The sequence below is a fragment of the Vibrio anguillarum genome, assembly GCF_001989995.2.
GTDB classification, from domain to species: Bacteria; Pseudomonadota; Gammaproteobacteria; order Enterobacterales; family Vibrionaceae; genus Vibrio; species Vibrio anguillarum.
On record NZ_JAHGUP010000038.1, the window covers coordinates 1 to 57,671 of the forward strand.

The following is a 57,671-nucleotide window of genomic DNA, read 5'->3' on the forward strand; positions in this document are numbered from 1 at the left end:
AGCAACAGCAACAGCAACAGTCTGGTGAGCCTTCCGATCCAAATCAAGATCAAAATCACTCAGAAAATAAAAATAATGAACAGAATAAAAACGACGAACAACAAGATGGCGAACAAACAGAAGATAAATCTGACAAACAAAGCGATAACTCACCGCAGAACGACGGCTCTCAGTCTTCACCTCAATCGGCACAAAGTAAAGATGAGCAAAGTGAGCGCTCCAAGGTCAACACGGCGGATGAATCGCCTGCCTCTCAACAGCAGACTGAAGCGACTCAAACAAATGAATCAATGAACAACGAAGATGAAGTCAGTGACAAAGAAGCCTCTGAGCAGCAAACACAGAAGCAATCGCAACAGCAAGGCGATAGCCAAACTATTGACCCGCAACTTCGCAAGCTAGAACAAGTCGAAAGTGCACGAGATCCTAGTGGCTTACTCAAAGCACAATTGTTGCTACAAGCAAGACAACGGCAAGAAGACCAAGCACAACCTCCACAAAACAACAGCAAGAAGTGGTAAGTATGAAATCGATCAAGCGTTCATTTTGGGCTGCGATTATCAGCCTAGTTTCTGTTGCTCTACTGAGCTCGGCCGCTAACGCGGCTGCACTTTACGCCAGCGTCAGTAAAAATAAGGTCGCGAAAAATGAAGTATTCCAATTACGAATTGTCGCCGATGAAAAAGTATCGACCGATGCGATCGACTTTAAGGTGTTAGAAGACGATTTTTTTCTCGGTCGCCCAAGTTTTGGTACTTCGGTGAACATCATCAATGGCGATCGCAGCACGCGCAGTGAATGGAATGTAACGTTGGCAGCCAACAAACTCGGCATACTGACCATTCCTAGTTTTAGCGTTAATGGCGCTACTACTCAACCGATCGCGATTCAAGTTATCGCTGATGGTGAAGCGCCCAAGCAATCTGACCTTGTTGAAATACAAGCCGATCTAGAACGTAGCAAACTCTACCCGAGTGAAAGCACTTTTCTCAATGCTCGCCTAATCATCAAAGCTGATCCAAGAAGGCTGCAAAATCCACAAATTACGCCACCCGCTGTACAAGGATTAGAACTGACGACCGAGGGAGAAGCTAACCAATACCAAAGCTTATTGGATGGGGTTGAAGTCACTGTTGTAGACCAAAAATTTAGAGTCACGGCCCAAGAGGCAGGAACTTTCACGTTATCCGGCCCTGCGTTTAAAGCTGGCCTCATCTATGGTAACAACCAAACGGGCAGCACCCGCTTGCTGCAAGTCGATATTCCGGCCAAAACCTTTTCGCTGACCGTACTGCCGAAACCGGGTAGCTATCAAGGCACTTGGCTACCTACGCCAAAACTAACACTCAACCAAACGTGGCGAGATGCCACAGGGCAGATCATCACCGCCGAGAGCTTTAAAACCAAAGTGGGTGAATCGTTGACTCGTGAATGGATTCTGACAGTGAAAGGCCTTACGCAGACGCAGTTGCCTAACCTCTCAGTGCAATATCCAGACTCAATTCGGCTCTATGCTGAAAAGCCTCAGTTTAAAAGCTTAGATAATGGCGATGTGCAAATGACGCTAAAACAAGTACTCATCCCAAAAACCGTCGGTAAGGTTGATCTAGCGGATCTCACCGTCAGTTGGTGGGACACCAAAAACGAATCTCAGCAAAGCGCGCAAGCCAAAGGATTAAAGCTAGAGGTTTCGCCAGGTGAATTACTCAACCCATCCACCTCTGTGCTGACACCACCAACAGTACAAACCGTCACCGTTAAAGATGCAGGATACTGGCCCTACTTTACCGCATTTTTTGCACTGTTATGGATGGCGACTATGGTAGTCGCTTGGTCATTTCGTAACGCGCCACAAACAGCAACACAGGAAACCAACGCTCATCATCAACCGCTTGAAGGCCACCAATATCAACAGTTAAAAGAAGCTGTACAAAGCCAATATGGTGCCAAAATCAGCTATTACTTCACCCTCTGGCGCGATTCAGTCGTATTAAGTGATGAAGAGAAAACCGCACTAGATGCACAAGTCAACCAGCAACTTAAAACTTTGTACGCACCTCAGAAAAGTGATTGGGATGGCTCAGCGTTAATCTCTATGATTGATGCCATTCAAAAAAAGCAAACTAAGCGCCAGCATAAAAAGTTAGAATCGCTGGCAAAACTCTAACCGAAAATGGCTGTCGAAATCACAATCTCAAATCTAAGGTATGCTGTTATATTCAAACGACTAACCGCTGTGACTTCAAGTCATTTTGGGACTGTTGCCAACAAAAGGAAAACAAGGCATGCAAATAAAAAGTAGCGCTTCATTGATCATCGGTTTGAGTTTAATACTCGGGCTCGCAACCCTCGGTTACTTTGTGCAGCAAACGGCTGTGAAATATAAAGAGTATGAGCGCGTGGTGACCGTTAAAGGATTATCAGAGCGAGAATATCCCGCCGACACAGTTGTTTGGCCGATCCAATTTAGTGTGGCCGATAATGATTTACCCACCATGTTCAACACGATTGAAAAGCAGAGCCAACTGGTGACCGCATTTTTAGCTCAACAAGGCATTGATGAAAAAAGTGTCTCGCTATCATCGCCAGCGGTGATCGACAAAAAAGCACAGCAGTATGGTGGAGAAAATTTAGTCGAGTTTCGTTATTTAGCGAACCAAACCATTACGGTGTACAGCAATCAAGTTGACCTAGTGCGCGAGGCCATTAATAAGCTCGGCAATTTAGGAAAACAAGGCATCGTTTTTAATCAAGATCCTTACAACAACCGCGTTGATTATTCATTCTCTGGACTGAATGAAATCAAACCCGACATGATTGAAGAAGCGACCAAACAAGCAAGAGAAGTCGCAGAGAAATTTGCCAAAGATTCGCAAAGCTCACTTGGCAAGATTAAACGTGCTTCACAGGGACAATTTAGTATTGTGGATCGTGATAACAATACTCCTTACATCAAAAAAGTACGCGTCGTTTCAACGGTTGAATATTACCTCTCAGACTGAATAATCTGCTGTTCTCATTATCCTTGCCATGACTCGCCGCGCTAACACTATGAATTTGGCGCGGCGACTTTATCACTTCGAGTATGGTTTTTTTGCTCAGAGTAACCAACGACTTGGTTTCTGCCATTATCTTTTGCTTGGTAAAGTGCCTTATCCGCTTTGCTGTACATCTCCTCAAACTTAAGTTCACTGGGAAGGTACTGGGCAATAGTGTAACCAATCGAGACACTTAAGCAGTCACCATCAGGGTTCTCACTATGTTCAATCTGCTCTCGTTCAATACTAAAGCGTATGCTTTCAGCCAACGCTTTCACTTCTGCTGCATCGCGGTTGGCCACCAACAATATAAATTCTTCACCACCAATTCGGCAAAAGAGTTCATTCTCTGCCTGAGCATGTTGGTTGAGAATATGGCCAATACGAATCAAAGCAATATCCCCTTCCAAGTGACCGTAGTAATTATTAAATAAACCAAAGTGATCAATATCAAGCAAAATTAAACCATAACTTACGGTCTCATTTTGTACTCTCGAACCGATGCGTTCCAATAAATGAGCTAACATCCGACGATTTCCAAGGCGAGTTAATGGATCCATTTTGGCCATTAAGTCCAGTTTGTCGTTCACTTTTTGTAACTCATAGGTACGGTTACGCACCTCAATTTCTAAATTCTCATTCAGTTCACTGATCGCCTGCTGAGCACTGGTGCGCATCAATACTTCGGTTAAATTAGAGGCGAACATGCGGATCACTTCTCGCAGTTGTGAGGTCAGTGGTGAGCGGCGGATCAAATTGTCCGCAGCAATAAAAGCAATAGGTTCGCCATTGTTGGTAAGCATGGTCATGGCTGTCCAGCCAAAACCAACAATGTTGCTGTCATGATAAATAGGGACTGACTCTTCAAACACCACCTCATTGGGGTTGGCTTTGGCCATATCAACAATCATATTATTGGTGGTCCCAGAACGAAAATACGATTCATTCACAATGTTGCCTTGGATATCGGTTCCCCACGTTCCCTGAATGTACGAGCAGTGTTTATCGGTCAAAAATACTGCCATCCGATCAATGCCCATGCGGTTAATCGCAAAACTGACCGCCGATTTGCACACGTCACTCACCGTCATACAACGTGACAGTTCAACCATGCTCGCATGCAACATGCGAACATTTTGCTCCTGACGCTTGCGAATATAAATTTGCGCAAGCAATGAACCAAAAGATTCCAACATCTGCTTTTGGTATTCAGTTATGGGCTGTCGATTAATGTAGTTATCAATCGCGATCCAACCAATGGTTTCATTACCATCACGTAGAATTAACATCCCATTCCACCCTTGTCCCACCACATTTCCCGCCGTGTATAGAGGGGCATCGTCGATCAGCACCAAACTTTTAGTATCATCAGAAAGACCGCTTAAATAACTTTCTTCTAGCTGGTGCAAATCGTATTGGGTATGGTGTTCGCTCACCGTTTTTCCGCTTTCATCCGTACCATAAGTTCCGCTAAAACAACGTTTTTTCATATCAAGAACTAAAAAAGCGGCTCGATCAAACCCTAAGCGTGTTTTCGTTACATCAACGGCCGCTCTGTGCAGCGCATCTAAATTGTCTGGGTTAGCCAGTTCAATCGCTAATTGATGAACCAACTTCATGTTATCAATGAACATTTCGCGCTGTTTAATTTCATCCAAATACTTTGCTTCGCGGATATCTCTATTTTTAAACTCCTTTGCCGCTTCAGATTCCGCGCGAAGACATTGCCAACGAGCCGCAATCAGTTGCAAACAATCGAGCTCTCCGGATTCTGTTTTCGCATGAATGTTGACGTTATCAATTGCCTCAAGCAGCAAATAGGTTCTTAAATCAGGGTGGTTATCTAACATAAAAAGATAAGACTCACCGCCCATCACACTACGGTAGTCCCAATTGCAGGTGTTGATCGCTAGTGGAATTAGACCATCAGAGGTGTCAAATTGTGCGGCCCAATTCCAAAAGGTATTTGGATAATTTTGCAGAGCTGTCGGTAAGTTGTACTCAAATAATGGCTCATGGCGCTTGTTTAATGTTGGTGCATGAAAGATCCGCATTGATTTGGGAGAAATGAAACTTTGAAGAAAATCAAACGTTGCTTCCGCGAGCATACGATGGTTGCGAGCAGAAGAAATCTGTTTGAGTAAAGTACGAGAGAACATATGAGCGGCCTGACATTTTAATAATTTTCATTGCAAAATTAGACAAAAGATCATGTGCAATCAAACTCTTAAAAAGGTCGCTGTTAAGTCGGCCGCAAATTTGCACTCTATGTTTTTACATCCTAGAGTTAACCTACATTTTTGAGATTCTGTTTCCATTTATTACATGGTTAGCCCTATTATTTTTAGCATTGTCTTATTTGCAAGACAATATTGACAACTAGCCACGTTCATTCTTCCGCTGCATAATGTCTCTCTATTTGCCACCTTATCAGTACTGACACTCTCTTATGACCCGATACTTTAGGCTACTTTTGTTTCTATGTTTTTCACTCAACAGCGCAGCGGCTGAGATTGATCTGGTCAAAGTGGATAAATCTAAGCGTCGCATGTACTTGATCTCGGGACAGCAGATCATTCAAGAGTATCGAATTGCCTTGGGTAAAGAACCCAAAGGACATAAACAGCAAGAAGGCGATCAACGTACTCCAGAAGGTCGATACTATCTTGAAGCTATCAGTAATGATTCTGGCTATTATCGTTCGATTCATATCAGTTACCCGAATCATCAAGATGAAGTGCATGCACAGCGCTTAAACATCAATCCCGGTGGTGATATAAAAATCCATGGTCTAAAAAATGGCGACAAGCAACGACCAGAATATGTGCAAAGTTTTGATTGGACTAATGGTTGTATTGCACTGACTAACTCAGAAATGGATGAATTTTTGAGCCTAGTCAAAGAAGGCACGCCGATTGAGATTGAGTGGTAAAAGTGACACTTACGCTAAGGTGTGAGGACGTGCATTAAAATAAATCACACAAACTTTGATTAGCGCAGATTTTTGGTTTTTAATATCGAAAAAGTATTTTTAATCAATAGTTGGAATTAACATGTCGTCAGATTTTTATGGTTCAAGTGCCAATTATGCTCGTAAAGAGAGCGGTTACCGAGAAAAAGCACTTAAACTTTACCCTTGGGTGTGTGGCAATTGCGCGCGTGAATTCGTTTATTCAAATTTACGGGAATTAACTGTACACCACAAAGATCACGATCACACCAATAACCCTGAAGATGGCAGTAACTGGGAGCTTTTATGCCTCTATTGTCACGATCATGAGCACTCTAAATATTCAGACCACGACCGATTTGGCGCTGAGCCTGTTGCGAGATTAGACGATCATCAAAGCGCGACCTATAACCCCTTTGCCGATCTCGCCAAACTGATGAAAAAATAACGCGGTTAGCCACTAGATCACATACGCTTTAGTGGCTTAACCACGCTATCCAATCCTTCAATTTTCAACGCTAAGCAAAGTTGCAGCAAACGCCCGAGCTCCCCTTCAGGGAAGCCCTTCTTATCAAACCACAGCAAATACTCTTCTGGTAAGTCGATAAGCGCTCGCCCTGCATACTTACCAAACGGCATTGGCATACGCGCAAGTTTAATCAGGTTCTCTTTTTCTAACATTTTGCGTCTCACAAACTGGCTAAACTTGTTTAAGTCCAACCAGTTTATGTTTCTCAGCCACTTTTGGGTACTGATTTATCGCATAACGCTGTAGGTGGATAAAAATATAATCAATATGAATCAGATGCGGTGTAGTAGTTTTCTTTAAACGCTAAGCTTCCCCACATAGCATTGGCATGAGCACGTTTAACCACTTCTGGATCCAACTCTTTTTCTGTCAGGGTATCTGATTTAAAATCATATTGATAAGTAGAAATACCTTGCTCAGGCCGAATAACAACCAGTTGGTTGTCTGCTGTCATATAGCCATAGTTTTTATCTCGTTGCATCATTACTCGCTGCTTCTCAGCAGGAACATCATGAGTTAAATCGAACCCAATCATTGGGTTTTGGCTACTGATACCGGCCAAAGAAAGCAGTGTGGGTGCAAGGTCAATTTGACTAACTAGACGATCGTCAATGCGGTGTTCAATGCCGCCACCAAAAATCACCGCTGGAATTCGAAAGTAATCGACTGGTACAGGCTGATTACCCTGTGTTCTAGCATCATGATCTGCCACAGCAACAAACACCGTGTTATCCCAATATGGTGACTTTTTCGCTTTTTCAATGAACTGTCCAAGCGCATAGTCTGCATATTTCACCGCATTTTCCACCGTTTGCTTTGGCTCATTATACGGTTCAATCACGTTATCAGGGTATTCAAATGGGCTGTGGTTCGATGAGCTAAAAACTAAGCTAAAGAACGGTTTACCTTCACGACTCATCTTCATAAATTGCTGATCTGCCTTATTGTAAAGATCTTCATCTGACGCGCCCCATGAACCAACATATTTAGGCGAATCAAAAGTTGGGAAGTCTTGCATATCGACAAAACCGTTACCTAAGAAGAAACTCTTCATATTGTCAAAGTGGCTTTCACCACCGTAAATAAATTGTGTGTGGTAATTTCGAGACTTTAATAAATCAGCAATTGAAAAGAAATTCGTTTGGCTTTTACCTAATTTGACCACTGAACGTGCAGGAGTCGGAGAAAACCCAGTGGTCACCGCTTCAATACCACGAACAGAACGCGTTCCCGTTGCGTACAAACGGGTGAATGCCCACCCCTCATCAATCAGTTTATCGATATTGGGTGACGCATCGATACCACCAAGGCGGCTAACATAACGTGCACCGTGACTTTCAAGCAGTAGGATTACGATATTTTTAGGCTGGCCTTGATAGGTCGCTTGGTGCATTGCCATGCTAGGTTGTTGTGCAGAGACAAAGTCTTTATTGTCGACATTCATGGATGCACGAATTTCTTGGACGATCTCCTCCTTATCCATTTTCGGGTAAAACTCGAAAGCACTCGCTTCAGATTTCATCTGTTTGGCAGCAAAAATCGCTGAAAATGAGGAGTTTAACGTTAAATCATTCACCAAAGGGTCACTAGAAAAAGCCACCATCGCCGGATTTAATGGACGGTGTCCCAGTGAAGAACGCGCCCCCAAAATACCAATAGCCACAACAAAAATAGCAATCAGCGGACGCCAATACCATTTAGGAAAGCTTAAGTTCGAAACAAGCTGCTTGCTCCATTTCCAACCGACAAAAAGTGTGAACGTGGAAACTACGGCACCAAGGAAAAGTTCAAATTTATAGCCACTCCAAAGCATACTGAAAACTTCTTTGGGATAAATGAGATATTCGATAAAAATTCGATTAGGTCGCAGATCGTACTCAATAATAAATGGCGGTGTTGCTGCTTCCATGTAAACAATCAACCACAAACCGCCGGTAATCCACACACGTAAAAACCAATGCCAAACCCGACCGACAGCATGATCGCCAGACAGTAGGCTAGATAACAACGCTGGTAAAATAAGCAAATAACAAAGAGAAACAATATCAACTCGCAGACCACTTAAGAAAATGGTCAGCCATCCACCAGCATCACTCACCCGTTCAAAATGCCAGATAGCCAGTCCTAAACGAGAGACAAAAAAGATAACTAGCCCCACCACGAATACGGCAGCAATCGGATAGAGAGGCCCTAAGTAGGGTTTGATTTTATTGAGCATAAATTTCAACAACTATTAAGATTAAATGAATGATTAGATAATACGTTAAGGCATTGATAAAAGAAATAAGTTCCATTTCATTTTGTAAAACGAAAAACTATCGCCTATTTTATCTTCATGCGTTAAATGTCTTAAGTTTTTCTTAAGATTAATATGGCAAATTCCTTTATCGAACACTGACAGAATTAAGAATGGCGGGATTTATTTAGATTAATTAAACGACAGAAATCCATTTCAATCTTGATAATATAAACAAAATAGAGGAACGCTAAAATGCCTAAAACTTACAAATGGGATCTATTTGTTCGCTTGACACATTGGATTGTGGCGGGATCTTTCTTAACCAACTACCTCATAACAGAAGAAGGTAGTAAAACACACCAATGGATTGGCTATCTACTGATGATCACGATATGCCTTCGTCTCATTTGGGGTCTTATTGTCCATTCCCCTGCTCGCTTGTCTGCCTTTAAGCCTTCAATACACAATGCGTTTATTCACATAAAGCAAGTAATAGAAACAAAAGAAGATCACCATGAAGGGCACAACCCAGCTGGAGCTGTGATGGTCTGGATTTTGTGGTCTGGCCTCCTCCTAACAGGACTTAGCGGCTGGGCAACACAACTGGACATGTTATCGGCAAATGACTGGCTCAGCGAATTGCATGGAGCGCTCGCAAATCTGACGATGCTGGCAACGATAAGCCATATAGCCGCCATTGTGATAATGAGCCACTGGACTGACCACAATTATTTAAAAAATATGCTGTTACATAAAAAATAGAAATATGTTCATTGAACCTGAGTGCTTAGGTTCATCAGGTTTAATCGACTAAGTAACAGGGGTGTATTTACAAAAAGATCCGTATTTAATGCTCTATTTAACTTTTAATTAGTATTCATGACTGAAGAGGCCGTCTAAATTTTAATCATTACTATGGCGATTTTTGTTAATAGAGATAACATCAACTTTGTATTATTTCAAAAAAGTGACATGGCAATGAATTTTCATATAGAAAAATAATAGATAGATACAGTATGCTACATCCGATAGCACTTTTTAATAAGATGAGAGTCAACTCAAGCTATCGACATTTTTATTATCTCATTATTAACTATTAGGTTACTCACTTTATGAAACCAGGCCGTACAGGAATAAGTCGTTTATTTTACGCTACAGGTTATTCAATGAAAGGCCTTCAGGCTGCATGGAAAAATGAAGCCGCCTTTAGGCAAGAAATCGTCGCTTCTATCATTCTAATTGCGATCACTTTTTTCTTGCCGGTCAATGAATTAGAACAGTTAATGATGATCGGTAGCTTAGTACTGATTGTCATCGTTGAGCTTATGAATTCAGCCGTGGAAGCTGTAGTTGATCGCGTAGGTAGTGAGTGGCATGAGCTCAGTGGCCGTGCGAAGGATATAGGATCAGCTGCGGTTTTGATTGCACTACTCTTTGCTGCATTTACATGGATTTTTATTTTGGTACGCTAAATGAAGTGATCGTTTGAAAATTATTCGTTTTCTTACGTCGGTATTAGTTTTCTCCTAGCGCCATGTTTTGCCACCGCCGTTAACTTGCTTGTTTATTCTGTAGTCGCAGAGTAAATGCTGTTCAAAAAAAGCGCCCCAACCGGAGCGCTTCAACTTCAATATTCGATTATTCCCAATCAAGGATAACTTTGCCAGAAAGCCCGCTGCGCATAGCATCGAAGCCCGTTTGGAAGTCATCAATTTTGTAATGGTGAGTAATGATAGGCGTTAAATCAAGGCCAGATTGGATTAGGCTCGCCATCTTATACCAAGTTTCGAACATTTCACGGCCATAGATACCTTTAATCACCAAACCTTTGAAGATCACTTGGTTCCAATCGATCGCCATATCTGAAGGTGGGATACCTAATAAAGCAATACGACCACCGTGATTCATGGTTTTCAGCATAGAACTAAAGGCACTCGGTACGCCTGACATTTCAAGGCCGACGTCAAAACCTTCCGTCATGCCAAGTTCACTCATGACCTCTTCTAACTTTTGTTCCGCAACATTCACGGCGCGTGTCACGCCCATTTTGCGCGCAAGTTCAAGACGATATTCGTTCACGTCGGTGATCACCACATGGCGCGCACCAACGTGTTTCGCCACTGCGGCCGCCATGATACCGATTGGACCAGCACCAGTGATCAGCACATCTTCGCCGACTAAATCAAATGACAATGCGGTATGTACCGCGTTACCAAATGGGTCAAAAATCGAGGCTAGATCATCGGAAATACCATCTGGGATCTTGAAAGCATTAAACGCAGGGATAACTAAGTATTCAGAAAATGCACCCGTGCGGTTCACACCAACACCCACAGTATTACGACATAAGTGAGTACGACCACCGCGGCAATTTCGACAATGGCCGCAAGTAATATGACCTTCGCCAGACACGCGATCACCTAATTCAAAACCGCGAACTTCTTGACCAATGCCAACCACTTCACCCACGTATTCATGGCCAACCACCATTGGCACTGGGATGGTTTTTTGTGACCACTCATCCCAGTTATAGATGTGAACATCGGTGCCACAAATTGCGGTTTTCTTAATTTTAATCAGCAGATCGTTGTGACCAAGTTCAGGCATTGGTACTTCGGTCATCCAAATGCCTTGCTCTGGTTTGAGTTTGGATAATGCTTTAATTTTCATTTAATGAGCCCCATTTCTTGGCCAACAGCAATAAACGCATCAATGGCGTGGTCGAGTTGCTCGCGGCTATGCGCGGCTGACATTTGTGTACGAATACGAGCTTGGCCTTTGGGCACAACAGGGAACGAGAAACCAACAACATAAATGCCCTTAGCTAATGCTCGTTCTGCAAACTCTGCTGCAACGATAGCATCGCCGAGCATAATTGGGATGATGGCGTGATCCGCGCCACCCATAGTGAACCCCGCGCCTTCCATTCGAGTACGGAAATGCGCAGCGTTATCCCAAAGTTGGTCGCGAAGCGCGGCGCTTTCTGCTAGCAAATCCAGCACGCGAATCGATGCTGCAACAATCGCTGGCGCAACCGAATTAGAGAATAAATAAGGACGTGAACGTTGACGAAGCCAATCAATCACCTCTTTTTTACCGGAAGTGTAGCCACCTGAAGCACCACCCATGGCTTTACCAAGGGTACCGGTGATGATATCAATACGGTCAATCACATCATGGTATTCATGCGTGCCACGGCCATTTGCACCCATAAATCCAACCGCGTGTGAATCATCCACCATGACGAGCGCGTTATATCGATCGGCTAAGTCGCAAATTGCGGGTAAATTAGCTACCACGCCATCCATTGAGAATACGCCATCCGTTACGATGAGCTTATTACGAGCGCCCGCCGCATCGGCTGCGATCAACTGCTGTTCTAACTCTTCCATGTTGTTGTTGGAGTAACGAAAACGCATTGCTTTACATAAACGCACACCATCAATGATTGAGGCATGGTTCAACGCGTCAGAGATAATCGCGTCTTCTTTATCTAAAATAGTTTCAAATAAACCGGTGTTTGCATCAAAACATGAGGTGTAAAGAATCGTATCTTCTTTACCTAAGAATTGAGAGAGCTTCTGTTCCAGTTGCTTATGGATATCTTGCGTACCACAGATGAAACGTACCGAAGCCATACCAAAGCCGTGACTGTCCATGCCTTGCTTCGCCGCTTCAACCAGCGCAGGGTGATTGGCCAAACCAAGGTAGTTGTTGGCACAGAAGTTCAACACTTCTTCACCAGTAGAAATCTCGACCGCCGCTTGTTGTTGCGAAATGATCACACGTTCAGATTTATACAGACCTTCCGCTTTGATTTCCTCAAGCTGGTTTTGGATCTGTTGATAAAATGCAGAAGACATTGCTACGTCCTTATTTTTATATAGCGCAATAGCTATGGTGTAGGGCAGCCTAAACGAAAATAGATCCTTCATTTACACTGTAAAATCGCTTAATGGTATTTTAGTTGATCCCATTTACGACTATTATCCCATGACATGGAAAACCATTCGTGAACTTCAGGCACAAATACAATTATGATCACGCATCGTCTTATCGCCCTGCTGCCTGATTTAGCGGCTTTCATTCTCGTCGTCAATGAAGGTAGCTTTACGGCAGCCGCTCAAAAGCTAGGGGTAACACCTTCGGCATTAAGTAAATTGATTACCCGTTTAGAACAAGCGCTATCAGTGAAGTTATTTGAGCGAACCACGCGCCAACTCTTAATCACTCAGGCAGGAAAGCGCGTTTATGATCAAAGTCTGTTGATGGTCAACGCTGCGCAGCAAGCGGTTGAGCTTTCCACCTCTGACCACACCGAACCTGCAGGCGCACTCACTGTTGCTGCACCTGAAGCATTTTTGAACTCAGTTCTGCAACCCCTTGTGCTTCCTTTTCTAACTCAATACCCTGAAATTCAACTTAAGCTGAGAGCTGCAGATGGTGCGATCGATTTATTCAAACACAATATTGATGTGGCGTTTAAACTGACTGATAAGCCAGATGAAAACTTGGTATTGCGTGAAATTGGCAAAACCCACTTAGTGTTGTGCGCCAGCCCAGAATATATAGCGGCCAGAGGCACGCCAATCCACCCTATCGAATTAACGGATCACGACTGCTTGTATCTTGCCGAAACCGAGCGTGACCATCTCTGGGATTTTCATAAAGAAGATGAGTTCCATACGGTGGCCGTCTCAGGCCGCTATGCAGTAAACCACTCACAAATGCGTTTGAACGGCGTGAAAAATGGCTTAGGTATCGGCATCTTCCATGATTTTGTCATTCAGCAAGCGCTCGTTGAAGGCAGCGTCGTCCGACTATTAGCCGATTGGACGATCAAAAGTAATTACTACGGCTCGATTGCCATGCAATATCCGCAAACAAAGTACATGCCAGCAAGGCTGCGGGTGTTCATTGATTACGTCACTGAACATTTGGTCAGCCAGCTCAACAAATAAAGGGTAATCATGCTAAAACGAATCCACCACGCGGCAATTATTTGTTCAGACTACGCACGTTCCAAAGCGTTTTATACTCAGATCTTAGGGCTACCTGTTATTGCTGAAAATTACCGCACCGCTCGCGATTCATACAAGCTGGATCTTGCTCTGCCCGATGGCGGACAAATTGAGCTGTTCTCATTTCCAAATACACCACCAAGACCAAGCTTCCCTGAAGCTCAAGGGCTACGACATTTAGCGTTTGTGGTGGACAGTGTCAGTGAAGTCAAAGCGTATTTAGAGGAAAAAGGCGTCATCGTCGAGCCCATCCGCGTTGATGAGTTCACTGGTCGCGAATACACATTTTTCGCCGACCCAGATGGTTTACCGTTAGAGCTTTATTCTGAATAGTGAATAGAAGAAGGAATCAAGGCTATTTTCTAACGCCAGTACAACAGATTAAATAATGGTGGCGCACGAGGAACTTGTTTTTCAAATCGTACACTTAGAGCCAAAAAAGTGTAGCTGTCTGAAACAAACAAGTTCAGTCGTGTCAGTAAAGGTGTCGTTGGAAGTGAATCTTGATGAAAGGTGGAGAAATGAGCAAAGGGACAGGGTTTCGTATGCTGTGTCTGTACTTTTCCCTCTTCAATTTGAACCAGCTCAAAACCATTAATGGTGCACAGTGTGGCCCAAACCCCCGCCGTATTGCCATGCGCATTTATTACAGGCATAAGCGACACCAACACCCAACTGAGCGCGCTGGTGAGCAACATTATTCTGTTAAAACGGTTTAGGCGAATCATAGCAACACTCAATTTTTTCTTGTCGACACTATATAACGCAATGATAAAAATAACAGTGCGGCAGCGCTAAAAACTTAACAAATACCCTCAAGTTCGCTACAAATCGTTAGCTTAAAGACGACGTTTCAAGATGCATATCAATGTGACTCCATTCACGCTTTGTCTATCAATCTACCCAAACTAGGAAATATTCCTAACTCAGTTAGGCCATGCCCTCAAGTCAATCGCCAAGCCGATTTTTACAATCACTCTATAATGCAGCCAGACGGTTGCTAGCCATTCGACTCTGGTGTGAATTGACTGACAGCAGAGATTTCTTTGACGTGATTTTCTAAGGATTTCACATGCTAAAACTTTTGCAACAGGTTCGGCTACCGACCCTCGATCTCCCCGCAGCAGAACGCCGTAAAATGTGGTTCAAACCATTTTTACAATCATACCTTGTGGTGTTTATTGGCTACATGGCGATGTATTTAGTGCGCAAAAACTTCAACGTTGCACAAAACGATATGATTTCAACCTACGGCTTGTCGATGACACAGCTAGGGCTGATTGGTCTTGGTTTCTCCATCACTTACGGGATTGGTAAGACAGTGGTCTCTTACTACGCCGATGGCAAGAACACGAAACAGTTCCTACCTTTTATGCTGATCCTTTCTGGTATTGCAATGCTTGGATTTAGCATGAGCATGGGCGGTTCAAGCGTCAGCATTTTCCTAATGGTTGCTTTTTATGCGCTAAGCGGTTTTTTCCAAAGTACTGGTGGGCCATCAAGCTACTCCACTATCACCAAATGGACGCCCAAAAATAAACGCGGCACCTACTTAGGTTTATGGAATATGTCGCACAATGTCGGCGGCGCAGGTGCGGCAGGCGTAGCACTGTTTGGTGCAAACTATCTCTTTAATGGTCACGTTGTGGGCATGTTTGTGTTCCCATCAATCATCGCATTAGTGGTGGGTTTCATTGGTTTGCGTTACGGTAGTGACTCTCCTGAAGCATACGGTTTAGGTACGGTCGAAGAGTTGTTTGATGAAGCGGTCAGTGAGGAAGATATTGCTGCGGAAGAAAACCAAATGACCAAACGTGAGATCTTTGTTGAATACATTTTGAAAAACAAAGTGATTTGGTTACTCTGCTTTGCCAACATCTTCCTCTACATCGTGCGTATCGGCATCGACCAGTGGTCTACTGTGTATGCCTATCAAGAACTTGGTTTGTCAAAAGAAGCGGCCATTTCAGGCTTCACTCTCTTTGAAGTGGGCGCATTAGTCGGCACTTTAATGTGGGGTTATCTGTCCGATCTTGCTAATGGCCGCCGAGCTTTGGTCGCCTGTGTCTCTCTGGGACTCATCATTGTTGCGCTCGAATTCTATCAGCACGCCACCAGCGAGTTTATGTATCTCGGGTCACTGTTTGTGCTAGGTTTCCTTGTTTTTGGCCCACAATTACTGATTGGTGTTGCTGCGGTTGGCTTTGTGCCGAAAAAAGCGATCAGTGTCGCCGATGGCGTTAAGGGCACCTTTGCTTACTTAATTGGTGATAGTTTTGCCAAACTTGGCCTAGGTATGATCGCCGACGGTACACCGATTTTTGGCCTTACAGGCTGGAAGGGCACCTTTGCTGCGCTCGACACTTCAGCGATGATCTGTATTGTATTGTTAGCCTTTGTCGCAATCGCTGAAGAGCGTAAGATCCGCCATGAGAAAAGGCTAAAGCTGGCTGCCGCTGCCGCTTAGCTCCCAACAAAATCAAACGCGATATTCTCTTTTATGAGTGTGTCGCGTTTTATTGTGTCACCCTTTCCTTTTTGACGCGCTAGACTCCTCTATAATGGCACCCATAACAAAGGGATATATTACTTGTTTAATTGCCTCTGTGGCGTTAGTTTAAGCTCCCTTTTTACTCAGGCAATATAAACAGTGGGGATTGTGATGATCAAAGTAGCACTAGTGGATGACCATATCGTGGTACGTTCAGGCTTTGCCCAACTCATGAACCTTGAAGACGACATCCAAGTGGTCGGCCAATTTAGCTCGGCGGCCGAGGCGCGCGCAGGGCTTCCCGGCACGGGGGCAAACGTCTGTATTCTTGATATTTCAATGCCTGATGAAAGCGGGCTGTCGCTGCTTCAAGATCTACCCTCAGGGATAGCTTGCATTATGCTGAGCGTTCACGATTCCGCGGCCATGGTCGAAAAAGCCTTGGAGGCTGGAGCAAGAGGCTACTTAAGCAAACGTTGTAGCCCAGATGAACTCATCCAAGCCGTACGAACCAGCGCCCATGGTGGTTGCTACTTAACACCCGATATTGCGCTTAAACTCACCTCTCCCAAGCGCGAGGCAAAGCTATTGGCACAGTTGACCAAACGTGAGCGACAAATCAGTGAAATGCTGGCTGCCGGGCTGGATGTGAAAGCGGTCGCTAATGAGCTTGGGCTTAGCCACAAAACCATTCATGTCCATCGCGCCAATGCCATGGATAAGTTAGGTGTGAGTAATAACGTGGCCTTAGCGAAATATTTTTCTGACTCATTCTAATGCCACGCTATTTTATTACGTCACTCTGCGCTTGGTTTCTGCTCTCTTGCAGTTGGTTTTGCTTGTGGGTTATCGCCTACTATTTTGTCAACGATCCGGAACTGGCGATCTTCTTCTTTCCTTTTGCTCTGCGTTTAGGCACTGCGCTGCACAGTCCACAACGTTACTGGCCCGCGATTTATGGTGCAGAATGGTGGCTGACGATTGCGCTCGCCATGCTAATGGAACAACCTCAATGGCTGACCGTACTCGCCGCCAGTATCGCAACGCTGCCCTTAAACCTGCTCGCCCAGCGCTACTACCACGGAAGTCAGTGGCGTCGCTTTATTGTGATGGGCGGGTTGATCCTCGCCAGCGCTATCATTAATACGCTGGCCACCACCTACCACGGCCATACCGCGTCAATGGTGATGTTAGTCAGCATCACAGCTGGCTTAATGATTGTGCCAAGCTGCTATTTGATATGGAATTATCTTTTCCAAAGCACTTGGGTTCCACTGACGGCGAACTTAGTCTCTCGTCATATCGAATTTCGCACGCGTCACGTCTTACTCTACTCTTTACTATTTATTTTAAGCATTGCGCTGCAAATTGGTTTACCTGATGAGCTTCGGCGTTTTGCGCCATTTTGTTTAGCCATCCCGATCATTTTGCTCGCTTTTCGCTACGGCTGGCAAGGTGCATTGCTCGGCACTCTGCTCAATAGCATTGCATTGATCGCGGCTCGTAGTGGTGTCTCTAATATGGAAGTCACTGATCTCCTGCTCTCTCTTTCAGCACAAAGTTTAACCGGCATTTTGCTGGGAATGGGTGTGCAGCGACAAAGAGATCTCAACACCAAGCTGCGCCAACAGCTTGATCGTAACCAAAATTTGTCCCGCCAATTAGTCAAAGCTGAAGAATCTGTTCGACGCGATATTGCTCGCGAGCTGCACGATGAGATCGGTCAAAACATTACCGCTATCCGTACTCAAGCCAGCATTATTCAACGCGTCGAATCTCAGCCCGTCACCAGCCATTGTGCTAAAACCATTGAGTCTCTCTCTTTAAATGTTTATGACACAACTAAAAGTTTGCTAACCCGTTTACGCCCTAAAACCTTAGATGATTTAGGCCTAGTCGAAGCACTGGATCAACTGCTGCGTGACCTTGAATTTGAGACGCACGGCATTAAAACCCAAGTGGTTTGGACGGGGAATTCAACCGCTCAACTGCAAAAGTTAAGTGATGCCACCAAGGTGACCCTTTATCGATTGTGCCAAGAGGCGCTCAATAATGCCTTGAAATACGCAGAAGCTAGCCACATTGTGATTGAGTTTTCGTTGGCAAGTGATGTCACACTGCGCATTCACGATGATGGCATCGGTTTCAAAGCACAAGCGCAGCTGAACGGCTTTGGTTTACGGGGGATGCGTGAGCGAGTCGAGGCATTGGGTGGCCACTTTCAGATTATTAGCCACTGTCAGTCTACAACAGCCAACCACGATCTAAGCGGGAATGGCACTCAGCTTACCGTCACACTGCCCCACTTATAATCGTGGAATATAAAGCACTATGATAAATTTTCTACGCTCTCAACCACCGCAACCGCTTCTTGCATCAGCGCAAGAGGTTAACCAGCAGTACCGTTATTGGCGCTTTCACATCATGATGGCGATGTATGTCGGTTATGCGCTTTTCTACTTCACGCGTAAAAGTTTGAATTACGCCATGCCCGCGATGATTGCTGACCTCGGTTTAGATAAGAGTGATATTGGCATCATGGGCACGTTGTTTTACATCACCTATGGTATCTCAAAATTTCTGTCTGGGATTTTGTCGGACCGCTCCAACCCGCGCTATTTTATGGGCCTAGGGTTAATGGCAACGGGTTTTATCAATATTCTGTTTGGCTTTTCAAGCTCAATCAGTATGTTCATCTTACTCTGGGTGCTCAATGCTTGGTTCCAAGGTTGGGGATGGCCTTCTTGCTCTAAACTCCTGACAACTTGGTATTCGCGCTCTGAACGTGGTTTTTGGTGGGCGTTATGGAATACCGCTCATAACGTGGGGGGCGCGTTGATCCCATTGCTGGTTGGCTTTCTCACTTTCCATTTTAGTTGGCGCGAAGGTTTTATTGTACCGGGCTGTTTAGCCGTTATTGGTGGGGTTTTCTTATGTTGGCGATTGCGTGATAAACCAATGACCCAAGGTTTACCCAGTGTTGGTCAATGGCGTAATGACGCCCTTGAACTGGCGCAAGAAAATGAAGGCCTCGGCCTTAGCACTAAACAGATCTTGCACAAATATGTGTTAGGAAATAAGTACATTTGGTTACTCGCCTTGAGCTATGTACTGGTCTACATAGTGCGTACTGCCATCAATGATTGGGGAAATATCTACCTTACCGAGCAACAAGGCTATGATTTGATCACGGCTAATGGCGCGCTTTCGCTGTTTGAAGTCGGTGGGTTTATTGGATCGTTAGTCGCAGGCTGGGGCTCAGACAAACTGTTTGGCGGCAACCGTGGGCCAATGAACCTGATTTTTTCAATGGGCATTTTTCTTTCGGTAGCAGCGCTGTGGCTGATGCCGTTAACGGGGTTTGTATTCCAAGCCGCTGGCTTTTTTACGATTGGCTTTTTTGTCTTTGGCCCACAAATGTTAATTGGTATGGCCGCCGCGGAATGTTCTCACAAAGATTCGGCTGGCGCAGCAACTGGGTTTGTGGGGTTATTTGCGTATATGGGCGCAGCGCTCGCCGGTTACCCGTTAGCCATTATTGTCGAGCAATTCGAATGGCGAGGCTTTTTTGTCACCATTTCTGTTTGCGCCGCTGTGATCGGCTTACTACTGCTGCCTTTCTTACAAGCTCAGTTTTCAGGCAGCGACCACCCCACGAACCATTGAACGTTATAACTAATCCAACGTTATCGTGAGGGGGCCACAAAGCTGATTAACCAAATAAGCGCTTCCAGATACTTGGGTTACGCTGCTCGTGGTATTCAACACGCAGTTCGTCTACCGTCCGCAGCGTTTGTTGAGCTTGCTCTAAATTTCCTTGCTCAAGATCCACTTCGATTTTGTCTAATGCCATTGAAAGCTTATTAAACCCTTCTAAATAGAGATCTTGCTTCTCCGGTGGATAATTTCCTCGTTTTGACTCTTCAACCAACTGACTTAATCTCTCAATGGGTGCTTGCATTGTTTCAACGCTGGTAGCTTCTGCCGCTTGTTTAAATTCAAGCTTCATTTGTTTCATGTTCTGTTTTAAGTCAACATTAGCCGCCGACACGCTAGCCGCAAATAATGCGCAAGCTGTTAATATCATTATTTTTTTCATAATTATTTCTTTTTATTCTGGCAAGAAGTGCCAAGTTTAATGGATCTCAAGATAAAAGAGGGACAAATTTTTGTCATTTTTTATGACCTCTTTACGGCTTATAGTGTTTGATATTCTGCGATCGCTTTTCGCCCGCGCAGTGCTAAAAAGGCCAGAAACTGCTCGACACTGTGCGTAATCACTTTCTCAGCAGCAATACCAACGTTCTCAAGCAGTTCACTGGCCAGTTGAAGTTGGCCGATATCTTGACAAAAATGGGCATCGCTGCCAGTGGTAACATAAGCACCATGCGCTTTCGCCACCTTAGCAATTTCATAACAGCGATCGACACTCCCTACCCTGCTGTGTCCTTTTAAGGTGCTGTTATTAATTTCTATCGCAACGTGATGCTGGGCGGCGCAGGCGATCACCTCATCAAAATCAAAATCGAAATTAGGGTTACCTAAGTGCCCTAGCGCATCCACTCGTCCACCTTTAATCACATTGATTAACGCTTCGGTATGCGCCGCTTTATCGGCAGGCTGAAATACGGGCTCATGAAAACTGGCGATAACCCAATCTAAGTTTTGATCAACAGAAGGGTGAACATCAATCTCGCCAGCACGATTCATGATGTTGGACTCAATGCCTCGGATAATGGCAACACCGTCTAAAAAGCGCGGCAAAATACGTTGATTGGAGAAGAACCAATAATGCGGCGCTCCAGGCATCGACTGCGCATGATCGGTTGTGCAAAACATTGCCAATCCATTTTCTTTAGCTGAACGCGCGTTTTCAATAAGCGTGCTGTATGCATGACCACTTGCATAAGTGTGAGTATGAGTATCAACGACAAGATTCATTTTAATTATTCCATTCCAACAGCGATGCTTCAGTGTAACAGCCTCGCTGATGGCACTTCAATCTAAGGGCGATATATTCACCATATCGACACTTTCTGACCGGATAAACACACACCGATGTGAAATGGTTTTTTGCAACTTACCCACATTGAACAATACTTAGCAATGTCATCCAATTCGGAGTTGGTTATGAAACGACGTCGTTACTCACTGAGCATTCACATTACGAGTCTCTTTTTAGTGCTCGCCATGGTGATCGGCATTGTATTGATTGGCATAAGTTATCACCATAGTCAGCAACTACTGACGGTAAGTGCACAAGGATTAAGTAGCGAAAACAGCAAAAAACTGGAATCAGCATTTAAACAAAGTGCCGCACCTATCTTGACTACGCTCGATTTTTTAGCTTTTAGTAACGTAATTGATCAACCGGATAAAGTCATCTCGGACCCACGCCAACTCGCCACCGTTTGGCTGACCTTCCAACGTAATCCACAGTTGGTCGCGCTCTATTATTGTGACGAAGCCGGAGCTTGTACTACATTTCGCTCGCTGAGCTTTGATAAAGCCAAACAGCGTTTTGATGCCCCCGCGCAAGCTCAGCTATTGGCCCATTACACTCAAGTTGATGGCACTAACCGCTTTATCTATTTAGACCAGAACCTTGAAAGCCTGCTCGACAAACAAGATAACAATAATAAATTTGATCCTCGCGTGCGTCCTTGGTTTACCTCGGCAAGTCAAGATGGCGCGATACGCTTAACGGAACCTTATTTCTTTTTCTTCCTACAAACGAGCGGCGTCACACTGTCACGTAGATCGACCGATGGAAAGAGTGTGCTTGGCGCTGATTTCACGCTTGACTCACTGTCAAAACAGATGAGTACGATGGGTTTTTCTGACAGTGCTCAGCTCATTTTGTTCGATAATCAATTTAGACCACTCGCCCAACACAATACTAAGTTCGAGCTACAACAAGATCCTTCACAGATTGCACAGCAGCTGCAGCAAAGTACTTTTGCACCAATATTGAATCGGGTCAGCAGCCAAACTTTGTATGAAACGGTCAATATGAATGGCACAACGTGGTCGGTGACGTTAACGCCGGTACTTTTAAACGACAATGTACGCTTGTTGCTGGCAGAAGCGGTACCGCAAGACGATTTGATCGCAGATTTGCTCTCGATGCGAGATCAGCAGATTTTTGTCGCGTTAATCATGCTCGCTATCGCTTTTGCAGTGGTTGGTTTTGTGGCGCAAAGGCTCGCCAGCCCTTTAGGTAACCTAGTGCAATTGACCGACAACATCACGCGCTTTGAATTTAAAAAGACACGCTACCCAAAAAGCCGGATCCGCGAAGTTGCCAATTTAACCCAATCGATAGAGCTCATGGAACATACACTGCACGACTTGCTGCGACTATTACGCGAAACTGCCAGCAACCAAGAATTCGGTGTGTTGGCCAAAACGATTACCCATCAAAGCTATTTGATCACTCGAGCTGAAACTATTTTGCTCTACACTTATGCCAACGAAAATAACCAATTTATCACCGCAGCAAACCACGCCATCATTCCCTTTAAGCTTGATATCAATCAGTTGTCTCAAGAGATGCCGTGGCTACTTTCTGAACTGCGTAAAGGCCAAACGGTTCACTTATCTAAAACCGATAATTCGATGCGTAAGCATAAAGATGAGCTGTATAATTCTGATCTTTATCTTTTCCCACTGCTCAACCGAGACAAGCAGTTGGTTGGCGTATTAAACCTAGGCTACGAACGGGCCATCACTCCCGATCAGCAAGACAAACATGCATTTTTACGAGAGCTGCTCAGTTTTGCCGAAATCGCTAAAGACAATATCGACAAAATGCAGCGGCAAAAGAAGATGCTCAACTCGTTTATTGAATTGATCGCCTCAGCCATTGATACCAAATCCCCTTACACGGGCGGCCATTGTCAGCGAGTTCCTGAATTAACCAAAATGATCACTAAAGCGGCGGAAAACGATCGCACCTATTTCCCACAATTTTCCATGACCAATGAAGAGTGGGAAGAGCTCACTCTCGCCGCTTGGTTGCATGATTGTGGAAAAGTGACCACGCCTGAATATGTGATTGATAAAGCGACCAAATTAGAAACGATCTACGACAGAATTCACGAAATTAGAATGCGTTTTGAGCTGCTCAAATGTCAAGCTGAAACGGACTACTGGCAAGGTGTTGCGCAGGGCAAGAACGAGCCAGATCTCAAGCAGCAGTTGCTGACGAACCAACAAATCCTCGATGAGGAATTTGCTTTCGTCGCGCAATGCAATATTGGCAGTGAGTTTATGAGCGATGATGATCTTATCCGTTTAGAGCGAATTGCTCAAAGAGAATGGAAGCGCACCTTAGATGATCAACTCGGTACTTCTTGGATAGAGAACCAACGTGCAGGAGAGTCAAAACCATTGCCCACTATGGAGCGCTTACTGGATGATAAACCCGTACATCAGTTGCACTGGGTAAACGGTTGTCGTCCACAAGATCTGTGGCAAGAAAACTTTATTTTACAACCGGGAGAACTGCGTTATAACCGAGGTGAGCTCTATAATTTGTCCATTCGCCGTGGCACGCTCACCAACGAAGAACGCTTTATGATTAATGATCACATTGTGCAAACCATCATGATGCTCAAGCGGTTACCTTATCCTGAACATATGAAAAACGTTCCTGATATTGCGGGAAGCCACCATGAACGAATGGATGGCGCGGGTTATCCAAGAGGTTTAAGTGAAGAGCAGCTTTCGATCCCCGCTCGAGTGATGGCGATAGCCGATGTGTTTGAAGCACTGACCTCCAGCGATCGCCCCTATAAAAAGGCCAAAACGCTCAGTGAATCGATCGCGATCATGACCACCATGGCCACCACTGGCCATATAGATCCGAAGCTTTACTTACTCTTTTTAGAAAAAGAGATTTATCAAGACTATGCGGATCGATTTTTACACTCCGATCAGCACAGCCCAATTGATAAAGAAGCACAGATAAAAAAAGTAAAAATGAGTTTGAAAAAGACTTTTTAAAGACCGCGAATATCTAACTCATTCTGGATCAGCACAATGCACTGCGAGGCAAACAGCATTCGAGGCCCAAGGCTGATTTTCTGTGTATTAAGGCGCTTTAAACTGTTCCAACTTTTTTTCGGCATCGGGATGTGGTCAGTAAGTAAAAAGCAGCTGTCGTCAGAAAATTGATGCTCACGGACACTTTCGCCTTTTTTATCCAGTAAATACAAGTGGTAACTTTCAGAAAGGCGTTGCACCAACTTTTCAAAACTGATGGTTTCAACCGTGAGTCCTTGCTCGACCTCTCGGGTTTGCTCTTTGCCCATACCCACAGAAACATCTAAAGCGTGGCCTATTTTGGTCAGCAAGGCTTGCTCGTGAAAGCCACCGATATTGTGCAACTGGCTCGACTCAAAGCATAAAGTCCGCGAGAAATCTTGCGTACTTTCCAGCACTAAGTAGACCACCACGTCATCACGATGCGACTGCGCAGTAAAAATAGCGTTCATGAGTACGTGGGCCAAAATTTCGGTGTGGGCTTCTTGCCCAACAGAGGCTAAAAAAGTCTGTTTATCCGTGGAAGCGGCGCGGGCCCTTACAACAAAAGCTCTCATGTGACTGACTCAATTCATTCAATAAAGCACGGACTCTATCACAATCTCCATCCACTGGAATAGTGATCTGCTGGTGAAGCTACGGTTCGCTCGTCAACACAGCTTTGCTTTTCGGGAGCCCCAATGAAATGAGAGTGGTCAGCAGCAAAAAACCAAACGAAACCCACAAACACGCCGCTAATCCCCAAAGTTGGAAAACCCACCCGGAAAGCACGGTACCGATTAAACGCCCCATCGCGTTTGCCATGTAGTAAAAACCAACATCAAGCGATACACCATCCCCCTTGGCATAGCTCACGATTAAATAGGAATGCAGCGATGAGTTAATCGCAAAGACCGCGCCGAAAAGCAGTAACCCCGCGATGATCACGACTTCCGGATGCCACTGCGCTTGAATGCTGTAGGCGATTAAACCTGTGATCAGCGCCAATAGCGCCGCCCAACCGAGCGCAGAGCGCCCATCTGGCACTTGGTCTGAAGCACTGCCCGTTATTTTAGGAGCAAACCCTTGGATCACTCCGTAGCCAATCACCCACAGTGCTAAAAAGCCGCCCACGGCGCTATGATCCCAACCAAAAACACTGCCCAGATAAATGGGTAAAGCAATCACAAACCAAACGTCTCGCGCGCCAAACAAAAACAGGCGAGCCGCTGATAAGATGTTCACGCTGCGTGATTTGGAAAAAATCTCTGAAAATTTCGGTTTGTTTTTGGCTTTGCCAATATCGGCTTGCAAGCTGAGCAAACTGCCGATAAAAACCAATAACAATACCGCCGCCATAGCCGCTACCGCATATTGAAAGCCGATCCAAGAGAGCAAGACGCCACCGAGAAAAAAGCCGGCCCCTTTTAGAGCGTTTTTTGAACCCGTAAGAATGGCTATCCACTTGTAGAGTGCCCCTTGTGCATTTTCAGGGACTAACGTTTTGATCGCACTTTTTGCACTCATTTTATTGAGATCTTTTGCGATGCCCGATAACGCCTGCGCCGCCATCACCCAAGGAATGGTTAACCATGCAGCAGGTACAGCAAGCATCAAGAGCGCGAATATTTGCATGCCAAGGCCAATATTCATGGTGCGATTCAGCCCTAAACGCGCACCAAGCCAACCGCCAATCAGGTTAGTGACCACGCCAAAAAATTCATAAAAGAGAAACAAAGACGCAATCGCTAAGGTCGAATAACCCAAATCATAAAAATACAACACCACTAACATGCGCAGCGCGCCGTCAGTGACGGTAAAATTCCAATAATTAAAAGTCACTAGCATGTACTGGCGAACGTTTTGGTTGAGTTGAGACAGCATAATCACTCTCTTTGCAAAAGAGCCGCCTAAGGCAGCTCTTTGGGACTGTTATTGATTAACAAATTGTTTGATGTACTCAACTTGTACATCTTTGGTAAACGCACCCGGTCTTAATGATTGAACGTGAGTAATAATGTTTTGCAGTTCCCAACCTTTCTCCAGCAATAAATGAGCAGCAAGTAAACCAGTACGACCCGATCCACCCATGCAATGCATGGCAATCTTATCTCCCTTGGCAAGCGCCTGATGAAGTGACGGGGAGATACTTTGCCAATGCGTTTGAAACTGGTGGTCGGGTGCGCAATCATCTTCAATTGGGGCGTGAAACCATTGCAGCCCCGCTTGTTCAACCACTTTAGGCAAGTCACCAACACCTTTCTCTTGCATCTCTTCGTGACTTAGAGCCGTCACCACAACGGTAACACCTTGAGATGTCAGTTGTTCAATACTCTCAACCAGAGGAAGATCTTTTGTCCCCGGGCAAGGCGTCAATACCAAACCAGCGCTGTTTTCTGCAACAGGCAGTTCCCATGTAGGATGTGTCATTTCTTTGCTCCTTTATGCCAAACCGACTTTGCGTGCTAATTCTGCGGTACGCGTTGCGTAACCCATTTCGTTATCATACCAAGCGTAAATTTTCACCATGCGCTTGCCCACCACCATGGTCGAGAGTGCGTCGACAATCGTTGAGCGTTGATCGCCTTTGTAATCAATCGACACCAGTGGGCGCGCTTCAAAACCGAGAATGCCTTTGAGCTCATTTTCTGAAGCGGCTTTCAGTAGCGCGTTGACTTCTTCCGCGCTGGTATCGCGTTTCACATCAAAAATAATGTCGGTTAACGAGGCATTGGCTAGCGGCACACGCACCGCGTGACCGTTAATTTTGTCTTTCAGATCGGGGAAGATTTCCACAATCGCTGTCGCAGAACCGGTTGTGGTCGGGATAAGGCTCATACCACACGCACGAGCGCGGCGTAGATCTTTATGCGGTGCATCCAAAATGGTTTGCGTGTTGGTTAAATCATGAATGGTCGTAAACGAGGAATGTTCAATACCCAGTTGCTCGTGAATCACTTTGACGATAGGCGCAATGCAGTTGGTTGTGCAAGAAGCGGCCGTAACAATCTGATGTATTTGTGGATCAAAGATGTGGTCATTGACCCCAACCACGATATTGGCAATCCCCGCTTCTTTCACCGGGGCCGATACCACCACGCGTTTTACACCTTGTGCTAAATACTGATTCAAAAACTCAGACTTGCGGTGTTTGCCTGTTGCTTCGATGACCACATCACAACCAGACCAATCCACATCATTGATCGCTTTTTGTTGTGAGGTACGAATAACCTTACCGTTGGCAATGATCGCATTACCGTCGCTTGTCACTTGGTGATGCCAACGGCCTTGTATTGAATCAAATTCGAGCAAATGAGCCAAGGTCGCCGCGTCACCCGCAACGTCGTTAATCTGCACAAATTCGATCTCTGGCCAATCAAATGAGGCTCTTAATGCTAAACGGCCAATACGACCAAACCCGTTAATTCCGACTTTAATAGACATTTTTATTTCCTTTTATCCCTTCTAAACACAGCATTCTGGGCGAGATTCCATCTCTGCCAGCCTTTGCATATCTTGTTGGTATTCTTTTTTCAGGCAGTTGGATCCCACCAGCCCTTGAATTTGTTTTTTCATCCATCCGGGTAGTTGGTCCGATAACCGATAAAACACCCATTGGCCTTGCCTTGTATCAACCACCACGCCACTGGAACGAAGTAGAGCCAGATGGCGAGAAATTTTCGGTTGGCTCTCATTTAACGCTTGTGTCAACTCGCCGACACACACTCGTTGCTCGCGTGCAATCATGAGTAAACAGCGCACCCGTGTTTCATCGGACAGCAATTTAAAAAACTGATGAGGTAGCATTTTACTTATCTCTGCATATGCGGATGTACATATGTATCATATAAAAAGAAATCGCTGTCAATAGAAAAGTTACCGCTAAATAAAAGTTACCGCTGACTTCAGAGAACAATGCTAAAGCGAGCAGTAAAATAGCTGATGGTATGTTGCAGGGCTTTTGTTGCATTTTGATTACAATCGATTTCCCAATAGATCTATTTTTGATACGCCTATCATACCCCGATGCATCGCAACATTGGGATCAAGAGTTCGTGCGTAGCAGAACATAGATGACGTTTCTAACTCATTCACAAACATTTCACATTTTCAAAACAGTCTACGGTTATGAAATTTAATGAGAAAAATATCCTGAAGTTCGGACTCAGAGAGCGCTAGTATTTCTTTTTCATACGCAGCGCAACGTTGACCAAGGCAATCAACACCGGCACTTCAACCAAGGGCCCAATCACACCCGCAAATGCTTGATCGGAATTTAAACCGAACACGGCAATGGAGACCGCAATCGCCAGTTCAAAGTTGTTGCCTGATGAGGTAAAAGCAATTGAGGCATTTTGATCGTAAGGAATACCCAGTTTTTTACCAATGAAAAAGCTGACAAAAAACATCACTAAGAAGTAAATCACTAAAGGGATGGCAACGCGTATCACGTCCATCGGTAGTTCAATGATCATCCCGCCTTTCAGGCTGAACATCAAAACTATCGTCGCTAGTAGTGCCACCAGCGTAATCGGTGAAATACGCGGAATAAATACCTCGTTGTACCATTGCTCACCTTTCGCGGCCACCAACCATTTGCGGCTCAAAAAGCCAGCTAAAAATGGGATACCTAAATAAATCAGTACACTTTCGGCGATATCGAGAATGGTAATATCAACTACAAAACTCTCTAGCCCAAAATATGGCGGCAAAACAGTAATAAATAGCCACGCCATAAAACTGTAGGTGACGATTTGGAATGCGCTATTGAGCGCCACCAGCGCTGCGCCGTACTCTTTATTACCGCCACTAATATCATTCCATACCAGCACCATTGCGATGCAACGCGCCAGACCAATTAAGATCAGTCCGACCATATAACCGGGATAATCGCGTAAGAAAATGATCGCCAATGCAAACATCAAGATAGGCCCGACAATCCAGTTCATCACTAAAGAGAGTGTGATGGCGCGTTTATCACGAGTCACTTCACCTAGCAGGCTGTAATTCACTTTTGCCAGCGGTGGATACATCATCAAAATCAAACCGATCGCCAGCGGAATATTGGTCGAACCGACCGACATATTTTCATTCCATTGCGCTACTTGCGGAAAGAAGACACCGATCGCTACCCCTAACCCCATCGCAAGGAAAATCCACAAGGTTAGATAGCGATCGAGAAAACTCATTTTTTCGGCTGCAGAGGCTTCTGCGCAGACAGGTAATTCACTCATACATCACATCTCTCGGTAAGTCTAAAAGGGAGCCGCGCACAACTTTATACTTACAGCCATGGCGAAATAGCAACGCTAAAATTTCATTCACTTTGGCAAGATGGGTGAGCAATGCGCGTTAGCTCTTGCGCAATCAATGCAGCATTGTGGCTCAGCGTGATGTCCAATATCTGCACCATCCAACTTTCCAGCTCAGGATTAATTTGGTAGTACACCCACTTGCCGCGCCGCTCATCAATCACTAATTCATTTTTTCTCAGTTCTGCTAAATGGCGTGACACCTTAGGCTGACTTAATTGCAACGCATTCATTAAATCACACACACACAACTGCCCTTTGTGCTTCATCAACAGCAAGGATTTAAGCCTCGTCTCTTCAGACAAGGATTTATAAAAAGATAAACTGCGGCACATAAACAATACATATGGAATATCGAATATGTTCAAGTGTAAGGAGCAAAAGAATAAAAGTCAAACACCAGAACTATCCTCGCGTACGACGGGCAGCGCTTGAAAAACACCGTGACAACGGGAGGAATCGACGACTGCAATACAAATAGTGATCGTTTGGTTGACCTACACCACATCAATGATTAGGATCACATTTTTAAAATCAACCAAGAGATGTTGCGAATGCTGCTTACGCCGCCCTAGATTGATCTTTACCTCTCACAACTCACCTTTTTATTTCATTTTTTAGAGATTAAGTATGCTACAAAATATTAAGCGCGATTGGTTTTCCAATGTGCGAGGGGATGTTCTAGCTGGCACTGTCGTTGCGTTAGCATTAGTTCCTGAGGCAATAGCCTTTTCTATCATCGCAGGTGTAGACCCTAAAATCGGCCTTTACGCTTCATTCAGTATTGCCGTGATCATTTCAATTGTCGGTGGACGACCCGGCATGATCTCAGCAGCCACTGGAGCAATGGCACTCTTGATGGTCACTTTAGTCAAAGAGCATGGCTTGCAATATCTACTGGCAGCCACTGTTTTGACCGGGGTTCTACAAATACTGGCCGGTTACCTCAAACTGGGCGATTTGATGCGTTTTGTATCACGTTCGGTCGTGACGGGGTTTGTTAACGCGCTGGCGATTCTGATTTTTATGGCGCAATTACCAGAGCTAACCAATGTAACATGGCACGTTTATGCCATGACGCTCGGTGGGCTGGCGATTATCTACCTATTCCCCTACGTTCCTGTGGTTGGCAAATTGCTACCTTCGCCATTAGTGTGCATTATCGCCTTAACTCTGATTGCTATCAGCTTTGGCATTGATATTCGCACTGTGGGCGATATGGGGGAATTACCAGATACTTTGCCGATATTTTTATGGCCAGATGTTCCGCTCAACCTTGAAACCTTATGGATAATATTTCCTTATTCAGCCGGATTGGCCGTTGTCGGTTTATTAGAATCAATGATGACAGCAACCATTGTTGACGATTTAACCGATACCAGCAGTGATAAAAATCGTGAATGTAAAGGCCAAGGTATCGCCAACATTGCCACTGGCTTTCTTGGCGGCATGGCCGGTTGTGCGATGATTGGTCAATCGATCATCAACATTAAATCCGGTGGACGCGGCAGACTCTCTACTTTTTGCGCCGGTATTCTACTGATCATCATGGTGGTGTTTTTAAGTGATTGGCTCAAGCTCATCCCGATGGCGGCTTTAGTGGCGGTAATGATCATGGTTTCCATTGGGACCTTCTCTTGGAGTTCGGTAAAGGATCTCAAAACTCACCCACTTTCTACCAGCATCGTGATGATCGCGACCGTTGTTGTTGTTGTTGCAACCCATAACTTAGCGATCGGTGTCGGTGTCGGCGTGCTGCTTGCTTCTCTCTTTTTTGCTAACAAAATTGGCTGCTTCATGGTGGTTAAAAGTGAACTCTCTGAAAATGGAGAAGAGCGTACCTATCGTGTTGTTGGGCAAGTCTTCTTTGCTTCGTCAGATCAATTTATGAACGCGTTTGACTTCAAAGAGGTCTTAGAGCGTGTCACTATCGACCTCTCTGCAGCGCACTTTTGGGATATTACTTCGGTTTCTTCGCTAGATCGTGCTGTTATCAAATTCCGACGCGAAGGGACCGATGTAAACATCATCGGTATGAATGAAGCAACGGCAACGATTGTCGATAAATTCGGCGTGCATGGTAAGCCAGAAGAAGTTGAAAAGCTGATGGGCGGACATTAAGGAAAAGATTATGACCAATATTATTGCTTGCATCGATGGATCGATTTATTCACAGTCGGTCGCCAATTTAAGCGTGTGGGCCGCCAAAAGCTTACACGCACCGTTAACCTTATTGCACGTACTTGATAAGGCGGCCAATCAAACCAAAAGTGAACTGTCTGGTAACATCGGTTTAGGCAGCCGAGAACAGCTGTTGAAAGAGCTTATTGAACTAGACGAAAAGCGTTCTAAACTAGCCTTAAGGCACGGTAAAGCGTTACTCAATGAGCTAGAAACTAAAGCTCATGAACAAGGTTTACAAGATGTGCATAAACTGCAAAAGCACGGAAACCTGCTGGAGACTTTGCTTGATCTTGAAAACGAAATTCGTGTATTGGTGGTCGGTAAATCAGGTGAAGTGCACCAAAACGACGCCATGGCTGTTGGATCTCAATTAGAGAGTATCGTGCGTACAATGAAGTCGCACACCTTAGTGGCAACGGGTGATTTTACGCCACCACAAAGTTATCTATTAGCCTTTGATGGCAGTGAAATTAGCCAGAAATTAGTGGATAAAGCGATTAAAACACCGCTGCTAAAAGGGCTGGAGTGCCATTTGGTGATGGTGGAAGATAACCACGATAAAGCGAGCGCGTTTAAAGCTGCCGCCGAGAAATTATGTGCGAACGGTATTCACGTTGTGGAAGCGTGCTTATCTGGCGAAGTTCATAAGGCGATTCTTCAGTACCAACAACAAAACCAACTTGGCATGATCGTCATGGGCGCGTTTGGACACTCTAAACTTCGTCAGTTCTTCGTTGGCAGTAACACCACTCGGCTCTTAGCCGAATCAAGCGTACCGATGCTATTGATACGATAATAATTGATAAATTAACCATATAGATAAAGCCTTCTTCGGAAGGCTTTTATTATAAAACTCTGTTGTGAAGGGTAAGTGCAAGTAGTAAACTTGCTGCGGATATGCAACTGGTACTTAGGATGTTAGGTACAAATAAAATCGCGGTTACTGGTACTAACTGACGTGACGCCAAATACTCTCCTAAATCAAAGTCTCATTTACTGGAGCCTATCTAATAAAACTAATAAAACTAATAAAAAATAATTAAATAAACCTAGGCTAGGTTAACTCTATGAAAATAATATCATCTTTAGGCTCACGGCTGACAAGCAGTCTGCCTATTGAAAAAAAACAGCGGGCTCTGGTAGAGTTCGTCATCAATACTTATCAACCACAGCAACGGGCTGATCTTTTCCGCGCCCTTACAGAGCACCGCAAAAACCAATTACTCAACCTATTTCCTGAACATCACAATAAAAGCTTCTCAATACTGTTTGAATTGATGGACTACCGAGAGCTCATCCGGCGCTATCCGAATACATTCGGTGAAGAGATAGCACATCTTGAGCAAGCCGTCAGCGAGTGTTATTCGCATTGGCTAGATTTCTGGTGTGAATGCGAAATTGCGGCTATAAAAACACTATTCCCTATCGAAGCGGATGCTCCTCATCGTATCGAACTGCCACTTAAAGACTGTGCCTACCGTGGTTTTTTGATCGACCAGATAGAGGATTCTGAACTTTGGGTCACAACGCCCAGTCACCCGCAAAAAATGCCCATCAAAGATGCGATCACCTTGAGCAATCTTGAGCTATTTATTAAAGGCGAAAAGTGGTACGAGATGCTGCCTTTATTGTCCTTATCACAAAAAGGGAAGCACTTTGTTTTACTCAAGCATCCTAATAACGAAGCATCTCCCACACTGGTCGCTTCAATGTTGGTACAAGATTGGTCAGTAAATCAGACTTGGCTCAGCTATGTGCCACAGTTCAGTAATAAGCAGTGGCAGTTCTGCTTACCCGATCATAGTTACGATGTTTTGATGGAATTACAGCTTTTCAAACCAGCACTGTCGAAATGCGACTCTCTCCCAGAATTCGATCAGCAATTCCAGCTACAATTGGCTGATAAGCGAGCGGTCTGTGAAGTGCTGCGTTTAACCGTCAGTGGTAACGCTCAGCAAAAGCTCTATTTTCTCTACCTTGCTCAAAAAAAATTCATGCAAGTAATGCATCAGGTAGGATACAAAATCGGTTTCACCATTATCGAACAACCCTTCATGCTCAGTTTTTATCAAGCTATTAACCCGAAAGCGTACTTCCATTGTGGATATTGCGATCTGAATAACGACGGAGTAAAGACTTATCGTGGTTTCTGGAATTTCGAATCAATAAACCGCGTCTTCAGTAATGCCGATTTTCGTGACTATAAACATGCGGTTTCTCAAAGCAGAAAGTACGATTTAATCAAAAAGGAAGAGTATGCTTAATTTCAGCTTAGAGCCCATCCTTTATCCTAAAGCAATAACACTTATCACAGCGGTAGCTATGGTACTAGTTTGGCTAACCTACTATTGCTATCGTCTTAAACAAAAAAATGAAGTGATCTGGGGGACACACCACCTGCCCTACATAGCATATTCGATATGTATCGTTGCGTGGATCGGCAGTAATGCCTACTTTCATACTGATTTATTGCCTATTCTTGGAGCTTCATCGGCCGTATTTATGGCCAAACTTGCCAACCTCGCTTCTTTTTCTGCGTTTGCCTTTGCATGTTACTTTTCTTACCGACTATTACCCGATCAGCTCAAAAATAAGGTACGCTTATGGCAACAAACATTCTTTATTATCCTGACGTTTTATTCCCTTTATATTAATTTCCTTCCTGATTTGACCATAAAACATGTCGAGATTACGGGTCCCAGTCAGTTCGTTATCGAATTTGGTCCTCATACAAAGTATTTTTTTATTGGACTAATGAGCTTTCTTGCTCTTACTTTAGCCAACATAGTCGCCTTACGAGCCAACAGCAGTAAACTCATATTGACTAAAACCAATTATATGATTGCAGGAATCTTGGTATTCATGCTTTCAACACTCGTAATGCAAGTCGCAATGCCTTTTTTCCTTCAAAACTTTTCACTCACTTGGCTGCCTCCGGCACTCTCCATCAGCGAAATGATGTTTGTTGGCTATGCTCTTATCACTTCACGCTTCTACAGTGTGAAATACCTTGCTTACCTGTGTCTCAATACTGCGTTAGTATGTGGGGTTTTATTCATACCGCTCGGCGCGATCTTCATCCCTCTCACCGACAGCAACCAATGGCTGATTGCAATACCACTCTGTGCGCTTATTGGTATTACTTGGAATCCACTCTACAAACGCTTGAGTCGTTACGCCTCTTTACTCATTTACGGTAATCAGCAGACTCCTGTAGAGCAAATTCTCGCTTTGGAAGACGATTTCAAGCGTTCAATTGATGATGCGATGCGCCGATTAAGCCAGTTATTATACATCGCCGATGATAAGCTGCAGTTCGTTAATAGTAACTATAATGAAACCGTCTACGAACGTTACCTTTCATCCAAACAAACCGCACTAGTGTTTGATGAATTGTTTGAAAAATTAGACAACAAAACCGCGGCAAAACACTCGATCAAAGCCCTTTATGACAAAATGAACTCAAACAATACTGCGTTGGTTATGCCACTGTTTGGCCACAGCAAATTGGTCACACATTTATTGATCTCGCCACACAAAATCAATAATCAGATGTTTTCTAATGAAGAAATCGCTGCACTTCAAACCTTGCTAACCCGAATACAAAGTATTATTGAAGCGGATAGACGTGTCTGCCAAAGTCGTGCATTAGCGAATTCAATTGCGCATGAAATGCGTAACCCGCTCGCTCAAGTACAATTACATTTTGAAATTTTAAAGCAACATATTGATAGTCAAGCGCCCGCACAACAAATTAAACAGGATATTGAGAACGGCCAAGCGGCTATTCAACGTGGGCGGCAGTTGATTGATATTATCTTGCGCGAGGTCAGCGATAGTTCGCCTGAACACGAACCGATTACGATGACGTCGATCCACAAAGCCGTTGATCAGGCGGTCAGTCAATATGGCTTTGAGAACGAGAAAGTAATTGAGCGAATTCACTTACCACAACAAGATGACTTCGTAGCAAAACTTAATGAAACCTTATTCAACTTTGTTATTTTCAACTTGATTCGTAACGCAATTTATTATTTTGATTCCTACCCAAATAGCCAAATTGAGATCACAACTCAAATCGGTACTTATGAAAATATTTTAATCTTCAGAGATACAGGCCCGGGGATTGACGACGCCATTTCTTATAAGATTTTCGATGACTTTTTCTCTTATCAAAAAAGCGGAGGCAGCGGTCTGGGGCTCGGCTATTGCCAGCGTGTCATGCGCTCTTTTGGCGGCCGAGTTGAATGCAAATCGAAACTGGGGGAGTTTACGGAATTCCACTTATACTTTCCTATGGTACCCAATGCCCCCCAAGCCGACTCGCTTCGTACTCCTGATTTCAAAAGTTGGCAACAACCTAAACCTAATACAGAGCAAAGAACCGTTGACGATATACAACCAATCGACAAGCCATTTCTAATCAATAACAAAGCACCCACGGTGCTCATCGTTGACGATAAAGAAGTACAACGCTCACTAGTTCAAATGTATCTGAACCAACTTGGTGTTAACAACTTGCAGGCAAACAACGGTGAAAATGCAGTAGAAATCTTTAAAGCGAATTCCATCGATTTGATCTTGATGGATATTCAAATGCCAGTTATGAATGGTTTTGAAGCCAGCCAAATCATTAAGGCGCATTCTCCGCAGGTTCCGATCATTGCGCTGTCAGGTGAATCTGGCGAACGTGAGCTAGAAATGATTAGCAAGCTGATGGACGGTCGTTTAGAGAAACCGACGTCATTAAATGCGTTACAGCAAGTAATCAGCCATTGGTTAAATAAAGACGTGGTACTCAATGCTCATACAGCAAAGAGTGGAACGGTTACTTGACGCGGTTGAAGACATCAGCATTGGGATAAAAACTCAGCCAGTACCAAAACCATTTCGGTGCTGGCTGACATTTTAAAACCGCATAATCTATTATAAACCGTCTACTACCTACACTCGCCAAGCCTTGACCTCAGAGACCCCAAGTGGTTCTAGCTGAATATCTAATGAACCCATGCAAGTTATACATGCAACAATTACATATGCACCTTGTTGCAAATCTCATTTCATGAACGACAGGGTTGAGCACCGCACCTTTTCAGTCTATTGTTTGTAGCGAAAGACAGGTTCGACTTGAACAACACCTTTGCTTGCACACTTTTAGCCGCCTATTTTTTGGCGGCTTTTTTCTTGCTAGGCAATTATTTTCTTTTTAACAGCGCAATACACTCTTCGTAGTGGGGGGTACTATGGATGTCCCACAACTGTTTCGCAGCATAATGGGCAAAATCATCATCGGCGGGTAAGCTTTTTTTACGCTGATTTTTGATCTTGAGGTAGATAGCCTGCATCTCTTTCTGCTGATCTCTGGAGATAGAGCGCGAATTGGCACACATATCCGCCAATCCTTCGTAAGCATAGGCATTCACTTCAGCCATATTGATCTTGGCGAAAGTCAAGGTAGGAGAAAGCAATACAACTCCTATCAGAGTATTGAATTTACTTGGCATTTCTTCCCCTAAAAAATGACACTTCTATCCATAGTATAGAAGACGGCAGAGATTGAGGACGAGCATGGTTCCTTAATTTGTTCGCTCTTGCAGCATAGTCACGTCAGTCCACTACTCAATTCAGACTCCTAATCATGAAAAATCACTTCCAAATTGAGCAGACGGTAATCATAAAACGCCACAAAATAACTTTCAGTTTTATAAAACGAATAATAATAACGATGAGAGATCTCGATAGAACTCATGACTTCTTTGCGTGGCACGCTTTTCATTACACAAACGAAACACTAGGGGCAAATCCGACCCAAGCATTTTTGAATGGTATCTAAAATGAATCGTGTTGATTTAAAACCAAACTCCACATCCATACGCTTACCGAAACGTTGCTTAAGCCATCAGTCAAGCGTGCCGACTCCGCGACAACCGCTTGCCTGTCAATCTTTTGGGGGATGCCTTGGCTGCAATATACATACGCTATCGGGATATGGTGGCTGTACGTCGTATGAACCGACCACTCACTCTGAACGATACTGCCTACGTTTACTGACCGTAATTAAAGGCGAGCAGCTCATTTGGTACAGTCATGATAATGAGCCCATCAGTTTACACAACGGAAAAAGTGTACTGATTTTCTCAGTTAATACCTTTAACGACGTATTCATTAGTGAAACAGAGAGTTACGTCGAGATTGCCGATATGCGCTTTGACTGCCAACTTCTCGCGACTATTTACCAGCAAATGAGTGAGAGTTTGCGTGACAATGGTATTAATCCTTTAACGGAAAAACGCCGTTTTGTCTTTGATACCAGTGTTGAAATTCAGCAATTTATTAACCAGTTGCAAACTGGCTTAACCAACCAAACGGGTGCCGGTAGCTTGTATGCCGTCTCACAGGCTTATCAATGTTTGGCCAAACTACTCAGCCAACTTGAGATGATCAAAAGCAACAAAAAAGACAGTGAGTGCTCCTCCCTTTCCAGTCGAACCTTAAATCGGATACGCAAAGCACACTCGATGATTGCTTCAGAACCAGAAAAAAATTGGAGCTTAAACGAGCTTTGTCGACAAGTAGGCACGAATGAAACCAGCTTTAAACGCGGTTTTAAAGTGCTTTTTAATACGACATTTTCCAAACTTCTTCAACACACACGAATGAAAATAGCAGCTGAATCATTAGAGCAGACCGATCGTCCGATTATCGACATCGCTTATCAAGTGGGATATGCCAGCCCTTCTCACTTTAGCAAACTATTCAAACAACACTTTGGGCAGAACCCTCTACAATATCGGAAACATCGTCAACGTCCCTAAAATATCGATAAATAAAGCTTAAACCAGTCAAGGTTTCTCTTTCCTAACAGAACAGCAGTCATGCTGGTGAAGTCATCTTGTGCCTTTTTTATGCGCATTTTGTTGAATACGCTTTTTTGTTGAACAGTTGAATAGCCATCATCAATCACTCCCTAGACAGATAATCATGATAATGATAACTTTTCTCATAAACCAATCGGACGTGATTTCACTATGCCTTACTATCGAGTTCCATTTAATTTGGATTTACTGGAAGAGTCCATGCAAACCAATGGCAATATCGTTTTTAAGCATGAACATTGCGAATTTTCGTTACGTTGCTGTGTGATCAATGATGACATGGTGATGAGCCAATTTAAGGGAAGGTTTGAAACACCTACCCAACTCGATACAGCCGATAAAACCGAATACGACAGTGTGACGATCATGCTGAATTTAGGGAATGCGGTTTACTATCAAATTAATGGCTTAAATACGGCAAAGATTTTTCCGGCCAACACTATTGCTCTTTGTTATTCCGATACACGTCATGGCTTCTGTCGCTATCAGCCGCAAATCACTCAGTTATTTGCACTGCAAGTCCCAAGACTTCTATTGCTTGAGTACATCAACGTCATGCAAATAAGTGAGCCACTAGCAGATAAGTTAGGACGTCGAGAGCCGTTTTTCCTAATCAGAACAGCTTCTGCTGCGTTGCAATTTATGGCCGTGAAACTTTCAGAGACCCATAATCAAAACAGCGCGATTCAACGCCAGCTTTGCTACTCATTCATCAGTGATGCAGCCCGATATCTAGTCTGCGATGACAGCACTCAACAACAAGGCGATAATCACAATCTCCTAGAAAAAGCGATGGGGATTCTTGATAGTGAGTACACTTTGCCACCCACCATTACCGAACTGGCTCGACGAATTGGAACCAATGAGACCTCTCTCAAACAGGGGTTTCGAAAAGAACTAAATACCACCATTCATCAGTACATAACTCAGCAAAGAATGACAAAAGCGGCTGAACTACTCAGCGCAGAAATCTACACTATTTCGCATATTGCTCATGAGGTGGGTTACTCCAATCATGGACATTTTTCCGCCGCTTTTAAAAAAGAATTCGGTTGCACGCCATCCAAATACCTAGCATAACAGGGTGCTCTCACGCCTAAAAAGATGGTCCCAAAAGCGTCATGAGCCATACCGCGATCCTCTATTTCTGGCCCAACACCACCAGCTATCACTTTGACAGTTATTTGTTTGAAACTCATCTAAAACAAAACCAGAAAAAAAATAAAAACCAACAAAATTAAATACTTAATTTTAATTAAGTTCAAAAATAGACGACCCGATCTATTCAAGCTTGTTTAAAATAACAATCATAAACGTCGATTCACGCTCTTTTTATGCCTTATTCAGTTAGCAGGTAAAAGACAGAATCGGCACTATAAGTTCAATATGGATACCACAGGAAACAGATTCGATGCATAGGAACAGCCTTAAACTTTCACCATTAACTTTAGCGATGACCTTAACTATGTTCACTTCAACCGCTTTCGCACTCGAAAGTGGCCATGATGTCATGGTGGTAGAATCGAGCAAGCAGTCGACCCTTCTTGAACAGATGGACAGTTCGGTCTTGATTAAAACAGGAGAAGAGCTTGAGCAAGCCGGAGTCGATCAAGTTCAAGACTTGGAGAAAGTGTTCCCGGGTCTATTGATCCAAACTCGCGGTAATCGTACTTATGCCAACACGACGATTCGTGGCATCAGTTCACCGGATTATTATTCCCCCACTATTAGCTTGTATGTTGATGGTGTGTTGCAAGACAGCGCCTTTTTAACTCAACCACTTGTTAATGTTGAGCGCGTCGAACTGCTAAGAGGCCCGCAAGGCACTTTGTACGGTGGTAATGCTCAAGGTGGTATTATCAATATCATCACAAAAAAAACCGTTGGACAGAACACAACCGTTGCTAGCGCGAGCTACAGTAACCTCAATGAGCAACTCAATGCTTCGGCAGCTCTCTCACTCAATGACTCGCTTTCCGCCGATATCGCACTGCGCGTAATCAAAGACAATGGCAACATTGAACACCTACCAAGTCAGCAGAAAGATGCTAATAATAGTCAACAATTCAGTGGGTTAGCTCGCTTACACTATTTACCACACAACTCGCCGTTCACTCTGACCTTATCAGTCGCCAATAGCAATCTGGATAGCCATGAAGAGTGGTATCTCACCCAAGCTGAATTTGACCAAAAAATGACGAGCCAAGCGATCCCTCAGCTCAAACGTATCGTTAACAGCTATGCGCTGCAAATGGGTTACGATTTAGGTGAAACTCAATTGACCAGTGTTACGGCTTATCAAAACCGTAACATCTATCGCCAGTTTATTGGAGGAGCTTGGCAAGAAGACCAAAATACTTTTAGCCAAGAGCTACGTGCCAATACGCAAGTCAGCGATGCCTTATCAACGCTATTTGGTGCTTATTTTGAACAACGCGACTTCGACGCAAAATCTGGCGTAGGCTCCCAAGTCACAAATCAGGTTGAAGCAACTCAATACGCTCTGTTTGGCCAAGCCATTTATGCGCTCAATGAACAGATTGACCTCACTTTAGGACTGCGTGCCACTCACCTTTCGACTCGTGCGGATTACAGTGGTAATCCGTCCTGGATGATTGATGCTTACGCACAAAATAAATCAGAAAACACCCTATCCCCCAAAGCCGCTTTAGGTTGGCAAATCACACCGGACTCTCGGGTGTTTACTTCCATATCAAGTGGCTATCGTCCCGGAGGCTTCAGTTTACAGCCACGCAGTAGCGGCGATAAAAATGGCTACAGCGCTGAGAAATCCCTTAATGGAGAGTTGGGCTGGCGTACTCGCTTAGCTGACAACATGGTTGATCTAAGCGGGGCTCTGTATTGGATAGAAACGGATGATATTCAACTCTATACTGGGACTCCTGGTAGCCAAGTGCTGCGTAATTTAGGGGAAGCGCAAAGCCGAGGCTTAGAGCTGCAGCTCGCTTTCTATCCCACGGATGATTTAACCTTGAATCTAGGCGGTACTTTCGGTAAATCAAGCTTCAAATCGGGGAATCAAGATATTGAGGGGAACACGCTACCGTACGCACCTAAAACCACACTGGTAGCGGGGATAGACTATGTATTACCACAAGCTTGGTTTAATGGCGCAGTCTCCCTTTCCTCGAATGCTCGCTATACCTCAAGCGTCTTTTTCGATGAAAAAAACACCTTGTCACAAGCGGGTTACACCTTAGTCGACTTAGCCATTCAGTACCAAGCAAACCCACACCTTTCCATGCGCCTGTTTAGCAATAATGTGACCGATCAAGATTACAAAACCTATTCGTTCGCAATGCCAAACGCCAGCGCAGCCTTGAGTAACTACGGGGTCGGCCGTGAAGTCGGACTTAACATCAAACTTGAGTGGTAATAGGATGGGTTTTCAAACAGCCAAACATTCCACGCTGAGCAAAGCTTCCTTGCTCAGTCTGTTAGCGGGGGTTTATACCACCCAAAGCCTGATTGGTATGTTCACACTGCAGGGTCTCCCTGCAGTGCTGCGTTCAGAAGGCGTCTCTACCTCTCAGATTGGGCTTTTCTACTTAGCTATGCTGCCGTGGGCGCTGAAATTTCTTTGGGCACCTTATGTGGAGAGCATTCGACAACAGGGCATCACTTTGACTCGTCACGCTTACCTGATTGGCTTGGCACAGACAAGTATACTACTGGTTTTAGGAGCCTTCTCATTTAACGCCGTGATCAGTGACCAAACGCTGTTGTTTGTTGGTGTACTCATATTGGCTTTACTCTCAACCTTTGCTGATATCACCACGGATGGCTTAGCAGTTGATGAGTTACCTGCCGATCAAAGACGTTTCGGCAATGTGATGCAAGTAGGTGGTGCTTATCTAGGAGCCGTGTTTGGTGGAGGCTTATTCATTTATCTCACTGCCAGTGTCAGTTGGCAAAATGCCATTCTACTGCTGATGGCGTTGCTCCTTTTCATGTCGCTACCAACTACCTCTTTATTTGGCAAACTGAAAACAGTGCAAAACCTTCATCATGAGCACCATCCATCTCTGAAAGCAGCCCTTACTAACCCCAAGGTAACTTTGGGTTTAGGATTAGTCGCGCTTTGCCAGTTAGGCACTCGGGGGGTGCAATCGATGATGATGCCCTTTTTATACGATCAAGGTATTGAACTGGAAGCACTTGGTCTGTTGGTTGCTGGTGGCGGTATTATCACCGCATTTATCGGGATAGGGCTAAGTGGTTGGTTGATGAAAAAAGTGAGCGCCATCAGCATTGTTCTCTTTTGTCTTGGGTTGGAGGCGTTGATATATAGTGGATTCACTTTCTATGCAGCACACATTATACCGCTAACCTATGGCCTAGAGGGGCTGTATGTACTCAATACGGTTCTGGTTGCCGCCAAATTTGTTGCTCTATATACCCTAATGATGGAATGGTCCTATGGTAATCAAGCAGGCGTTGATTTCTCTCTTTTCCAATCGATGGATATGTTGATCGCGATACTAATGGCGATGCTGTGTGGCTGGGTGATTGCTCAATTTGGTTACCAAGTTCATTACCTGCTGACATTCTCCGTTACTCTCTGCGCCCTACTGACACTGTATCAATTTCACGCCTACCAGCTAAGGCTAGGCAATAAGGATATTTACCATGTCTCTGAACACGCTTAATTTCTAAACTTCGCCCGCGATAACGCGGGCTATTCCATTAACTTTCTGCATGATGACACGGTTCATCAGGCGGGAGAGTTTTGCCTAAAATTTGCCGGGGTATGATGTCTTATGTCAGAACAACACCTGATTTTATCCACCTTTCGAGAGGCAATTTGCCAATCATTAGGCCTCTCCATTGACACGATCAGTGCAACAGACAATCTGTTTGAGCTGGGGGTCGATTCAATGCTGATGATGCGTATGGTAAATCAATGCCGCAGAGCCGGATGCAAGCTCACCTTAAAAGAAATATACCAAAATCCAACATTGGCACAAATTGGTGAGCTTATTCAAAGCAAGCTCGCGGGTAATCTCACAGGTAATGCTGGCGCGGTCAGTGAACAACGCCAACCCAACTTGTTACCCACTATGAGAGAGGGAACACCCTTTGCAATGACCTCGGTACAACTGGCTTATTATATTGGCCGTGATCCGCAGCAAGCCTTAGGTGGCAATGGTTGTCATCTGTATCAGGAGTTTAATAGTGTCGGTCTTGAAACCTCCGCGCTTGAACAGGCACTGAATCAATTACGTCTACGCCATCCCATGCTCTGTGTGCATTTCCAAAATGATGGTACTCAATGCTGGAAAGCGCCTAGCGCCCCATACCATATTACGGTGCACGACTTACGTCATTTAACCGATGATGACGCTGAACAAGCCATGCTGACGCTTCGTGAACAATTGAGTCATCAAGTGTTGGATGTAGAACATGGGCAAACCTTCGATTTTCAGATTGCCTTACTCTCTCATGAGCGGCGGCGTCTGTATGTCAGCATTGATCTGCTGGTGATGGATGCTTCCAGCTTTAGCTTGTTTTTCAATGAGCTCTCGCTACTCTTACAAAACAAAACCTTGCCTACTCATACTTCCGATTATGATTTTTGCAGTTATTTGCAGCAGGAACAGCAAGAGTTTGCGGCGCAAAAGAAGGCGGCTAATGATTTTTGGCAAACGCAATCCCCCCTGCTGCCCCCTGCGCCCAACTTACCCTTAGTGCAGGACCCATCCTTAGTTAAAAAACCGACTTTCCATCGGCGTAAACATTGGTTAAATCCAACTCAGTGGCAACAACTGCAAACGCTCTGCGCCGCCAATCAGGTCACACCGACCATGACTCTTGCCACTTTGTTTGCAGCAGTACTGTCACGTTGGAGTGGGCAAAGCCAGTTGTTGCTTAACCTAACCTTATTTGACTGTCACCCATTTAACCAGCATGTCCAGCAGATGCTCGCGGACTTTACTAACATTCTGCTCTTACCGACCGAGATTAACCAAGCCAGTCTGGCTGAGCTTTGCCAAACCCAGCAACAACGTTTTGCTGAGATTTATGAACACCGTTTTGTGTCTGGCGTTGAGGTGTTGCGTGAGTTAAAACGCCATGGTAGCCATCCTTACGGAGCCCCTATCGTATTCACTAGTAATCTTAACCATTCACTATTTGGTGATGATACCCATAGCCCACTGGGTGAACTCGGTTGGGGAATTTCACAAACTCCACAAGTGTGGCTCGATTTTGTTGCATCTAAGCAAGGTGATGGTATTGCACTGCAATGGGATGGGGTGGATGAACTGTTTGCGCAAGGTCTACTGGATACGCTGTTTAGCGCCTTTATTCAGTTGGTTGAGCATACACTACAAGGACAAGCAGCATGGCGGTCACCCTTACCAGACTTGCTTCCAACCAGCCAACGCCAAATCCGGGCTGAACGTAATCAGACCTCTAGTGAGCCGCCTCAGGGTTTACTGCATCAGCGAATTTTTGAGCAAGCGCAAGCCAACCCAAGCAACACCGCCCTTATCACTGCGGAACAAATCCTAAGTTATAACGATCTGGTAAGCCAAGCCAAACGGCTAGCCCAGACACTGCTCAACGCTGGAATGCAAAGTGGTGAGCATGTCGCCATCAGTATGGAAAAAGGGGTTGGACAAATCGTTGCCGTTTTGGCTATTTTGCACGCCGGTGGTGTTTATGTCCCTATTGCCCCTAATCAGCCTCTTAGCCGTCGTCAAGCGATTGAAGAGAGTGCTAATGTACGCATTGTGCTGCGCTGTGAGACCTGCGCGCAAAAGTTTGCATGGAGCTCAGCCACTCACATTGATTGGCAAACCCATGGCGATATTGCTCTTGAGACATCGCCATACTCATGTCAACCCGAGCAAGCGGCTTATATTATCTACACTTCCGGCTCAACCGGGACACCGAAAGGGGTGGTAGTCTCCCACCAATCTGCGCTCAATACTTGTCTTGATATCAACCAACGTCATCGTGTTTGCCATACCGATCGAATATTCGCCGTTGCTGCACTGCATTTTGACCTCTCGGTTTATGACATTTTCGGTGTGTTATCGGCCGGCGGAGCCTTAGTGCTACCTAAAGAGCAGCAAACTCGTGATCCTATGGCTTGGAATTCACTGGTCACGCAGCATAGTGTCACGCTTTGGAATAGTGTGCCTGCGCTGTTCGACATGTTCCTCACTTTTTGCGAGGGGATGAAATTCAACACACCGCAACAACTGAGAACAGTGATGCTCTCTGGTGATTGGATTGATCTCTCGCTACCCGGCCGCTACCGCTCTTTCCGTCCGCTCGGTACCTTCAGTGCCATGGGCGGCGCAACGGAGGCGGCGATTTGGTCAAACGAATATCTGGTTAATCACGTTGAACCGCACTGGCGATCCATCCCTTATGGCTACCCATTGACCAATCAAGCTTATCGAGTGGTGGATGAGGCTGGCCGAGACTGCCCTGATTGGGTGCAAGGTGAACTTTGGATTGGGGGTCTTGGGGTTGCTCAAGGTTACTGGAATGATGAACCGCGAACAGCAACACAATTTGTTCATGCTGTTTGTCCAGATAGCCATCAAATCCAACGTTGGTATCGTACAGGAGATATGGGCTGTTATTGGCCTGACGGCACTCTTGAGTTCCTTGGCCGCAAGGATAACCAAGTCAAAGTGGGGGGGCATCGCATTGAGTTGGGAGAGATTGATGCAGCCTTGAATCGTATTCAAGGTGTGCGTCATGGCGTCACTCTGGCCACTGAGCTCGCCGGCAGCCGAGATAAACAACTGGAATGTGTGGTGGTGCTCGAAGGAACCACGCTCTGCTCGCAATTAAAATCCGACCCACGGCTGCCACAAGATTATGCAACACTTTTCGAAATGCAGCCTAATACCGACATTGAGGACACCGGATCTCAGGTTGCGGATTTCTTATCGTGGCATTTACTTCAGACGCTGCCTAATAGCCTGCAATCTCAACCTTTAGCCAAACTCGCCCAATCTTATGGTGTCTGTGCACCCTATTTAGAACTCTTTAAGCAGTGGTGGCAACTGCTGTGTTCTAGAGGTCAAGCCACCACAGAGCAACAAGGCGCTGAACACTACTATCAACTCGTTTCTCAATCTAGTGTACAACCACAGACCAGCGCACTTTGCACAAATTTTTCTCAAGTCAGCCCACTGCTGCAACAAATCATCACCGGCCAAGCGGCCCCTTCTGTGATACTGGAGACAGAACTTGCGCCTGAGGTGATGCTCTTCAAAACGCCAGCATTTCAGGCCTTGCTGTCACACACAATCAAGGCAATATCGAGCTTGGCAGAGCAACTGTGCAGACCAATAGTCTTGATTGAAACCGAAGCGCGCAGTGGCTTGTTGGCACAGCATATCTGCTCTGCGCTCGGTCCTGAAAAAGTGTATTACTATGCCTTAGACTCTTCATTAAGCTTCACCCAACGTGCCGCACAACGTTTACAACGTTTTAGCCATGTCACAATCCAACATGGTTCACTGACTCATCTGGATACACTTGTTGGGCAAGCTGACGTAGTGCTACTCAATAATGTGTTGCACCGCCAAACCAACCCTATTGACTATTTGCAACACAGCACCCGATTACTCAAGCCGGAAGCCATGCTGTTGGTCAATGAGATGGCAAGCTTACCTGAAGCCAGTTTGATCAGTGCTCAGGTTTTACAACAGGCCCCGACTCTTTTATCGGACCAGCAGCTCGCAACCCACTTTGAGCTCGCCAAACTGTACTTACAACATGAGGCACTGGCCACAGAGCAACGACTTTATGTGCTCAGAAATCAACGTGTCTTGCTCAGCCCTGATAGCAGCCAATTATCCGCCAAACTCAGTTCACTACTACCGGCTTATATGGTGCCTAAACGCTTTACCTTTGTTGAATCTCTGCCACTCACGACAAATGGCAAAGTCGATAGAAAAGCGTTAATGGAATCCACTCGTGATACCAGCCGTCAGCAAGAACAATCTCAACCCGTACGGACCACCAAAGAGCAAATCGTCGCTCAAGTCTGGCAGGCGTTATTTCATCGCTCAGATTTACAAGCTGACAGTGATTTCTTCCTGATCGGAGGGGATAGTTTACTGGCAACGCGTTGTATGGGGGAATTACGCAAACAGGGTTACCAGGCGGATTTAACCGCTCTGTTTAGCCATCCCACTTTGTCACAATTCGCCGCCAGTTTAATTGAAATGACGGCTGATGAATCAAGCCCGCTTGCTCCTTTAGTCGCACAGCCCAGCCGGCGTTTTCTGCCTTTCCCAATGACGGAAGTGCAACAAGCCTATTGGGTTGGTCGTCAATCTGGGTTTGCACTTGGAGAAATAAGCTCTCAATTCTTTATTGAGTTTCGAGCTGAACAACTGGATGTTGAGCGCTTTAACCAAGCGATGAATCGCTTAATCCAGCGCCACGATATGCTCCGTGCCGTAGTGCGTGATCATCAACAGCAGGTTTTGATTCAGGTTCCTGCTTTTACGCTGACTTGTCATTTATTGGATGATATTGATGGTTTTCAAGCCAATGCCCTGCGTGATGCATTAGCCCATCAGGTAAAAAATAGTGCGCTATGGCCGCTGTTTACGGTTGAGGCAGTTAGCGCTTCCCACGGCGAGGCGCGCATTTTTGTCAATCTCGATAATATGATGCTCGATGGCTTGAGCATGCAGATCTTCTTTTCTGAGCTGCAAGCGCTCTATCACAATCCCGATCTTGTTTTAGAAGAGCTTGCGATCACCTTTAGAGATTATGTTGAATGGCAGCAACAAGCGGTCACCGAGCAAACACGTTCAACGGCGAAAAAATATTGGCTGCAGCGCTTGGCCGATCTGCCTGCGCCCCCGGCTTTGCCTCTGCAAAGTGATCCAAACCAGATTCACAAGCCTAAGTTTATTCGTGCCGCAGGCTCACTGTCTCCACAAGAGTGGCAAGCTTTGAAAAAGCTGGCCGCCAGACACCAAGTCACACCATCGGCTCTCTTGATCAATGCATATGCCAGTGTCCTCTCCGCTTGGAGCGATCAGCAAGCACTCACCCTCAACCTCACTTTATTTGATAGACCTGATGTCCATCCAAATATTGGGCAGATCATGGGCGATTTCACCACCCTACTGCTGCTCGCATGGCAGCCTGATCAGCATTGGCTCGCGAGCCTGCAGCGTCTACAACACCAGCTAGTCAACGATCTCAAACACAGCCAAGTTTCTGCGGTGTGGGTGATGCGTGAATTGGCTCGTCAGCAGCAGCGTACCAGCGCCACTATGCCGGTGGTGTTTACCAGCGCCTTGGGCACTTCTGAGCGCGATTTCCTCTCTGATTCGGGTTGGCTTAAACCGGTAGGAGGTCTATCACAAACCCCTCAGGTATGGTTGGATCACCAAGTCTATGAGTCCTCAGGACAACTCTGCCTCAACTGGGATGCCGTCGAGGAATTATTGCCTCAGCCCTTACTGGAACAGATGTTCAGCCAGTACCTCTCTCTGTTGCAAACGCTGGCGACTCAACCAGAGTCTTGGTCACAGCCATTAAACTTGCTGGTTCCCGCACCGCAAGGGGTAACTCGATTGATTCCCAGCCCAAGCAAGCTTGATAACCACGAAGCGATCTTGCCCCCAGTCGGCGGCGACCCGGTAACCATTTTAACCATTCGCGAACAGTTTCAGCAGATTGTGAATGTACCGATCAGCGAAAGAGAAAACTTCTTTGATGCGGGGGCTAACTCTTTGCAACTGGTTCAACTACACACCGCCTTACATTCACTGGCGATGCCGCTATCGGTTACCGACCTTTTTGCCTACCCCTCTCCGGCTTTACTCGCGGCTTGGTTATCGAAGGCGGAAAAGGTCGATAGCTCAAACGAAGCATTGAAAAGCAGGCAACAAAGAGTGAGCGATCGAAAAGCCAACCGTCGTCAACGAGCCACGTCATCCCCCCACATCGATTGACGTGAACAGAATCTATCAAATGCACAACAGGGTGGCGAAACTGACCACCCTGCAACTGAATTACGAGGATAACCATGAACACTCTCGACCCTTGCTTTGGCAACAGTGACCCCATCGCCGTCATTGGACTGGCTTGCCGCTTTCCGAAAGCACCAAATGCGGAGCAATTTTGGCACAACTTGGTGAATGGTATTTCTGGGCAAAGCTATTTTTCGGAACAAGAGCTACAAACGGCTGGAATAACCACTTCGCTCTCCGCGCAAGAGAACTTCGTGCCAAGCGGTGCCATTATTGATAATCCAGACTACTTTGATGCAAGCTTGTTTGGTTATTCGCCAACTGAAGCTCTCTCTATTGATCCCCAACAGCGGCTATTTTTACAGATAGTTTGGCATGCGCTTGAAGATGCAGGGTATGCACCAAACGCCATTCAATCGAAAACTGGTGTCTTCGGCTCGATTCGTACCAGTACCTACCCCTCTTTTGCCGACTTTGATGTCACTCAAGTTGGCCAAGTCAAGGGGCTACAAGCCTTATTGGGTAACGATAAAGATTACCTTGCCACGCGAGTCGCCCATAAATTTAACTTAACGGGTCCTGCGTTTACTGTTCAAACGGCTTGTTCTAGCTCTTTGGTCGCCTGCCACCTCGCCTGCGAAAGTCTGCGTTCGGGGGAATGCGATATGGCGATTGCGGGTGGTGTCGCGGTGTCATTTCCTCAAAGCTCAGGCTACTTGTACCAACCCGGTATGATCTTTTCTCCAGATGGGTTGTGTCGCCCGTTTGATATTGATGCCAATGGTACTTTTGGTGGTCACGGGCTAGGCTGTGTGGTGCTCAAACGCTGGGAGGATGCGCGACGCGATGGTGATACTATTCTGGCGTTGTTGCGTGGTAGTGCTATCAACAACGATGGTCAGGATAAAGTGGGGTTTACCGCTCCCTCGGTAAAAGGCCAAGCACAAGTGCTATCCGATGCCCTGCATTTGGCTGATGTATTACCCGATGAAGTGGAGATGATCGAGGCTCATGGTACAGGCACTAAACTCGGTGACCCTATCGAAGTTCGAGCCATCAAACAAGCTTATCAACGCAGCATTGAAGCCAAACCCTGCTTTTTGGGTTCAGTAAAAAGCGGATTCGGGCATCTGGACACAGCGGCAGGTATCGCCTCTTTAATCAAGACGGTGTTATCGGTATCGCGCCGCAAAATCCCGGCCTCACTCAACGTTTCTCAAGCTAACCCGGCTCTAGAGCTTACAGGTTCTGGTTTCCAGCTTGCGACCACTACCATTGATTGGCTGAACGAAACTCGCACTGCGGCGGTCTCTTCCTTTGGTATCGGTGGTACCAACTGCCATATGATTGTGCAATCGGCCCCTGAGCTGGCGGATCCTACGCCCCTCAATCCTCGATCCGAAAATGCAAAACTACTGATCTCCGCCAATAGTGAAACCTCGCTACGTAAACTGGCCGGTGAATATGCCACACGCTTAGAACAGCCAACACACCACAGTGATATTGCTTACTCCGCCATGTTAAAGCGAGCATTAGATCTCCCCTATCGACTGGCAATTGATTGCAATTCTGCGGCAATTCAGGCCCTACGTGATTTCGCGCTAACAGGGCAAGCTGGCCGTGATTTACATGTTGGCCAGCCTTCAGCAACAGGCAAGGTGGTGTGGTGCTTTACTGGCCAAGGCAGCCAATGGGCCAATATGGGACAAGAGTTATATCACCGCAGCGCCGCATTTCGTGACAGCATCGAACTGAGCCAACAATATGCGCTCGGCAGTTTAGAAATACGGCTTACTGATGCGTTATTCGGTCACCGCACAGAATTACTCCAACGTACCGACTACGCACAATTAGCGATTGTGGCTTTTGAAATCGCGATGGCAGCTCACTGGCAAAGTAAAGGGTTTAGGCCAGATATGGTGATGGGCCATTCGGTGGGTGAATTTGCCGCTTGTGTGGTGTCAGGGTACCTCACTCACCAACAAGCGATTGCACTTGTTAGCGAACGAGGACGGCTGATGCACTTATGTGCGGAACGCCAAGCGGGCTCCATGTTGGCAATTTTTGCTAAGCCAAACAGATTAGAGACGATACCGGCTTTGCGCGAACTCGATCTGGCCGCGCATAATGGCGCGCAGCATTGGGTATATTCCGGCCATCAACGGGATGTCGACAACGCGATACTGGAACTTGATAAGCATGCCATTCGTTATAAAAAGTTAGACGTATCCTGCGCCGCACATTCACGCCTATTGGATGAAATGCTAGCGTCGTTTCATGAGTTTGCGGCTCCCATAACCGCAAAGCAAGGTACCATACCTCTCATTTCTAGTGTCACAGGACAGGTCGCCGATGATGCGGCATCGTTCAACGCTGAGTATTGGACCCGTCATGTCCGTGATACTGTACAGTTCCAGCGTGCAATAGAGTCGGCCTTAGCCAAGCAGGCTAAGCTGTTGGTCGAAATGGGCCCAAGTGCGCACCTCACAGCCATGGGGCAACGTGAAACATGGTCAACAGATTGTGTATGGCTAGGTACTTCTCACCCCAACATCCCTACACAGCGTTTAGAAACTGAACTCTTAGCCGCTCTTTTTATCGCGGGCTGCAATAATAAGTGGCCAGCGCTATTCGCGCTGCAAGGTCAACCTTGTCGATTGCCTCTGTATGTGTTCGATGAACAGAGATATTGGTATCCAACCTCCGATGTCAAAACAATCGAAACTGCACTGCCTAAGCAAACCTTGAGTGTACCGCCACCCACCACAATCGCGGCTCTCTATCCGATGCTGCGCTGTTGTGTGATCCGCGATTTGATTCACTCTTGTACGGCTCAGCCTCGTTTTACCCTGCGCGATCTGATCCGAGGGGGACGTTTGCTACCAAAACATCGAGATCTGATCACAACACTTTTAAACTCTTTACTTGAACACGGCTACTTGCAACAAGGGCATCAGTGTTATCAATTCACCGCCGTGTCTTTGCCAACCACAGACGTGGTTGCACAATGGCTGCGTGATGCTTTGGCCACCAATCAAGAGCCAGCGACAGTGCAATTGAGCGATATCCGAGCCTTATGCGAGACTCCGGCGCGCCTTAAGCAAGTATTACGTTGTTATCACACTTCGCCACTGCAACTAAAAAAGCAAGTGGCAGAAATAAAACAGCGTTTGCTCAGTCCACTGACTCCTTCGATTCAGCCAAACCTAGCAATACCATTCAGCAATCAAACGCAGTTGTTCTATGTAGATTGGGTAATGACACCAACAGAAACAGACTGGCATCAACTCATCACCCTGCATATGCCGAGTTTCGTACAAGAAGAGCGTAGCGACTGGTTGATTGTTGCAGCGCCATCTCTTGACCCTAAAACAATAACGCAACTGGTTGTACACAGAACGACTCAACTCTGGGGACAAGTCCAATACCAATTAAGAGGATGCTTAACTTCAGGAGAATGGGCTTGGATAGGTCAGATTCAAACCCCAAACTTTGATGATTCTCAACCACACTCGCTGTTACCAAGCCCCCATCAGCGCTATGAGTGGCAGTGGCTGCCAGTCGCCGCGAGCCAAGCTAGGCTCAACGTTAGTGAGTCTGATCTCCAACAAGCCCTACAGTGTCAAGGGGAGATTTACCGTGTCAATGAGACTGTCAGCCTGTTCGTATTGCCTGATGGTGAGCTTGTCGAGTGCGCTGAAAAAGTCATCCAATCACTAAGCGCTGATTTTACAACGCTGTATGTTTTGACCTCACAAGCCATGGCGACAGATGCAACGCAAAGTGTTGCTGCCGAGAAAGTGGCACTGATGTCTCTGCTGCGAGTTGCTCGCGCGGAACACAAACAGCAAGGTATCTATCTACTTGATATTGAGCCGTCTGTTGAGAATCATCACCATCAAGCCCTGATTCTGAGTCAGGCTTTAAACTCTGCTCCTTTCCATCTAGCGACTGAGATAGCTTATCGCAACCACAGCTACTGGATACCTCAATTGGTGCACGCCAAAACCGTGCCTGACCTCATCCCTTCCTCTTGGTTTACGACTTCAGGTTGGCATCTTGTCACTGGAGGTATGGGGGGCATAGGCCGACACATCATTAAATGGCTAGCACAATCCGGTGCCCGCCATATTGCGGTGATTGGGCGACGAGAACCCAGCGATTGGCCTGAGTTTTGCCAAACCATAGCCAGATTCGGCTGTCAGGTGATGACCTTGCTTTGCGATGTGAGCCAAGAAGGGGAGCTGCAACGAATGCTTAATGATTGGCCGCGGACTTTACCTATCATAGGTGCGTTTCATGCTGCGGGAACATCGCTAACAGGCCTTATCAATCAATGGGATCCTCAGCAATCTGCCCTACTTATTCAAACCAAATGCCACGCTTTTGTCGCACTACACCAGTGGCTTGAAGCACAAGAAGCCCAATATTTACTGGGTTTATCCTCCGCAGCTTCACTAGGTGCGGTTGGACAAGGTGCTTATGCGTTAGCCAATGCCTTCTTAGATGGCTATGCTCTCGCCCAACAGGGCAGCAGCCGTTGCCGCGTGATGAGTATTGGATGGGGAGCTTGGGATAGCATAGGAATGACCGCCGATTCAGCGCTTCTCGATACACTGGCCAAAGAAGGTATGCATACCTTAAACGTACAAGAAGGTTTGTGGCAGATCAGTCAGAGTCTGCTCAGTAGCGCTCCTTTCGTACTGGCAATGAATATCGAACCTCAGCATGCTAATTTCCAGCCTTATCTTGACCCATTGAACACGGCAATAGATACAGTAGATACCATAGATTGCTTGGTATCACCCAAGCCGCTAACGCGTCCCACAGTGAGTGATGTAGGTCAATGGTTAACCGAACGACTTCGTTACCAATTGGGTATGAGTGACGATACACCAATCCGAGTCGATCAAGATTTACTGCAATTAGGTTTAGACTCTCTGCAATTTCTTGAGCTTAGTGCGGTTATTCAAAAACAGTTCGCAGTCAAGATCGATGCCGAACAAGCCTACCAAAACTTAACCATTTCAGGTTTGGTGGAAGCGATCGCCCGTGTCCCTGCTGCACCAGAATCAGATTCAATGCTCACACACTTTGTGAACGATCCTCACAACCGCTATACCCCCTTCCCACTCACGCCTATTCAACACGCGTATTGGATTGGTCGTGAACCCTGGGTTCAATATGGCGGTATTGCCTGTCACGTCGTCTTTGAGTGGGATAAGGATCTTACCGAGTTTAACCCACAACAATTTGCAGCCGCTTGGAATGCCTTAATCAAGCGTCACGACATGCTGCGCATGACAGTCAATCATGCAGGAGAACAAGTTGTTCACGCTGAGGTTGACTATTTTCCGATTGTAGAGAGAGACTTACGTTCACTCTCAGAAGAAGCACAACACGTTGAGCTTGAGCAAATACGCCAACAAATGCGTCATCAGGTACGGGCTGCGGATGTCTGGCCACTCTTTGATGTCCAACTCAGCCGTTTATCTGAGCACAAAGTGCGTTTGCACCTAAACCTCGACTTACTGCAGTTTGATGTACAAAGCTTCAAAATCATGATGGATGATTTAGCCACCGCCTATCAAGGCAAAGACTTGGAGCCTCTGTCGATCACTTTCCGTGACTACGTGATGCATGAGCAAACGTTACGCCATTCCGCCGAGTGGCAAAACTCATGGCACTATTGGCAACAAACGATCCCAACTCTGCCTAAAGCGCCTCAGTTGCCACTGAACCCGGATTATCAACACCATGCTCCGGAATTTATTACCTTAGAAGGCCGCCTTAGCGACTCTGAATGGCAAACGCTAAAATCGGTTTGGCAACAATGGGGGGTAACCCCTTCAGCTGGCCTGCTGACCCTATTTGCGCATACCTTGGCCAATTGGACTGCAAGCCCTGATTTTACGTTGAACATGACGTTCTTTAATCGTCAGCCTTTTCATGAGGCCGTCCAAGATCTGATTGGTGACTTCACCTCAGTCCTTCTAATGGATTTCCAACACGACTCAAGCACCGATTTGAAACAGCGTATCTTACAAACCCAAAGCAAACTTTGGCAACGCTTAGGCCATAGTCAAGTCAATGGGGTTGAGGTGATCCGCGAACTAGCCAAACACTGGAAATCCTCCGGTCAGCTCAGTGAGCAAGAAGCGGCACTGCCGTTAACTCCGGTGGTATTTACTAGCATGCTGGGAATGTCGATGGATGGCATGGATATCGAACAAGCCATGACCCATTTACTAGGGGATCCGGTTTATGTTCTGAGTCAAACCCCACAAGTCTGGCTTGATCATCAAATCATGGAAATTGAAGGTAATTTGGCGTTCAACTGGTATTGCATGGCCGGCGTACTGGCGCCAGATCTGTTGGAAAACTTATTCAACCAATATCTAAGCTTGCTGCAACAGTGTGCGGCAGACCCGCAGTTTTTCGAGCGATCATTGACTCAACCAGAGCCTCTGCACCCCCTTCTGCCGCCTGATCACGTCATCGCCGAATCCACCCTTGATTGGCACAACATGTCTCTCCCCGAAATTTCACCACAGATTGTACAAGAGGTGACGCAAGCGTGGGCGCAGCTTGAGCATCGTGCACTGCGTGGGATCTGGACAACCTTACGCAATCACCAGTTATTTACTTCGCCGGAGCAAGCCTATCGCGCACCACAAATTATTCAACAACTTAAAGTGACCGATAAACATCATAAGCTTATCCAACTTTGGTTAGATCAGTTATGCCGAGAGGGCGTGCTGACGGAGAAGGATGGAGAGTATCGCTTCCAAGACGATTTCCCCAAAGCACCACGATTACCTTTGCCTCAACAAGCTTGGTGTCAGCGTTTGGATACCTATCTTGAGGATTGCCTCAAGCAACACCCGGCTTTGTTGAATGGTCGCCACTCTGCACTCGAGTTGCTATTTTCTGACCCGGCGATCACCGATAGCCTCTACCGTTGTAATCCATCACTGCAAATATTGAATTTAAGTGCCGCGCGCGCCATTTATGCCCTTGGCCAACAGCAGGCGCAAGGTTTGAATATACTTGAAGTCGGGGCTGGCACTGCAGCCACCACTCGAGAGGTATTAAGCCTCGCCTCCTCAACGATTCGCCACTATCAGTTTACCGATGTGTCTCGTCTGTTCCTTCATGAAGCGCGCGAACTATTGTCTGAGTACCCACAGGTAAGCTATGGGCTATTTGATATTAATCAGCCCATTGATGAAGCACTAAAAATGGATGGTGGATATCAGGTTATTTTGGCCGTCAATGTTCTGCACGATGCCATCGATCTCGCAAAATGTTTGCAAGGTCTCCGTGCTCTGTTGGCCGATGATGGCTATTTGATTTTGATTGAGGCGACCGATCAGCACAGCCCAATGCAGTTGGCGACGGTTGGGTTTATTGAAGGAATCAACGCATTCAACGATTTTCGCCAATCCACTGGAAGTGGCATGCTGACACAACCAGCTTGGCTTACCCTGCTGGCGGAACAAGGTTTAGAGCCACAGTTGAGCTATCCCAACAGTGAGGTATCAGCATTACGTCAACATCTGATAGTAACCCAAAAACGTCCGCAACATAGTCCGCAGACCTTAGGTCAGTCTGAGTCCTATCAGCAACAAATAGAGCAGATAAAAAGTATATGGCAAACGTTTTTACATGGTGAGATTAACCACGACACCGATTTTTTCCTTGCCGGTGGTGATAGCTTAATGGCAACAAAGATGATCGTGGCACTACAACATGCGGGAATCAAACAAGCGAGCTTACAATCCTTGTTTGAGCATCCGAAATTCCAAGACTTCTGTTGCCAATTTGAGAGTGCCCCGTCTACTGCAACGACAACCGTTGAAACGGACATTATTGAGCCAAACACAACTCTTGAATCCCAAGATAATACAACACAACAGAAAAATGGCGTTTGCGTTCGACATTACCCACTCACACCGCTACAAAATGCCTACTGGCTTGGTGAAAATGCCTTGTTTTCCTTGGGAAATGGGGTTGCCC

39 protein-coding genes and 1 pseudogene (1 of these 40 running past the window's edge) are annotated in these 57,671 nt (G+C 45.6%); 24 read left to right on the plus strand and 16 right to left on the minus strand.

Features of this window, described 5'->3' with window-relative positions:
- The 3 genes and pseudogenes from PL85_RS09850 to PL85_RS09860 form a co-directional block, all read left to right on the plus strand.
- A pseudogene (locus tag PL85_RS09850) lies at positions 1–521 on the plus strand (hypothetical protein); the annotation flags it as partial.
- Positions 515–2,167, plus strand: a complete 1,653-nt coding sequence (locus PL85_RS09855) for a BatD family protein (protein ID WP_115340277.1) — start codon at positions 515–517, stop codon at positions 2,165–2,167. The pseudogene PL85_RS09850 and the gene PL85_RS09855, both read left to right, overlap by 7 nt.
- 118 nt (positions 2,168–2,285) lie before the next feature.
- The gene (locus PL85_RS09860) at positions 2,286–3,002 is read left to right on the plus strand and encodes an SIMPL domain-containing protein (RefSeq protein ID WP_026027736.1); all 717 of its coding nucleotides are present in this window, start codon (positions 2,286–2,288) and stop codon (positions 3,000–3,002) included.
- Positions 3,003–3,049: 47 nt separating this feature from the next.
- Here the strand turns inward: PL85_RS09860 and PL85_RS09865 are convergent, their stop codons facing one another.
- On the minus strand, positions 3,050–5,197 hold the full coding sequence (locus tag PL85_RS09865; protein ID WP_115340278.1) for a GGDEF domain-containing protein: 2,148 nt from the start codon (positions 5,195–5,197) through the stop codon (positions 3,050–3,052).
- Positions 5,198–5,487: 290 nt separating this feature from the next.
- On the opposite strand from PL85_RS09865, the gene PL85_RS09870 reads away from it, so the two are divergent.
- On the plus strand, positions 5,488–5,970 hold the full coding sequence (locus PL85_RS09870) for a L,D-transpeptidase family protein (protein ID WP_115340279.1): 483 nt from the start codon (positions 5,488–5,490) through the stop codon (positions 5,968–5,970).
- Between the two features lie 121 nt (positions 5,971–6,091).
- A complete protein-coding gene (locus PL85_RS09875) occupies positions 6,092–6,436 on the plus strand; it encodes a YajD family HNH nuclease (protein ID WP_010318547.1) in 345 nt (114 codons plus the stop codon).
- Positions 6,437–6,453: 17 nt separating this feature from the next.
- Here the strand turns inward: PL85_RS09875 and PL85_RS09880 are convergent, their stop codons facing one another.
- A complete protein-coding gene (locus PL85_RS09880; protein WP_026028221.1) occupies positions 6,454–6,669 on the minus strand; it encodes a DUF3820 family protein in 216 nt (71 codons plus the stop codon).
- A gap of 110 nt (positions 6,670–6,779) precedes the next feature.
- Positions 6,780–8,735 carry an LTA synthase family protein gene (locus PL85_RS09885; RefSeq protein WP_115340280.1) on the minus strand — a complete coding sequence of 652 codons (1,956 nt, stop codon included), beginning with the start codon at positions 8,733–8,735 and terminating at the stop codon, positions 6,780–6,782.
- A 273-nt stretch (positions 8,736–9,008) separates the two neighbouring features.
- Between PL85_RS09885 and PL85_RS09890 the strand changes: the two genes are divergently transcribed.
- Both PL85_RS09890 and PL85_RS09895 read left to right on the plus strand, forming a co-directional pair.
- The gene (locus tag PL85_RS09890; RefSeq protein WP_017048335.1) at positions 9,009–9,518 is read left to right on the plus strand and encodes a cytochrome b/b6 domain-containing protein; all 510 of its coding nucleotides are present in this window, start codon (positions 9,009–9,011) and stop codon (positions 9,516–9,518) included.
- Between the two features lie 350 nt (positions 9,519–9,868).
- Positions 9,869–10,228, plus strand: a complete 360-nt coding sequence (locus tag PL85_RS09895) for a diacylglycerol kinase (RefSeq protein WP_013868010.1) — start codon at positions 9,869–9,871, stop codon at positions 10,226–10,228.
- 166 nt (positions 10,229–10,394) lie between these two features.
- Here the strand turns inward: PL85_RS09895 and tdh are convergent, their stop codons facing one another.
- Both tdh and PL85_RS09905 read right to left on the minus strand, forming a co-directional pair.
- Positions 10,395–11,426 (minus strand): L-threonine 3-dehydrogenase, encoded by a 1,032-nt coding sequence (gene tdh / locus PL85_RS09900; protein ID WP_088733474.1) that lies wholly within the window; start codon positions 11,424–11,426, stop codon positions 10,395–10,397.
- A complete protein-coding gene (locus PL85_RS09905; RefSeq protein ID WP_115340281.1) occupies positions 11,423–12,619 on the minus strand; it encodes a glycine C-acetyltransferase in 1,197 nt (398 codons plus the stop codon). Before PL85_RS09905 ends, tdh begins: the two co-directional genes overlap by 4 nt.
- Positions 12,620–12,793: 174 nt before the next feature.
- On the opposite strand from PL85_RS09905, the gene PL85_RS09910 reads away from it, so the two are divergent.
- Entirely contained in the window at positions 12,794–13,717 is a 924-nt protein-coding gene (locus tag PL85_RS09910; protein ID WP_017046048.1) for a LysR family transcriptional regulator, read from the plus strand.
- Between the two features lie 9 nt (positions 13,718–13,726).
- Positions 13,727–14,110 (plus strand): SMU1112c/YaeR family gloxylase I-like metalloprotein, encoded by a 384-nt coding sequence (gene gloA2 / locus PL85_RS09915; protein ID WP_013868014.1) that lies wholly within the window; start codon positions 13,727–13,729, stop codon positions 14,108–14,110.
- Positions 14,111–14,139: 29 nt separating this feature from the next.
- Here the strand turns inward: gloA2 and PL85_RS09920 are convergent, their stop codons facing one another.
- Entirely contained in the window at positions 14,140–14,505 is a 366-nt protein-coding gene (locus tag PL85_RS09920) for a hypothetical protein (RefSeq protein ID WP_026028259.1), read from the minus strand.
- 344 nt (positions 14,506–14,849) lie between these two features.
- On the opposite strand from PL85_RS09920, the gene uhpT reads away from it, so the two are divergent.
- The 4 genes from uhpT to uhpC all read left to right on the plus strand — a co-directional run bounded on the left by uhpT (position 14,850) and on the right by uhpC (position 19,934).
- Positions 14,850–16,244, plus strand: coding sequence for a hexose-6-phosphate:phosphate antiporter (gene uhpT / locus PL85_RS09925; protein ID WP_094127190.1), 1,395 nt, complete (start codon positions 14,850–14,852; stop codon positions 16,242–16,244).
- A gap of 195 nt (positions 16,245–16,439) precedes the next feature.
- On the plus strand, positions 16,440–17,045 hold the full coding sequence (gene uhpA / locus PL85_RS09930; RefSeq protein ID WP_026028260.1) for a transcriptional regulator UhpA: 606 nt from the start codon (positions 16,440–16,442) through the stop codon (positions 17,043–17,045).
- The gene (gene uhpB / locus PL85_RS09935; protein ID WP_115340282.1) at positions 17,045–18,580 is read left to right on the plus strand and encodes a signal transduction histidine-protein kinase/phosphatase UhpB; all 1,536 of its coding nucleotides are present in this window, start codon (positions 17,045–17,047) and stop codon (positions 18,578–18,580) included. The genes uhpA and uhpB overlap by 1 nt, the downstream gene beginning before the upstream one ends.
- A gap of 19 nt (positions 18,581–18,599) precedes the next feature.
- Positions 18,600–19,934, plus strand: coding sequence for an MFS transporter (uhpC, locus tag PL85_RS09940; protein WP_017048480.1), 1,335 nt, complete (start codon positions 18,600–18,602; stop codon positions 19,932–19,934).
- 46 nt (positions 19,935–19,980) lie between these two features.
- Here uhpC and PL85_RS09945 read toward each other — a convergent pair whose 3' ends face one another.
- Both PL85_RS09945 and PL85_RS09950 read right to left on the minus strand, forming a co-directional pair.
- Complete coding sequence (locus tag PL85_RS09945) at positions 19,981–20,367, minus strand: cytochrome b562 (protein ID WP_115340283.1); 387 nt, start codon at positions 20,365–20,367, stop codon at positions 19,981–19,983.
- A gap of 98 nt (positions 20,368–20,465) precedes the next feature.
- Positions 20,466–21,209, minus strand: a complete 744-nt coding sequence (locus tag PL85_RS09950) for a phosphatase (protein WP_013868021.1) — start codon at positions 21,207–21,209, stop codon at positions 20,466–20,468.
- Between the two features lie 189 nt (positions 21,210–21,398).
- On the opposite strand from PL85_RS09950, the gene PL85_RS09955 reads away from it, so the two are divergent.
- A complete protein-coding gene (locus PL85_RS09955; protein ID WP_327786422.1) occupies positions 21,399–24,275 on the plus strand; it encodes an HD domain-containing phosphohydrolase in 2,877 nt (958 codons plus the stop codon).
- On the opposite strand, the gene trmY is transcribed toward PL85_RS09955, so the two are convergent.
- The 7 genes from trmY to PL85_RS09990 all read right to left on the minus strand — a co-directional run bounded on the left by trmY (position 24,272) and on the right by PL85_RS09990 (position 29,940).
- Positions 24,272–24,871 carry a tRNA (pseudouridine(54)-N(1))-methyltransferase TrmY gene (trmY, locus tag PL85_RS09960; RefSeq protein WP_013868023.1) on the minus strand — a complete coding sequence of 200 codons (600 nt, stop codon included), beginning with the start codon at positions 24,869–24,871 and terminating at the stop codon, positions 24,272–24,274. The genes PL85_RS09955 and trmY overlap by 4 nt on opposite strands.
- A 79-nt stretch (positions 24,872–24,950) precedes the next feature.
- Positions 24,951–26,183 (minus strand): organoarsenical effux MFS transporter ArsJ, encoded by a 1,233-nt coding sequence (arsJ, locus tag PL85_RS09965; protein ID WP_115340285.1) that lies wholly within the window; start codon positions 26,181–26,183, stop codon positions 24,951–24,953.
- Positions 26,184–26,225: 42 nt separating this feature from the next.
- On the minus strand, positions 26,226–26,723 hold the full coding sequence (locus PL85_RS09970) for a cyclin-dependent kinase inhibitor 3 family protein (RefSeq protein WP_094165525.1): 498 nt from the start codon (positions 26,721–26,723) through the stop codon (positions 26,226–26,228).
- 12 nt (positions 26,724–26,735) lie between these two features.
- Positions 26,736–27,737 (minus strand): ArsJ-associated glyceraldehyde-3-phosphate dehydrogenase, encoded by a 1,002-nt coding sequence (locus PL85_RS09975; protein ID WP_115340286.1) that lies wholly within the window; start codon positions 27,735–27,737, stop codon positions 26,736–26,738.
- A gap of 21 nt (positions 27,738–27,758) precedes the next feature.
- Positions 27,759–28,100, minus strand: coding sequence for a metalloregulator ArsR/SmtB family transcription factor (locus PL85_RS09980; RefSeq protein ID WP_115340287.1), 342 nt, complete (start codon positions 28,098–28,100; stop codon positions 27,759–27,761).
- Positions 28,101–28,468: 368 nt separating this feature from the next.
- Entirely contained in the window at positions 28,469–29,527 is a 1,059-nt protein-coding gene (gene arsB / locus PL85_RS09985) for an ACR3 family arsenite efflux transporter (RefSeq protein WP_115340288.1), read from the minus strand.
- A gap of 83 nt (positions 29,528–29,610) precedes the next feature.
- Entirely contained in the window at positions 29,611–29,940 is a 330-nt protein-coding gene (locus PL85_RS09990; RefSeq protein WP_017044464.1) for a metalloregulator ArsR/SmtB family transcription factor, read from the minus strand.
- A 295-nt stretch (positions 29,941–30,235) separates the two neighbouring features.
- Between PL85_RS09990 and PL85_RS09995 the strand changes: the two genes are divergently transcribed.
- The 4 genes from PL85_RS09995 to luxN all read left to right on the plus strand — a co-directional run bounded on the left by PL85_RS09995 (position 30,236) and on the right by luxN (position 36,625).
- Entirely contained in the window at positions 30,236–31,726 is a 1,491-nt protein-coding gene (locus PL85_RS09995) for a SulP family inorganic anion transporter (RefSeq protein ID WP_115340289.1), read from the plus strand.
- Positions 31,727–31,736: 10 nt separating this feature from the next.
- Positions 31,737–32,585: a universal stress protein gene (locus tag PL85_RS10000; RefSeq protein ID WP_115340290.1), complete on the plus strand. Its 849-nt coding sequence runs from the start codon at positions 31,737–31,739 to the stop codon at positions 32,583–32,585.
- A 271-nt stretch (positions 32,586–32,856) separates the two neighbouring features.
- Positions 32,857–34,053, plus strand: a complete 1,197-nt coding sequence (locus PL85_RS10005) for an acyl-homoserine-lactone synthase (RefSeq protein WP_115340291.1) — start codon at positions 32,857–32,859, stop codon at positions 34,051–34,053.
- A complete protein-coding gene (gene luxN, locus PL85_RS10010) occupies positions 34,046–36,625 on the plus strand; it encodes a quorum-sensing autoinducer 1 sensor kinase/phosphatase LuxN (RefSeq protein ID WP_115340292.1) in 2,580 nt (859 codons plus the stop codon). Before PL85_RS10005 ends, luxN begins: the two co-directional genes overlap by 8 nt.
- A gap of 359 nt (positions 36,626–36,984) precedes the next feature.
- On the opposite strand, the gene PL85_RS10015 is transcribed toward luxN, so the two are convergent.
- Complete coding sequence (locus PL85_RS10015) at positions 36,985–37,293, minus strand: hypothetical protein (protein ID WP_017044469.1); 309 nt, start codon at positions 37,291–37,293, stop codon at positions 36,985–36,987.
- Positions 37,294–37,623: 330 nt separating this feature from the next.
- Here PL85_RS10015 and PL85_RS10020 point away from each other — a divergent pair, with 330 nt between their 5' ends.
- The 6 genes from PL85_RS10020 to PL85_RS10045 form a co-directional block, all read left to right on the plus strand.
- A complete protein-coding gene (locus tag PL85_RS10020; RefSeq protein WP_017044471.1) occupies positions 37,624–38,604 on the plus strand; it encodes a helix-turn-helix transcriptional regulator in 981 nt (326 codons plus the stop codon).
- Positions 38,605–38,865: 261 nt separating this feature from the next.
- Entirely contained in the window at positions 38,866–39,744 is an 879-nt protein-coding gene (locus PL85_RS10025; RefSeq protein ID WP_017044472.1) for a helix-turn-helix transcriptional regulator, read from the plus strand.
- A gap of 373 nt (positions 39,745–40,117) precedes the next feature.
- Positions 40,118–42,061 carry a TonB-dependent receptor gene (locus tag PL85_RS10030; protein ID WP_115340352.1) on the plus strand — a complete coding sequence of 648 codons (1,944 nt, stop codon included), beginning with the start codon at positions 40,118–40,120 and terminating at the stop codon, positions 42,059–42,061.
- A gap of 4 nt (positions 42,062–42,065) precedes the next feature.
- The gene (locus PL85_RS10035) at positions 42,066–43,334 is read left to right on the plus strand and encodes an MFS transporter (RefSeq protein WP_019281877.1); all 1,269 of its coding nucleotides are present in this window, start codon (positions 42,066–42,068) and stop codon (positions 43,332–43,334) included.
- A gap of 111 nt (positions 43,335–43,445) precedes the next feature.
- Positions 43,446–49,634, plus strand: coding sequence for a non-ribosomal peptide synthetase (locus PL85_RS10040; protein WP_019281878.1), 6,189 nt, complete (start codon positions 43,446–43,448; stop codon positions 49,632–49,634).
- Between the two features lie 74 nt (positions 49,635–49,708).
- Positions 49,709–57,671 carry the 5' portion of a non-ribosomal peptide synthetase/type I polyketide synthase gene (locus PL85_RS10045; protein WP_115340293.1) on the plus strand. It continues 3,941 nt past the right edge of the window, so only the first 7,963 of its 11,904 coding nucleotides appear in the window; the start codon lies at positions 49,709–49,711; its stop codon lies beyond the right edge, outside the window.

Excerpts from the sequence above, each read along its gene's own strand:
- PL85_RS09860 (WP_026027736.1), top strand. The coding sequence starts at position 2,286 with ATGCAAATAAAAAGTAGCGCTTCATTGATCATCGGTTTGAGTTTAATA.
- PL85_RS09865 (WP_115340278.1), bottom strand. The coding sequence starts at position 5,197 with ATGTTCTCTCGTACTTTACTCAAACAGATTTCTTCTGCTCGCAACCAT.
- PL85_RS09870 (WP_115340279.1), top strand. The coding sequence starts at position 5,488 with ATGACCCGATACTTTAGGCTACTTTTGTTTCTATGTTTTTCACTCAAC.
- PL85_RS09875 (WP_010318547.1), top strand. The coding sequence starts at position 6,092 with ATGTCGTCAGATTTTTATGGTTCAAGTGCCAATTATGCTCGTAAAGAG.
- PL85_RS09880 (WP_026028221.1), bottom strand. The coding sequence starts at position 6,669 with ATGTTAGAAAAAGAGAACCTGATTAAACTTGCGCGTATGCCAATGCCG.
- PL85_RS09885 (WP_115340280.1), bottom strand. The coding sequence starts at position 8,735 with ATGCTCAATAAAATCAAACCCTACTTAGGGCCTCTCTATCCGATTGCT.
- PL85_RS09890 (WP_017048335.1), top strand. The coding sequence starts at position 9,009 with ATGCCTAAAACTTACAAATGGGATCTATTTGTTCGCTTGACACATTGG.
- PL85_RS09895 (WP_013868010.1), top strand. The coding sequence starts at position 9,869 with ATGAAACCAGGCCGTACAGGAATAAGTCGTTTATTTTACGCTACAGGT.
- tdh (WP_088733474.1), bottom strand. The coding sequence starts at position 11,426 with ATGAAAATTAAAGCATTATCCAAACTCAAACCAGAGCAAGGCATTTGG.
- PL85_RS09905 (WP_115340281.1), bottom strand. The coding sequence starts at position 12,619 with ATGTCTTCTGCATTTTATCAACAGATCCAAAACCAGCTTGAGGAAATC.
- PL85_RS09910 (WP_017046048.1), top strand. The coding sequence starts at position 12,794 with ATGATCACGCATCGTCTTATCGCCCTGCTGCCTGATTTAGCGGCTTTC.
- gloA2 (WP_013868014.1), top strand. The coding sequence starts at position 13,727 with ATGCTAAAACGAATCCACCACGCGGCAATTATTTGTTCAGACTACGCA.
- PL85_RS09920 (WP_026028259.1), bottom strand. The coding sequence starts at position 14,505 with ATGATTCGCCTAAACCGTTTTAACAGAATAATGTTGCTCACCAGCGCG.
- uhpT (WP_094127190.1), top strand. The coding sequence starts at position 14,850 with ATGCTAAAACTTTTGCAACAGGTTCGGCTACCGACCCTCGATCTCCCC.
- uhpA (WP_026028260.1), top strand. The coding sequence starts at position 16,440 with ATGATCAAAGTAGCACTAGTGGATGACCATATCGTGGTACGTTCAGGC.
- uhpB (WP_115340282.1), top strand. The coding sequence starts at position 17,045 with ATGCCACGCTATTTTATTACGTCACTCTGCGCTTGGTTTCTGCTCTCT.
- uhpC (WP_017048480.1), top strand. The coding sequence starts at position 18,600 with ATGATAAATTTTCTACGCTCTCAACCACCGCAACCGCTTCTTGCATCA.
- PL85_RS09945 (WP_115340283.1), bottom strand. The coding sequence starts at position 20,367 with ATGAAAAAAATAATGATATTAACAGCTTGCGCATTATTTGCGGCTAGC.
- PL85_RS09950 (WP_013868021.1), bottom strand. The coding sequence starts at position 21,209 with ATGAATCTTGTCGTTGATACTCATACTCACACTTATGCAAGTGGTCAT.
- PL85_RS09955 (WP_327786422.1), top strand. The coding sequence starts at position 21,399 with ATGAAACGACGTCGTTACTCACTGAGCATTCACATTACGAGTCTCTTT.
- trmY (WP_013868023.1), bottom strand. The coding sequence starts at position 24,871 with ATGAGAGCTTTTGTTGTAAGGGCCCGCGCCGCTTCCACGGATAAACAG.
- PL85_RS09970 (WP_094165525.1), bottom strand. The coding sequence starts at position 26,723 with ATGACACATCCTACATGGGAACTGCCTGTTGCAGAAAACAGCGCTGGT.
- PL85_RS09975 (WP_115340286.1), bottom strand. The coding sequence starts at position 27,737 with ATGTCTATTAAAGTCGGAATTAACGGGTTTGGTCGTATTGGCCGTTTA.
- PL85_RS09980 (WP_115340287.1), bottom strand. The coding sequence starts at position 28,100 with ATGCTACCTCATCAGTTTTTTAAATTGCTGTCCGATGAAACACGGGTG.
- arsB (WP_115340288.1), bottom strand. The coding sequence starts at position 29,527 with ATGAGTGAATTACCTGTCTGCGCAGAAGCCTCTGCAGCCGAAAAAATG.
- PL85_RS09990 (WP_017044464.1), bottom strand. The coding sequence starts at position 29,940 with ATGTGCCGCAGTTTATCTTTTTATAAATCCTTGTCTGAAGAGACGAGG.
- PL85_RS09995 (WP_115340289.1), top strand. The coding sequence starts at position 30,236 with ATGCTACAAAATATTAAGCGCGATTGGTTTTCCAATGTGCGAGGGGAT.
- PL85_RS10000 (WP_115340290.1), top strand. The coding sequence starts at position 31,737 with ATGACCAATATTATTGCTTGCATCGATGGATCGATTTATTCACAGTCG.
- PL85_RS10005 (WP_115340291.1), top strand. The coding sequence starts at position 32,857 with ATGAAAATAATATCATCTTTAGGCTCACGGCTGACAAGCAGTCTGCCT.
- luxN (WP_115340292.1), top strand. The coding sequence starts at position 34,046 with ATGCTTAATTTCAGCTTAGAGCCCATCCTTTATCCTAAAGCAATAACA.
- PL85_RS10015 (WP_017044469.1), bottom strand. The coding sequence starts at position 37,293 with ATGCCAAGTAAATTCAATACTCTGATAGGAGTTGTATTGCTTTCTCCT.
- PL85_RS10020 (WP_017044471.1), top strand. The coding sequence starts at position 37,624 with ATGAATCGTGTTGATTTAAAACCAAACTCCACATCCATACGCTTACCG.
- PL85_RS10025 (WP_017044472.1), top strand. The coding sequence starts at position 38,866 with ATGCAAACCAATGGCAATATCGTTTTTAAGCATGAACATTGCGAATTT.
- PL85_RS10030 (WP_115340352.1), top strand. The coding sequence starts at position 40,118 with ATGACCTTAACTATGTTCACTTCAACCGCTTTCGCACTCGAAAGTGGC.
- PL85_RS10035 (WP_019281877.1), top strand. The coding sequence starts at position 42,066 with ATGGGTTTTCAAACAGCCAAACATTCCACGCTGAGCAAAGCTTCCTTG.
- PL85_RS10040 (WP_019281878.1), top strand. The coding sequence starts at position 43,446 with ATGTCAGAACAACACCTGATTTTATCCACCTTTCGAGAGGCAATTTGC.